This is a genomic window from Agrobacterium sp. LMR679, from assembly GCF_027157905.1.
Classification (GTDB): Bacteria; Pseudomonadota; Alphaproteobacteria; order Rhizobiales; family Rhizobiaceae; genus Agrobacterium; species Agrobacterium leguminum.
In genome coordinates, this window is record NZ_JAPVOJ010000002.1 from 1,001,033 (window position 1) to 1,057,691 (window position 56,659).

Here is a 56,659-nt window from a genome sequence, read left to right on the forward strand (position 1 = left end):
CCGGTGATTGCCGAGTTCTGCGACGAATGCCGCCGCCATGGCACCTCGCTCGCAGCGCTCGAAACGGCTGAAAAGAAGGGCATCGATACCGGCGTCAAGGTCGTGCACCCGCTGGATCCCAGCTGGGAACTGCCGGTCTATGTCGCCAACTTCGTGCTGATGGACTATGGCACCGGCGCGATCTTCGGCTGCCCGTCGGGTGACCAGCGCGATCTGGATTTCGCCCGCAAATACGGCCTGCCGGTCGTGGCCGTCGTCGCCCCTGAAGGCCCCGATGCTGCAAACTTCACCATCGATGATACCGCCTTCACCGATGACGGCGTGATGATCAATTCCGGCTTCCTGAACGGCATGAAGACGGCTGACGCCTTTGAGGCGATGGCGCAGAAGCTTTCTGCGCAGACGCTGGGCAACACGCCGCAGGCCGAGCGCAAGGTCAATTTCCGCCTGCGCGACTGGGGCATTTCCCGCCAGCGTTATTGGGGCTGCCCGATCCCGGTCATCCATTGCGAAGTCTGCGGCGTCGTTCCGGTTCCGAAAAAGGACCTGCCGGTCAAGCTGCCCGACGACGTGACTTTCGATGTGCCCGGCAACCCGCTGGACCGGCACCCCACCTGGCGTCATGTCTCCTGCCCGCAATGCGGCCATGACGCGCGCCGCGAAACCGACACGATGGATACTTTCGTCGATTCCAGCTGGTATTACACCCGCTTCACCGCGCCGTGGGAAGACGCACCCACCGATCCGAAGGTCGCCAATCACTGGCTGCCGGTTGACCAGTATATCGGCGGCATCGAGCACGCGATCCTGCATCTGCTCTATTCGCGCTTCTTCACCCGCGCCATGCGCGAAACCGGCCATGTCGGCGTCAAGGAACCCTTCAAGGGCCTATTCACGCAGGGCATGGTGGTGCACGAGACCTATAGCCGCGGCGAAGGCACCGCACGCGAATGGGTGCCGCCGGCCGAACTGAGGATCGAGGAAAACGACGGCACGCGCCGCGCCTTCCTGCTCTCTTCCGGCGAAGAGGTGAAGATCGGCTCCATCGAAAAGATGTCGAAGTCGAAGAAGAACGTGGTCGACCCCGACGATATCATCGCATCATACGGCGCCGATACCGCACGCTTCTTCGTGCTGTCGGACTCTCCGCCCGATCGTGACGTCATCTGGTCCGAAGCCGGGGTGGAAGGCGCAAACCGATTCGTCCAGCGTGTCTGGCGCATCATCGGCGAAGCGGCGGAAGAACTGAGAACCGTCCAGCCGAAGCCTGCGACCGAAGGCGAAGGGCTGGCGGCCTCCAAGGCGGCGCACAAGACGCTGAAGGCCGTTCAGGAAGATCTGGACAAGCTCGCCTTCAACAAGGCCATCGCCCGCATCTACGAACTGGTCAATGCGCTGGCCGGCCCGCTCGCCGATGTTGCTTCTGGCGGCAAGCCTGATGACGTCAAGGCGGCCGCGCGCGACGCCGTCGAAATCCTCATCCGCATCATTGCCCCCATGACGCCGCATCTGGCGGAAGAATGCTGGTCCGCACTGGGTAATACGAGCCTCGTGGCCCAGACGCCATGGCCGGCCTTCGTCGCTTCGCTGGTCGAGGAAAACGATGTGGTCATGCCCGTGCAGGTCAACGGCAAGAAGCGTGGCGAATTGACAATTGCGCGCGATGCGGATCAAGATGCGGTCCGCACGGCCGCCCTTGCGCTGGATGCCGTCAAATCCATTCTTGCCGGTGGCGAGCCCAAGAAAGTCATCGTGGTTCCGCAGAGGATTGTGAACATTGTTGTCTGACGTTTTTTCAAGATGGGGCCGCGTCGCGGCAGCGATTTCCGTCGTGACGATGGCCGGTCTTCTGGCAGGCTGCCAGGTGCGCCCGCTTTATGGGGAAGCTTCCGGAACCAAGGAAAGACTGGCGGCCGTCAGCGTCTCCGAGACCGGCGGCAGAGTTGGGCAGGAAGTCCGCAACCAGTTGATCTTTCTGATGTCCGGCGGCGCTGGCGAACCCGCCACGGCGCAATATAACGTCAAGATTTCCGTAAGCTCGAGCGCCACGTCAACGGAAGTGCAGAATTACGACCTGACGACCCGCGCGAACAACAATTACGATGGCCCTTACCCCGGTCGTGTCGTGATGAGCGGTCAATATGTGCTGACACGCGTTTCCGACGGTCAAATCCTGCGCTCTGCACGGCGTAGTGTGACGGCGCAGGTGGACCTGCCGCAGCAGGAATTCGCCAAGATCCGGGCAACCCGCGACGCCGAGAACCGTGCGGCCCGGGAACTGGCTGAAATCATCCGCACCGATATCGCCGCCACGCTCGGCCGCTGAGAGCGGCGGCCGTGACGGAGATAAAGTCCCATGAATTTGAGCGCTTCGCCGAAAATCCGGCGGAGCGCTTTCGCGTTTTCGTCCTTTACGGCCCGGATCGCGGTCTCGTGTCGGAACGCGCAGGCGTCATCGCCAAAAAGACCGGTATCGATCCCGATGACGCTTTCGCATCGCTGAAACTGACCGCGTCCGATCTGCAGGGCGACCCGGGCCGTCTGCTCGACGAGGTGAATGCCATCGGCCTTTTCGGCGGTGAAAAACTCGTCTGGGTCAAAGGTGCTTCGGCCGAAAAGGCGCTGGTGGATGCGCTCCAGATTCTTGCCGAGACACCGCCGGAAGCGAGCTTCCTCATCATCGAAGCAGGCGACATCAAGAAGGGTACGGGGCTGCGCAAGATCGCAGAACCGGCGCGCTCCATCGCCGCGATTCCCTGTTATGCCGACGATGCGCGCTCATTGAACGCATTGATCGATCAGGAACTCTCCGCCGATAATCTGCGCATTGCGCCAGCCGCAAGACAGAGGCTAATCGAATCCCTGGGTGGTGACCGCATCGCCTCGCGCAACGAAATCCGCAAGCTGGCGCTCTATTGCCGTGGAGCCGACGTGGTCGAGGAAGACGATGTGCTGGCGATCATCGGAGACGCCAGCACGGTTTCCGCAGACGATGCCGTAGATGCCATTCTGAAAGGCGACAGAAACGCCTTTTTTCACGCGACGCAGAAGATCGTCTCTTCGAAGACCCCGATCTTTCTTGTGCTCCAGGGGTGCCTCAAGCAATTCCAGTTGCTCGACCAGATGCGGGCCGAAATGGATGAGAAAAAACTGCAGGCCGGTCAGGTCATGCAGACACTTGGACGCCACATCCATTTCCGCAGAAAACCCATCATCGAAAGAGCGCTGCGAACCTGGCAGCCAGCGGCGATAGCCCGCGAGATGAACCGTCTGCAGGCCGCCATCCTGCAAAGCCGTCAGCGGCAAAGCCTGGAGGAAAGCGTGGCCCTTCTGACATTGCTGTCGACCACGCTGCAATCCGGCCGCGGCGGATAAGGCCCAGCAAAAAGCCCTCGCGCTGCTGCTGCGAGGGCTTTTTAAATCATGGTTTCGCCGTCAGGCCGTAAAAACTCAGTCGCCCTGTCCGGGCTCGGCGGAGAAATAAAGCTCGAGCTTGCCTTCGACACCGTCCATTTCCTTGGCTTCCGGCATCGGGTCGCGCTTGATCGTGATATTAGGCCAGATTGCCGCGTATTCGGCATTGAGCTTCAGCCATTTGTCGAGACCCGGCTCCGTATCGGGCTTGATGGCTTCGGCGGGACATTCCGGTTCGCAGACACCGCAATCGATGCATTCATCGGGATTGATCGCGAGGAAATTTTCGCCCTCGTAAAAGCAGTCGACGGGGCAGACCTCAACGCAATCGGTATATTTGCAGCGGATGCAATTGTCGGTCACGACATATGTCATGATGAACTCCAGAATATGCAGGCCGGGTCTGTGGGCTTCGGAACACAAGCCGTCGCCCGGAATTCAGACAGGGCAATTTCGCAAGTGACGTAATGCCTTTGCTTACAGATAGCAAGGATAAACAATTCTGAAAAACGGGGGCGACCTAGAGGTTTATTCTAATCTCTGCTTCCGTCGCTGTCAGACAGAAACCTGTCGAGCGCCCTGCGCTCTTTTTTAGTGGGACGCCCGCTGCCCGGCTGACGCAATGCCTGCTCGAGAGGTGTCAGCCTGTCGGAAGGTTCCCGTGGCGGCGTCTCGTCATCATAGAGAAGTCGGGCTTCCTCATAGGGTCCACGCCGTGTTCCGCCGGACTTGACGACGAGCACCTTGTCCATCCGCTCGAAGCCGATCTCCAGCCTGTCGCCCGCCTTCACCACATGGCTGGACTGGCGAATGGCAATACCGTTAACCTTGACGTGGCCCGACTGAATGTAGCTCTGGGCAAGCGAACGGGATTTGGCCATGCGGGCAAAGAACAGCCACTTGTCCAGACGCTGACGCGTGCTTTCCAGTGGCTGTTCGTTGCTTCCCATGGGCTTACTTCTTCAGCTGCTCCTTGAGAGCAGCCAGCTTTGCGAAAGGCGAATCCGGATCGAGCGGCTTTTCCTTGCGCGGCGGCTTGGCTTCGAAGCGCTGCTGACCCTGCGGCTTTCCGCCACGGTCATTGCGTTCCGGCCGGTCCTTGCGCTCCCCGCGATCATGACGATCATTGTTGCGGTTGTTGCCACGGTCCGGACGGCCGCCATCGCGCTTGCGCTCACCGTCGCCACCGCGATTGGCAGCTTCGCGGTTTGCACCGTCACGATTGTCGCGACGACCTTCACCACGGCGCTCGCCCTGTTCGCGCGCTCCTTCACCACGGCCCTGACCGCGATTGCCGGGACGACGGTTTTCGCCACGCTGATTTTCGTTGCGACCACCCGGACGCCACAGAAGAACGGGCTTGGGCTCGGCGGCCTCAGCGCTTTCCGGCGCAGCCTCGGCTGCGACAGCCTCTTCGCCTGCAGCCTCCGCAACCGGCGCCTCGACAGCTTCGCCTTCGACAGCAGCAGCCGTCTCGGACACCTGTTCTTCGGAAGCCGGCTCGTGTTCCTCGGTCTCGACGCTCTCCTCTTCAGCCGTCGCCGCTTCTGCGGCAGCCGGAGCAGAGGCACCGGCGTGGCTGGCGAGGAAGGCCTGCGCCTCTTCCGCCGTCACCTGATCGGCGCGGTAACCGAGGCCCTTCAGAATTTCTTCCATGTCGTCAAGCGTCGCGCCGAGAATGGAAAGCATGGCGGTCGTGGTCGTGAAACGGCGACCGTCATAGGCGCCTTCCGGGCGCGGCTGCTGACCGGGTTTCCACTGCAGCAGCGGGCGGATGAGATCGGCCAGACGCTCGAGAATGTCGATACGCACGGCGCGCTTCCCGAGGAAACGGAAACCGGCGAGCTTGTAGAACATGCGCTCGAAGCTGGCATCGGTGACGACCGATGTACGACCTGCGGCCAGCACCGGAATGAGATCGCCGTAACCCGGCTTGCCGAGACCGTCATTCTTCAAAGCCCAGAGCAGCGTCACAAGCTCCGCCGGGGCGGGCTTGAGAAGCGCAGGCAGGAAAACGTGATAGGCGCCGAAACGCACGCCGTAACGGCGCATCGAAGCGCGCGCGTCCTGATCGAGAGACTTCACGTCTTCGGCAACGTCGCGGCGGAACAGCACGCCAAGATTTTCCACGAGCTGGAACGCCAGACCCTTCGCCAGACCCTGAAGGTCCTCGGCGCGGGAAATATCGTCCAGCGGCTTCAGCACTGTCGCAATCTGATGATTGACGAAACGCTCGACGCGCGCCAGCGCGTGATCACGGGCATTGCCGTTCAGCTGCTCGTCGGCAAGCAGGATCACCCGTGGCTTCATGATGTTGTCGCCGGCCGAAAGGCGGGCAACCGGTTCGCCCAACCAGCGAACCAGACCATCGGAGCTCAAAGCGAGATCGCCATTTCCACTGGCATGCAGACGCGCGGCACGCGCCTCGAATTCGAGCGCGAGCGCCTTCTGCGCCGCAGCCTGCACGGCCTTCTGATCCGGCCCTTCCATTCCCGGCACCGGCGTGAACCGGAACCCGGCCAACTGGCCGACGTGATGGCCTTCTACGAAGACATCACCATTTACACTGATTTCAGCTTCAAGCATCGCATTCTCTCTCAGGCGCCTCATGAGCACAGATGTCCTGCGATCAACAAAGCGTTTCGTCAACCTTTCATGTAGCGCATCGGACAATCGATCCTCGATTTCCCGAGTCTTTTCTTGCCAGTGTGTCGGATCGGCAAGCCATCCTGGGCGGTTCGATACATAAGTCCATGTTCTGATCTGCGCAATCCTCGCAGACAAGGTATCGATCTCTCCATCCGTCCGGTCGGCGCGGCGCACCTGCTCGGCCATGAAATCCTCGTTCACCGCCCCGCGTTTCACGAGGTCGAAATAGAGCGTGGAGATCAGGTCCGCGTGCTGGGCAGGGGCAATGCGGCGATAGTCGGGAAGCGCGCACGCCTCCCAGAGTTTTTCCACCCGCGAATCGGTCGTCGTCACATCGATGATCTCGGGATAACGCGACAGATATTCCAGCGCCTGCTGGTCGATGGCCGGCAGGGCGCGCGAAAGTCCCTGGATCGCCGGCGCGGCATCGAGGCTCAGACGCAGATTGGCGATGGAGGAAAAATCGAAATTTTTCGTCCGCCACTGCAGAACCTTCACCGCATCGAACTGATGGGTTTCGATCCGCTCCACCAGCTCGTCATCGAACGGATCGACACGCCCCGTCACGCCGAATGTGCCATCGCGAAGATGGCGGCCGGCGCGGCCGGCGATCTGGCCGATCTCGCCGGGATTGAGATTGCGGAACTGATAGCCGTCGAATTTGCGGTCCTGCGCGAAGGCGACATGGTCGACATCGAGGTTGAGACCCATGCCGATGGCGTCCGTCGCCACCAGATATTCGACGTCGCCGGATTGGTAGAGCCCCACCTGCGCATTGCGCGTGCGCGGCGAAAGCGCGCCCAGCACCACGGCAGCGCCACCGCGCTGGCGGCGCACCAGCTCTGCGATGGCATAGACCTCATCGGCGGAAAAGGCGACGATCGCCGTGCGTTGCGGCAGCCGGGTGATCTTCTTCTGTCCCGCATAAAAAAGCTGCGACAGACGCGGGCGTTCCACAACGGTAATTCCCGGCAGCAGCTTTTCGAGGATCGGGCGCATCGTGCCGGCGCCAAGCAACAGCGTTTCCTCCCGCCCGCGCAGATGCAGCACCCGGTCAGTGAAGATGTGCCCGCGTTCGAGATCGCCCGCCAGCTGCACCTCATCAATCGCGACGAAGGCGGCCGTTGTTTCGCGCGGCATGGCTTCCACCGTGCAGACGGAATATTTGGCTTTGGGCGGTGCGATTTTTTCTTCGCCGGTAATCAGCGCCACATTCGGCGCACCCACCTTTTCAACGAGACGGGTATAGACCTCCCGCGCCAGAAGACGCAATGGAAGGCCAATGACACCGCTGCCATGCGCGACCATCCGCTCGATCGCGTAATGGGTCTTGCCGGTATTGGTGGGGCCGAGAACGGCCGTGACACCGCGGCCGCTCAGGATCATGGGGCGAAAATTCAACGTACTATCCGCGAATCGACTTCATCTGCTTGCCGTGCACCGCCATTGCTGATGGGGCCGCACGCACCACACATGGCAACGCCCGAAGACAAAGGCAATAGGCCTCACCCGCAAAGTGGCGCAGGGCGACCAGTCGACAGAATTTTCCGTTCAGATTCAGTCAGTTGAACAAACAAAAAGAATCCGGCGAAAATGAAATCGATTCGGCTGCGGAACAGTCTGCGAACGAATCGAATACGAATCGCTGACTCGACGGGATTCAGCTTTTGTTCTCCGCAATATCTGGTTGGCCGGGGCGCAGACCATACCAGATTATGAATCCGGATAAGTCCTTGGCCGGATTCGGCTTTACGGCAAAGCCTCCGGGCAGGAAATCCCGGAATCGGCTGTCAAGCGGCAATCCCGGAAAACCCGATCCGAAACATGCACGGAGGGTCGGATCAGAGCGCCTCGCCGGCAAGCAGACGCGGCGCATTCGCATCCGTCGTGCCGGCGGCCTGACCGATGAAATAGGATTTGAGACCCGGCAAACGATCCACGACGCCGAGACCGAAATCACGCATGATACGGATGGGGCCAATATCGTTGGAGAAAAGCCGGTTCAGCACATCCGTCGTCACGCCCATCCGCAACGTGTCGAAACGCCGCCAGGACTGATAACGCTCCAGAACGTTGAGCGAGCCGATATCGAGGCCGAGGCGGTCGGCCTCGACCACGGTTTCGGCGAGAGCCGCCACGTCCTTGAAGCCAAGATTGAGGCCCTGCCCGGAAATCGGGTGAATGCCGTGCGCCGCATCACCCGCAAGCGCGAAACGCGGCGCGACGAAAGAGCGTGCCAGCGTCAGACCCAATGGGAAGGCGCGGCGGGAGCCGACCGGACGAAGAGGACCGAGCTTGTGACCGAACCGGCGCTCCAGTTCTTCCTCGAACACCAGATCGTCGGAGGCTACCAGCCTGTCGGCATCGGCCGTGCGTTCGGTCCAGACGAGCGAAGAGCGATTTCCCTTCAGCGGCAGGATGGCGAAGGGGCCCGATGGCAGGAAATGCTCCTCGGCGCAGCCCTCATGCGGCCGCTCATGCTCAACGGTCGTCACGATACCGGACTGATCGTAAGCCCAGTGCACGGTCTTGATGCCAGCCATGTCCCTGAGCGCGGAGCGAACGCCGTCACAGGCAATCAGCAGTCGCGCTTCAAGCGTCGACCCGTCGGAAAGGCGAATGGCCGTCGACTGTGGACCCGCGGTAAAATCGGAAACACTGAGACCGTGACGGATTTTTATGCCAAGGCGCTCGCACAGGCCTCGCAACGCGCCCACCAGAGCGACGTTCGGAACCATATGGGCAAACGGCCTGCCTTCTTCCACGGCGCCGTCGAAAGTCAGGAACACGGGACGCACCGGATCGGCGGTCTTCGAATCGGTGACGATCATCTTGTGTATCGGCTGGGCTTCCGGCTCGATCTCGTTCCATATGCCGAAAACATCGAGCATCCGGGTGGCTGCCGCGATGATGGCGGAAGCGCGAACGTCCTTCGCCCAGACATCCTCGGGAGAGGCCTCTACCACCTGCACATCAAGATGCCGGGCCGCCTGCTTGATTGCGACAGCAACGGAAAGACCGACATATCCGCCGCCTGCCACCACTATGTCCAGCATCGCGCTTCTCCTCAAATCTTGTGCACGCATCATCGGCGCACTATAGACCATGTGACGTCTTCCTACAGCCGGAGCAGGCCGAAAAAATGTCGCATCCCTCGCAAACGTCAGACCCGATGACCAATCTCATCGCCACGCTCGATCTTGAGAAGCTGGAAGAGAACCTGTTCCGGGGCGAAAGCCCACAGATCGGCTGGCAGCGGGTTTTCGGAGGCCAGGTCATCGCGCAGGCCCTGATCGCCGCGCAGAGGACCGTGGATGAAGACCGTTTCGTGCATTCGCTGCATGCCTATTTCATGCGCCCCGGCGATCCGCTGGTGCCTATCGTTTACCAGGTGGAACGCATCCGCGACGGCGCGAGCTTCTGCACACGCCGTGTGGTCGCCATCCAGCATGGCAAGGCCATTTTTTCCATGTCGGCCTCGTTTCAGATTTTCGAGGACGGTTTCGACCATCAGATTAAAATGCCTGAGGTGACGCCGCCTGAAAAACTGATGAGCGAGGAGCAGATGCAGGCGGCCTTTCTTGCCAAGGCGCCCGCTTCTATCCGCAAATACTGGAGCAACAAGCGGCCGATAGAGATACGGCCGGTATCACTGACCCACTATATCTCCAAGGAAAAACTCGAACCGCAGCAGGATATCTGGGTCCGCGCCGTCGGCGATGTGCCCGATGATCCGCGCCTGCAATCGGCCATTCTCGCCTATCTGTCGGATATGACCCTGCTCGACACCTCGCTCTACGCCCATGGCACGACCATCTTCGATCCCTCCATTCAGGTGGCGAGCCTCGACCACGCCATGTGGTTCCACCGCCCCTGCCGGCTGGACGACTGGCTGCTCTACACACAGGACAGCCCCAGCGCTTCCGGCGCACGCGGTTTGACCCGTGGCAATATTTTCACCAGACAGGGTGAACTGGTCGCCTCCGTGGCGCAGGAGGGTTTGATCCGCAAAAGGGCAAATGATTAAATAATGTGCTTTTTCCAAAAATCGCACATTTAATAGACGCAAATTTTGGCGACAAATGCCCCTTTTTCAGACGCCCTTCATATAAGTTTTATATTTCAATACGTTAGATACACACTCAAAACTGGCACGCCCTTTGAATGTATGTCCGCAGTCGCTGTTACTGATCTGCCAGCGGCAGGAGAGTCGGCTCCGTGCCGAGGACAAAACAAAGGATGGGAAACCAGATGAAAATTGTGATGGCCATTATCAAGCCGTTCAAGCTGGATGAAGTGCGCGAAGCGCTCACCGGCGTCGGCATCCAGGGCCTGACCGTGACCGAGGTAAAGGGTTACGGACGCCAGAAGGGGCATACCGAGATTTATCGCGGCACGGAATATGCGGTGAGCTTCCTTCCCAAGCTGAAGATCGAGATCGCAGTTCCATCCGACGTCGTCGACAAGGCTGTCGAAGCGATCGCGTCTGCGGCAAAGACCGGGCAGATCGGTGACGGCAAGATCTTCGTCTACTCTATCGAACAGGCCGTGCGCATCCGTACCGGCGAAACCAACACAGAAGCGCTTTGAAGCACGGCTGACAGGGGAGTTTTCTAGCTATGCAACTCAACAAGTTTTCAACGCTCGGCAAGCTGGGCGCCGCAGCGGCGGCCCTGATGGCTCCGGCCATCGCCTTTGCCCAGGACGCCGCGCCGGCAGCAGCCGCAGCGCCCGTTCCTGAAAAAGCCGACACCGCATTCATGTATGTCGCGACGATCCTCGTACTTTTCATGATCATTCCGGGCCTGGCCCTGTTTTACGGCGGTCTCGTCCGCACCAAGAACATGCTCTCCGTTCTCATGCAGTGCACGGTCATCGGCGCAGTCATGATGCTCGTCTGGGTCATCTACGGTTACTCCTTCGCCTTTGGCGGCGGCACCGGCCCTTATTTCGGCGGTTTCGGCAAGCTGTTCCTGTCGGGCGTTTCGCTTGACAGCACCTCGGCAACCTTCTCTGAGGGCGTCGTGATCTACGAATATACCTTCATCGCCTTCCAGATGACCTTCGCGGCCATCACACCGGCGCTGATCATCGGCGCATTCGCAGAACGCGTCAAATTCTCCGCCGTCATCCTCTTCACCATCCTGTGGGCCACCTTCGTTTATTTCCCGATCGCTCACATGGTCTGGGATGCAAACGGCCTGATCTTCGGCATGGGCGCTCTCGACTTCGCCGGCGGCACCGTGGTTCACATCAATGCCGGTATCGCAGGCCTGATCGGTGCGATCATGGTCGGCAAGCGTACCGGCTTCGGCAAGGACATGATGGCCCCCCACTCGATGACGCTGACGCTGGTCGGTGCAGCCATGCTGTGGTTTGGCTGGTTCGGCTTCAACGCCGGTTCCAACCTCGAAGCATCGGGCGGTGCGGTTCTCGCAACCATGAACACCTTCCTCGCAACCGCAGCCGCCATCGTTTCCTGGTCGCTGGTTGAAAGCTTCACCCGCGGCAAGGCCTCCATGCTGGGCGCCGCTTCGGGCATGATCGCCGGTCTCGTCGCCGTCACGCCCGCCGCCGGCTCCGTCGGCCCGATGGGCGCCATCGTTCTCGGCCTCATCGTCTCGCCAATCTGCTACTTCTTCGTCTCCGTGGTGAAGAACAAGTTCGGCTATGACGACACTGCCGACGTCTTCGGCGTCCACGGCATTGGCGGCATCATCGGCGCTCTCGGCACCGGCATCTTCACCTCGCCGCTGCTTGGCGGCACGGGCAAGGAAGACTTCTCCATCGCCTCGCAGGTCTGGACGCAGTTCGTCGCCGTCGCCATCACCATCGTCTGGTGCGCCATCGTCTCCGCGATCCTCTACAAGATCGTTGACGTGATCGTTGGTCTGCGTGTTCCGGTCGAAGCCGAACGCGAAGGTCTCGACCTCGCAACCCACGGCGAAGCCGCCTACCACTCCTGATATCCGGGAAAAGGAGTTCTCCATCTCCTCTCCCAAAAGAAGGCCCGCTCCGGCGGGCCTTTTTCTTTGCCATAAAGCCGAAGCGCCTCAAAAAACCGCATGGTTAACACGACATTAACCAGCAAGCGGTTAGTTTTCCCTGTCAATCCGGGATCAGGTCTCCTGCCGGATCTTGCCGAAACCATAAAACGACGGGTTCAGGGACATGGGCAGAATGCATTCTCCGACATTCGATGGTCGTCACACACGCTTCGTGTTGACGGCGTTTTTCGTGCGTCAGATCATGGCTCTCGCCGGTTTCGCTCTGCTGGCTACGATTGCACTGGGCATCGCCGCGCTCGCGACATGGAATGTCGCGGATCCGAGCCTCTCCTACGCGACAGGAAACCAGCCCACCAATCTTCTGGGCTACGGCGGTGCGATTTTCGCCGATATCGTGATGCAGTTCCTCGGGCTTTCCGCAATCATCTCGCTCCTGCCCGTCATCGCCTGGGCGATCGCGCTGATCGCCGGCCGCAAATTCCACCGCATACCCGTTCGCCTCGTGGCCTGGGTCGCAGGCGCCATCGTCTGCGCCGCCTCGCTCGGCTGTTTTCCTGCCCCCGTGACATGGCCGCTGCCGAACGGCATCGGCGGCGTCATCGGTGACATGATCCTGCGTTTTCCCGCCCTTTTCATCGGCGCTTACCCCACCGGCACGATTGCCACGGTGCTCGGTGTCATATTTGCCGCGCCTGCCGCATGGCTGATGCTGTTTGCCGCCGGTATCGTTGGCGGTCTGGATGACGAGCTGGAACGCGAAGAAGCCGCTCCCGTCACCACCAGCAAGGCCCGCGCCGCCCGTGAGGCGGAAGAGGATGACGAAGACGACGGCGAGGGTTTCTTCGCCAATATGCTCGCCTTCGGCGCACTGGCGCATTACTGGTACATCACCCAGGCGCGCCTGCGCCGCCTGTTCGGCCTGAAGTCGAAATCCCTGCACGACGAATTCGAGCATCCTTACGACTTCAACGAATATGAATTCGGCACGCTGAACGAACCCTCGCGCCTCAAGACCGCGATCAACCGCCTTGACCAGCGCGCAGAGCCGTCTTTCGAAGAACGCGCCGCATCGCGTCGCCAGATGTCACCACCCTCCATCGCGCTAGATCATGACGAGGACATGGATGACGAACAACCCTTCGATGCGGATGGACGCCGGCTGCCGAACGGCATTCTCTCCGACGACGAGTCCGACCAGAAATTCACGGCCCGACAGGCGCCGGGACGCGGGCAGCCCCGAATAACCGCCCCTTCCGCGCGCCCGAAGCCCAGCGAGCGCGTGGCAAGGGAGGCGCAGGCCTCTTTCATCGCCGCAGACGGTTTCCAGCTGCCTACAGTCCATCTTCTGGCGGAGCCGAAGAATGTCGTTCGCGACAATATGCTGAGCGAGGAAGTGCTGGAACAGAACGCCCGCCTTCTGGAAGGCGTTCTCGAGGATTTCGGCGTCAAGGGCGAAATCATTCATGTCCGCCCCGGCCCGGTCGTCACGCTCTACGAACTGGAACCGGCACCCGGCATCAAATCCTCGCGAGTCATCGGCCTTGCCGATGACATCGCCCGCTCCATGAGCGCGATCGCTGCCCGTGTCGCCGTCGTTCCCGGCCGCAATGCCATCGGCATCGAACTGCCGAACCAGACGCGCGAAACCGTGTTCCTGCGGGAACTGATCGGCAGCCGCGATTTCGAAAACAGCAAGGCCAAACTCGCCATGGCGCTCGGCAAGACCATCGGCGGCGAACCCGTCATCGCAGATCTCGCCAAGATGCCGCATCTTCTCGTTGCCGGCACCACCGGCTCGGGCAAGTCGGTCGCCATCAACACCATGATCCTGTCGATGCTTTACCGCATGTCGCCGGAACAGTGCCGCCTGATCATGATCGACCCGAAAATGCTCGAACTGTCGATCTATGACGGCATTCCGCATCTGCTCTCTCCCGTTGTTACCGATCCGAAAAAGGCCGTCGTCGCGCTGAAATGGACGGTGCGCGAGATGGAAGAGCGCTACAAGAAGATGTCGAAGATCGGCGTGCGCAATATCGACGGCTTCAACAGCCGCGTGCAGCAGGCGCTCGACAAGGGCGAAATCCTCACCCGCACGGTACAGACCGGCTTCGACCGCCAGACCGGCGAGGCGATCTACGAGACGGAAGAATTCGATCTGAAGCCCCTGCCCTATATCGTCGTCATCATCGACGAAATGGCCGACCTGATGATGGTGGCCGGCAAGGACATCGAAGGCGCGGTGCAGCGCCTGGCGCAGATGGCGCGCGCCGCCGGCATCCATGTCATCATGGCCACCCAGCGCCCCTCCGTCGACGTCATCACCGGCACGATCAAGGCAAACTTCCCGACCCGCATCTCCTTCCAGGTGACGTCGAAGATCGACAGCCGCACCATCCTTGGAGAGCAGGGCGCAGAGCAGTTGCTCGGGATGGGCGACATGCTCTATATGGCAGGCGGCGGGCGCATCCAGCGCGTGCACGGTCCTTTCGTCTCCGACAACGAGGTGGAAGAGATCGTCGCCTATCTGAAGACACAGGGCGCACCGGAATATCTGGAAGCGATTACCGAGGAAGACGACGAGGAAGGCAATGGCGGCGGCCCGGCCGGCGCCGGCAGTTTCTCCGATTCCGAGGACCCTTACGATCAGGCCGTGGCCGTCGTGCTTCGCGATGGCAAAGCCTCCACATCCTATGTGCAGCGGCGTCTCGGCATCGGCTATAACCGCGCCGCCTCGCTGATCGAGCGCATGGAGCAGGAGGGTATTATCGGCCCCGCCAACCACGCCGGAAAACGTGAAATACTCGTACCGACGGAAGCAGACATCATCGAGCGGTAACGTCCGCAACCAAGCGGGGCGAAGAAGCGTTATTACACGCTTTCAACGTCATGAAGCCGCCGCCTTTTATGCGGACAATCGCTGCGATGAAGGAGAATAGAATGAACGACCTCACCACCGGCGAAACGGCCAACGCAAACACACCGCAAAACGGCGTGACGCGTCGTGGCGTGCTGACGGCATTTTCCATGGCCGCAATCATGGCCGGCCTGTCGCCGCTTGACGCCTTTGCCCAGGCGGCCGGCAATACGGCGACAGCGCAGAAAATCGCCAATCACTTCTCGTCGGTCAAAACCATGATGGGGGAATTCGTCCAGTTCGGCCCGCGCGGTGAACAGACCGGCGGCAAATTCTACATCGAACGCCCCGGCAAACTCCGCTTCAACTACGAAGACCCCTCGCCCATGCGGGTCATCGCCGACGGCAAGAACGTCGTCATCGGCAATATGAAGCTCAAGACCTGGGATCTTTATCCGCTCTCCAAGACGCCACTCAGCCTGCTTCTGTCCGACAAGATCGATCTCGGCAACCAGAAGGTTCGCAACGTCAAGGAAGAATCGGACCTGACCACCATCGTGCTAGGCGACAAGAGCGTCTTCGGCGATTCCACCATTACCCTGATGTTCGATCCGAAGACCTTCGATCTGCGGCAGTGGACCACGACCGACGCCCAGAACAAGGACACGACCGTCATGATCTTCAACGTCCAGACCGGCGTGAACCTCGATGAACGCGTCTTCAACATCAATTACGAGGAAGTTCGCAAAGGCGGCTGAGGCTTCGAGCCCCAAGGAAAGGTCTTCGAAAGGCGACCCTGCGGTCGCCTTTTTCATTTTGCCGCTAAAATACATTCCCGTTTTCGTCGCGATGTTATAAGCCTGCGCCCCGGAAACATGTCACGAGCCAAGTGGTTCGCGGCAGTAAAAGCGGAGCACATGCATGTCGTTTTCGATAACCACCTGGAACATCAACTCGGTCAGGCTCAGAATGCCGATTGTTGAGCAGTTTCTGGTACGTTACAAACCCGACATTCTTTGCCTGCAGGAAACGAAATGCCCGAATGGCGAGTTTCCGATGAAGCCGCTGAAGGCGCTCGGTTATGAGCACGTCATCATCCATGGCCAGAAGGGCTATCACGGCGTCGCCATCGCCTCGAAGATTCCGCTGACCGAAGATCATCGACAGGACTATTGCGGTATCGGCGACGCACGCCACATTTCCGCGATTTTTCAGGTCGGATCGCGCCGCGTGCGACTGCATAATTTTTATGTGCCGGCAGGCGGTGACGAGCCGGATCGCTCGATCAATCCGAAATTCGGCCACAAGCTGGATTTCATCGAGGAAATGAAGGCGCTGCGCGCCGACGGTGTACCTGGCACCTCGTCCATTCTCGTCGGCGATCTCAACATCGCACCGCTCGAAAATGACGTCTGGTCGCACAAGCAGCTTCTGAAGATCGTCAGCCATACGCCTGTCGAAACCGAAGGCATGCTAGACATCATGAAGAAGGGCAACTGGCTCGATCTGATGCGCCTGAACGTGCCGGAGACCGAAAAGATCTATACCTGGTGGAGCTACCGCGCCAAGGACTGGGAAGCGGCTGATCGCGGCCGCCGCCTCGACCACATCTGGTCTTCGCAGGATCTCGGTTCCTCGCTCGAAAAAATCGACATATTGCGCGAGGCCCGCGGCTGGAACCGGCCATCAGACCATGTTCCCGTCACCGCCCATTTCCGGTTCTGAACAGGCGGAATTGTCTGGCGTCAGACGAAGCGGTTCTGCAAACGGGCCGCACCCGCCGCCAGCGACGCGATATTGTCGCGAATACGCGCCGATACGATATCGGCAACCTCCGGAAACTCCTCCACCAGCCGGTGGAAGAGGATGCGCGTTATGCGTATGACTTCGGAATCCTCCGCTGCCACGGCAGTAAACTTCCGTTCGCAGAGCGTGAAAAGCGCAAGCTCCGAAAGCAGCGCCCCCTTGCCCGGCGTCGCCTGCAGCACGGGCTTGCCATCCCGCCCTGCCGTGAAAAGCTCGAAATGGCCAGCCGTCACCGCAAAAGCGCATTCGGCCGGTGAGTGTTCCCGGAACAATGTTTGCCCGGCCGATACACGGCGGCGCTCCGCACCGAAGGCGATAAGCCGCAGCTGGTCATCGCTGAACCCCGCAAATAACGGCACTTGCCCCAGCAGCATGATATCGTCCGTCAAGGCCATGTCGATCGTTACTCCGGAAAAACGCCTGCATCACTATAGCGGTTTTCCAATATCGGCCCTCAAAATACAAGCTGTTAGAACGCCGCGCGCCTTTTCGGACGCGCAGCGTGAGCTTTGGACACATGACAGGTGCAAAGAGACCCCTGCTCAGGGAACGATCTTGTATCCGCCGTTCTCGGTCACCAGAATTTCAGCGTTGGACGGATCGCGTTCGATCTTCTGGCGCAGACGATAGACATGCGTTTCCAGCGTGTGCGTTGTCACGCCGGAATTGTAACCCCAGACCTCCTCCAGCAGGACGTCGCGGGTAACGACGGTGCTGCCGGCGCGGTAGAGATAACGGATGATCGCCGCTTCCTTTTCCGTCAGCCGGATTTTCTTGCCGTCCTCCGTCGTCAACAGCTTCTGGCTGGGCTTGAACTGATAGGGACCGACGGTGAAAACCGCATCCTCGCTCTGCTCGTATTGACGCAGCTGCGCCCGGATACGCGCCAGAAGCACGGCGAAACGGAAGGGTTTCGTCACATAGTCGTTCGCCCCGGCTTCCAACCCAAGAATAGTGTCGGAATCGGTATCATGCCCGGTCAGCATGATGATCGGCGCCTTGAAGCCGCCCTTGCGCAACAGCTTTACCGCCTCACGGCCGTCCATGTCCGGAAGGCCGACATCCATGATCAGAAGATCGACCTGCGCGGTCTTGGCGGTCTGCATCGCCTGCGCGGCATTGGCGCCGCTGAGCAGCGAGAATTCCTCATAGGGAGACAATTGCTCGGTCAGCGTCTCCCGAAGATCGTCGTCATCGTCCACCAGAAGGATAGTGCGAGCCGTCATTCGGATTCTCAGCCTTTCTTACTTTAGCGCATCGGCCCAAAAATCAGGCTCGATTTTCGAGAGACACGACGCGTAGTTTAAAAGAGTTAGAGCGTCCCTTATGCATCCCAAAAGACGCCCGGCGCTCTAATTATCAGCCAATTCAGCGGTTTGCCGATGAAAGGTCAACCCATTGCCATGATATAACGAAGTGCTATGACTTCACGTTAAATAACCTGCAAAGCAAAATCTCGTGAAAAACATGAGCACCCAGCCCGTAAGACAACGTAAACGCGCATCGACGCTCATGGTTCGGCCGGCCCCCTCGAAAATCAGCCGCGCCATCGTCCAGCTCGGGCATCTCACCTTTCCAGCCGCGATCGGACGCAATGGCCGCACTGCATTGAAACGTGAAGGAGACGGAAAATCTCCCATCTCCACCATCGGCCTGCTGCACGGGTTTTATCGCGGCGACCGCCTTCCCGGCATCGCCACGGCACTGCCGATGCAGCGAACACGGAAGTCCATGCTGTGGTGCGACGAGCCCCGTAGTCCCAATTACAACAGGCTGGTCAAGGCGCCCTTCGCCCCGAGCCATGAAGAAATGATGCGGAAAGACAGCCTCTATGACGTCTGCCTGGTGCTCGACTGGAATATCACCTCGAGAAGCCGCAACCGCGGCTCGGCAATCTTCATGCATCTGATCAGACCGGGATATGAGCCGACCGCGGGCTGCGTCGCGCTCCATCCCCGTGACATGCGGCGCATCCTGCCGCATCTGCGCAAGGGCACGAAAATCCGCATCCTGGGTGAATTTCAGCCTGCAATCGGGCAACAAAAAACCCGCCATCAAGGCGGGTTTTTTTAGAAGGAAAAAGCCGGTTATTAAGCGGCTTCGTCCTGAGAATCGTCCTCTTCGACGGTCTTGCCGCGCTTGGGGCCCTTGGCAAGGTTCACTTCCACCAGGCGAACAGCCTCGGTTTCAGACATCTTGTTGACAGCGGCGATTTCGCGCGCCATGCGGTCGAGAGCAGCTTCATAAAGCTGACGCTCGGAATAGGACTGCTCCGGCTGATTTTCCGCACGGTAGAGATCGCGCACGACTTCCGCAATCGCGATGAGATCGCCGGAATTGATCTTCGCATCATATTCCTGCGCGCGGCGCGACCACATGGTACGCTTCACACGCGCCTTGCCCTGCACCACTTTCAGCGCCCGCTCGACAAAATCGCCTTCGGAAAGCTTGCGCATGCCGATGCTGACAGCTTTTGCGACGGGAACTTTAAGACGCATCTTGTCTTTTTCGAAATCAATGACAAAAAGCTCAAGCTTCATGCCGGCGACTTCTTGTTCCTCGATTGCAGAAATGGTACCGACACCATGAGCGGGATACACAATCGCTTCACCGGTCTTGAAACCGTGATGTGCTGGAGATTTCTTCTGCTGGGTCGTCATTCGTTCTAAAAACTCCCTGTTACATACCCGGGGATGCCGGGGTTGGGTCGGTCAGGCCCTGATGAGACGGGGGAACCGTCAGGTGACTCCGCACTGGTCCAGCCGTGCACGCAAAAACACACCTTCCCGTCTTGCGGGGTTCGATAACGTAAACGCTCGATATGTCACGGAAACCGCGTGCAAAAGAGGTGTTGCTTTCGTGGTGTTTTTGGGCACACAAATGCCACGCTGTGGATCAGTGTCGTTGGTGTACCACAAAAATAGGCGCAAATCAATAATTTGCTTCGACCGTGGCCGCAACATCACATGGCAGCCAAAGAACCGCCTAAAAATTAGCCGCAGAAATACTGTCAAAATGCTTCGTGACAGGCCTCATGGCAAAAGGAGCAAAAAAATTTCACTTACCGACTGAAGAAACACAAAAGCCTCTTAAACTCTTCGTAATTCCACGCCAATATCCGATTCGACTGAAAAGGCAAAATCCGCAAATTGGCGATGCTTTTTTATATTAAAGTGTGATTTTTGGAGGAATCCACGTCAAATGGGCTACAGAAATAATCCAAAACGCGAAAAACAGATCGAAAAAGCGCGCCAGCAGGCAATTGCCGAAAATGTCCAATTTCTTGATCCGGGTATTCTTTATGGAAGGGCAAGTGCCGACGATATAGAATATTATTCCGCAGAGATGCTGGCTGCGAGCGCCGCTCACAGTTTCGAGGCGCTTTCGCACTGGACCGGAGACGCTCCGTACATCGGCATCTCCCAGGTGGAAGGCGTTTCGCCGCGGGATATTCCGGTAACGGTGCTGACCATTATCGGCCGCAATATGCCCTTCCTTTACGATTCCGTCATGGGCGAGGTCACCAGCAGCTATCGCGGTCTTTACCTCGCGGTGCACCCGATCCTGGTGCGCGACGAAAGCGCGCAGGCGGGCTACCGTCTTGCGGAACCCGAGGATGATCCCGCTGAAAATATCAGCCTCATCCAGCTGCATATCGCGCCGCTCACGCCGCAAGCCGCCGCAGCGCTGGAAGAAAGACTGCGCTTCGTGCTGACGCAGGTCCAGTTCGCCTATCGCGACTGGCGGCCCATGCTGGCGAAACTCGACGAGGCGCTGGATGAATTGTCCAAACGCGGTTCGTCACGGCGCAAGACCGAGCGTGCGGAAGCCGTCGAATTCCTCAACTGGCTTCGCAACGACAATTTCACCTTCCTCGGCATGCGCGACTACACCTATTCCGGTAAGGGAAAGAACGCGAAGATCGAGCGCGGTGATGGCGTCGGTCTCGGCAGCCTCAGCGATCCGGATGTGCGCGTGCTGCGTCTCGGCAAGAACGCCGTGACGACGACGCCCGAAATCCTTGCCTTCCTCGACGGCCCGGATTTCCTCATCGTCACCAAGGCCAATGTGAAATCCATCGTGCACCGCCGCGCCTATATGGATTACATCGGCATCAAGCGCTTCGACGAGGACGGCAATGTCATCGGCGAACTGCGCATCGTCGGCCTCTTCACCGCCACCGCCTATACGCGCTCGGTCAAGCAGATACCGTTGCTGCGCGCGAAGGTCGCGGAAGTCGAGCGGCATTTCGGCTTCGATCCGAACAGCCACTCCGGCCGCATCCTGCAGAACACGCTGGAAGCCTATCCGCGCGACGATCTCTTCCAGATCGAGACGGACCTTCTGATCCGCTTCGTCGAGCAGATCATGGAACTGAGCGACCGGCCGCGTGTGCGTGTGCTTGCACGTATCGACCGTTTCGACCGTTTCGTTTCGGCCATCATCTTCGTTCCGCGCGAGGAGTATAATTCCTATGTGCGCGAGAAGATCGGCGACTATCTGAGCAGGGTCTATGACGGGCATATTTCCGCCTATTACCCCGCCTTCCCCGAAGGCGCCGTCGCCCGAGTCCACTTCATTGTCGGCCGCACGGAAGGCAAGACGCCGCGCATCGCCCAGGACAGGCTCGAAGACGCCGTCAGCGACATTGCTGCGCGCTGGATAGACCATTTCGTCGCCCTTTCCGAGCCGGGTGCACCGGTGCTGGAAGTCGATCAGGCCTATCAGGAAGCCTTCACGCCGGAAGAGGCGATCGGCGACATGCCGGATATTCTGGGCGCCGCAAAGGGTGAGCCTGTCCGCATCGAATTTTACCAGCAGGAAGGCCAGTCGGCCGAGACGCTGTCGCTGAAGATTTTCCACCGCGACGGCCATCTGCCGCTTTCACGCCGCGTGCCATTGCTCGAAAATCTCGGCTTCGACGTCATCAGCGAACGCACTTTCGATATCGGTGTCGTTTCGGACGGCGAAAAGCGCGACATCGTCCTGCACGACATGGAACTGTCCGTCGCCAAGGGTACGACACTCGATCTGCCGCATTACGGGCAGAAGCTCGAAGAGGCCTTCCTTGCCGCCTTCTCCGGCAAGGTGGACAATGACAATTTCAACCGCCTGATCCTCGCCTGCGGCCTCACCGTGCGCGAAGTCTCCGTGCTGCGCGCCTATGCGCGTTATCTCCGCCAGACCGGCATCGTCTATTCGCAGGAGCATATTTCCGAAACGCTCTATAAGTATCCGGCGATTTCCCGCAATATTTTCGCGCTGTTCAAGGCCGGCTTCGATCCGTCCGTCGATGAAAAGAAGCGGCTGAAGAAGCTCGCCGAAATACACAAGGCGATCGAAGCGGCATTGAGCGGCGTTCCCAATCTCGACGAGGACCGCACGCTCAGGCGTTACGTCAACGCCATCGACGCGACGCTTCGCACCAACTACTTCCAGAAAAATGCCGATGGTACGCCGCGTGACCTGTTGGCCTTCAAGTTCGATCCCAAGCATCTGGACGGCCTGCCCGACCCACGGCCTTTCCGTGAAATCTTCGTCTACGGAACAGAAGTCGAAGGCGTGCATCTGCGCTTCGGCAAGGTGGCACGCGGCGGTCTGCGCTGGTCGGATCGCGGCCAGGATTACCGCACCGAAGTGCTCGGCCTCGTGAAGGCGCAGCAGGTCAAGAATGCGGTGATCGTGCCGGTTGGCGCCAAGGGCGGTTTCTTCCCGAAGAACCTGCCCGCCGGCGGCTCCCGCGATGAGGTCTTTAATGCCGGCCGCGAGGCCTACAAGACCTATATCCGCACCCTGCTGTCCATCACCGACAATATCGTCGACGATGCCATCGTGCCGCCAGCCGATACGCTGCGGCTCGACGGTGACGACCCCTATTTCGTCGTCGCCGCCGACAAGGGAACGGCAACCTTCTCCGATACGGCGAACGGTCTTGCCCATGAGGCCGGTTTCTGGCTGGACGACGCCTTCGCATCGGGCGGTTCGGCCGGTTACGACCACAAGAAGATGGGCATTACCGCCCGCGGCGCCTGGGAAACGGTGAAGCGCCATTTCCGTGAAATGGACACCGACATCCAGACCACCCCCTTCACGGTGGCGGGCGTGGGCGATATGTCCGGCGACGTTTTCGGCAACGGCATGCTGCTGTCGGAAAAGATCAGGCTGATCGCCGCCTTCGATCACCGCGACATCTTCATCGATCCGGATCCCGATACCGACAGGTCCTTTGCCGAACGCAAGCGCCTTTTCGAACTGCCGCGTTCCAGCTGGCAGGATTACGATCGTTCGGCCCTCTCCGCCGGCGCGATGATCATCTCGCGCTCCGAAAAATCGGTGACGCTGACACCGGAAGCCGTGGCCGCCATCGGCATCGACAAATCCGTCGCCACACCCTTCGAGATCATGACGGCCATCCTGAAGGCGCCAACCGATCTTCTGTGGTTCGGCGGCATCGGCACCTACATCAAGGCGGCGGTGGAAACCAATGCCGAGGTGGGTGACAGGGCGAACGACCCCATCCGCGTCAACGCAACCGAACTGCGCGCCAAGGTCATCGGCGAAGGCGCCAATCTCGGCATCACCCAGAAGGGGCGCATCGCCTATGCGCTTTCAGGCGGGCGATGCAATTCCGACGCCATCGACAACTCGGCCGGAGTGAACTCCTCGGACGTGGAGGTCAACATCAAGATCGCGCTTGCCTCCGCCGTTAACAGCGGCCGCCTGACGATGCCGAAACGCAACCAGCTTCTCGCTTCCATGACGCCGGAAGTGGCGCAGCTGGTATTGCGCAACAACTACCTGCAATCGCTGGCGATCTCGCTGACGGAGCGGCTGGGCCTTTCGAACCGCGAAGAACTCGGCCGCCTGATGGGCGCGCTGGAGGCGGCCGGACAACTGAACCGCAAGGTCGAGACCCTGCCGAACAATGCCGAATTCAGCGAAAGATACGCCACCGGCAAACCGCTGACCCGGCCGGAAATCGGCGTGCTCCTCTCCTATGCCAAGCTCACCTTGTTCGATGCACTGGTAGCAAGCACGCTTCCCGACGAGCCCTATCTCCAGCATCTTCTGGTCGATTATTTCCCGGCCAAGATGCAGAAGAACTATGCGGACGATATCAAGTCGCATCGTCTGCATCGCGAAATCGTCGCGACCGCACTCGCCAATGCCGTCGTCAATCGCGGCGGCCCGGGATTCGTGCAAAAACTTGCCGATGCGAGCGGCCTTCTGGCGGCCGATGTCGTCAAGGCTGCCGTGATCGTCGAGGATGGTTTCGGTCTCAAACGCCTGTGGAGCGAAGTCGACGCGCTTGACGGCAAGGTCGGCGGTGAAGTCCAGAACGGGCTTTATGCCACGATCACGCGTATCTTCTCGGATGCGAGCAGGCTTTACCTGCAAACCGGGAGCGCGGGTGCGGCCGCAGGTGACATGGCGACCGAAATCGAGCGCCTGAAAACCGCGATCAAGACGCTGTCACCGGCAGCGGCGAAGTATCGCCGCGAACTCGGCGTCACGGAAATCGACGGCGTTCCTTCCGGTCTTCTGGAGGAACTCGATACGCTTTCCCTGCTCGTCTATGTGCCGGAGATCATGCGCATCGCCGAAAGCGCGGGCACCACGCTTGCCCGCGCCGCCGAAAGCTATGCCGCCGTCTCGTCGACCTTCCGCGTCGCGCGTCTGCTGGATGCAAGCCAGCGCATCACCCCGGCGGATCATTACGAGAGCCTGGCTCTCCTGCGCAGCCAGGACCAGATCTCCTCGTCGAGACGCCGGATCGTCATCTCAGCGCTTACCGAGCATGCGAAGGAGAAGGACCCGGTTCAGGCCTGGTATGCGGCGGACCGCGTGCGGGTCAACCGCATCGTCTCCGAACTCGGCGCGCTCAGCGACAGCGGCGATACCAACCTTGCCCGTCTGACGGTCGCGGCCGGGCTGCTGGGCGATATCGTTCAGGCACGCTGATCGGCAGCCTTAAAAACGCCATCCGGGTCCCCCGGATGGCGTCAGACAAGACGGATGCGCCCGCATCGCGCATTTTATTTCCCGATTTTCCGATAGGACGATGAATGACTGTCCCTTCCCCAAATGCGGAAACAGCGGTTGCCAAACGCGGCATCTGGGGCTGGGTGATGTTCGACTGGGCGGCGCAGCCGTTTTTCACGGTCGTCACGACCTTCGTTTTCGGGCCTTATTTCGTCGCCCGGCTCACCGACGATCCGATTTCGGCGCAGGCGACATGGAGCAACATGGCGACGGTGTCGTCGATCATCATCGCCCTCTTCTCCCCCATTCTCGGCTCCATCGCCGACCAGTCCGGCGCGCGCAAGCCGTGGATCGCCTTCTTTGCCGTCATCAAGATTGTCAGTCTTTTCTTCCTGTGGTTCGCAACACCGGGATCGCCGCTCATCCTGCCGATTATCTGTATTATCCTCGCTTCCATCGCGGCGGAATTTTCTATCGTCTTCAACGATTCCATGATGCCGCGCCTGACCAACCCGCAAAATGTCGGGCGCATTTCCAATCTCGCCTGGGGGCTTGGTTATCTCGGCGGGATGGTGGTGCTGATTGCCGTGGTGACGCTTCTGGCCGCCAATCCACAGACCGGGCTGACCATCGCCGGCATCAAGCCGCTTTTCGGTCTCGACCCGGCAACCGGCGAGGATGCCAGAATAACCGGCCCGCTCGCCGCGCTCTGGTATCTCATCTTCATTCTGCCGATGTTTCTTCTCACTCCCGACGCTGAAAAGGGCTTGCCCTTCGCAGCCGCGATCCGCTCGGGACTGGGGGAGCTGAAGATCACGCTTCGCGAGCTGCGCTACCGCCCCATGCTTTTGCGGTTCCTGATCGCGCGCATGCTCTATCAGGATGGCGTCAATGGCGTTCTCATACTGGGCGGAGCATTTGCCGCCGGTATGTTCGGCTGGGCGACGATGGAAATCGGCCTCTTCGGCATCCTGCTCAACGTCGTCGCCATCGCGGGCTGTTTTGCCGCCGGGCGGGTTGATCAGAAACTCGGCTCGCGCATCACCATCCTTATCAGTCTGGTGCTTTTGCTGCTCGCTACGCTCGGCATCGTCTCCACGGAAAAAGGCTCGACGCTGTTTGGCTGGGTACAATTGTCGACGGCGGACAATGGCGGCATCTTCGCGACAGGCGCGGAAAAAGCCTATCTGCTCTATGGCGTTTTGATCGGCCTCGCCTTCGGACCCGTCCAGGCATCGTCCCGCTCTTATCTCGCCCGCAATATCACTGTTGCAGAAGCGGGCCGTTACTTCGGCATCTACGCGCTTTCCGGACGCGCCACGAGTTTCATGGCGACGCTGTCATTTTCCATAGCAACCTATATAAGCGGCTCCGCCCATATCGGCATGGCCACGCTCATCGTATTTCTGGGGGCAGGTTTCCTGCTCCTGTTGCGCGTGCCGGAAAGAACGGCAGGCTGAAAGCCAGAAGCAGCAGCCGATGCGGCGGTCAAATCCAGCATCGGCCAGAATGACGCAGAATCAGAGCTGATCGAGCTTTTGCTGCAATGCGCGCAACTGCGCCTTCAGCTCATCGATTTCGGATGCATTCGGCTTGCGGGTTTCCTTGGGTGCTTGCGGCATTGCGAAAGGCGTGAAACCCTGCATCGCCTGCCGGAACAGTTCGGTATTGCGGCGGATCTGCTCTTCCATCATTTGCAGCGGCGCCTGAAAATTGCGGGCAAGCGAACCATCGCCGAAAGCCTTGGCCATATGCTCCTGCATCTGGCTCTGCTGGTCGGAAAAGGTCTTCATCGAATGTTCGAGAAATGTCGGCACGACCATCTGCATCTGGTCGCCGTAATAGGAGATCAATTGTCGCAGAAACGCCGTCGGCAGCAACGTATTGCCGGTTTTGGCCTCCTGTTCGACGATGATCTGCGTCAGCACCGCATGCGTGATGTCTTCGGAGGACTTGGCATCCTGAACCTTGAAGTCCTCACCGCGCTTGACCATCTGCGCCAGATCATCGAGCGTCACATAGGTGCTGGTGCCGGTATTGTAGAGCCGCCGGTTGGCGTATTTTTTAATGATTGTTTCGCCGTCGTGTTTCGCCATGCCCGCCTCCTCGCGATGATGGTATTTTCTTGTTTTTTGGTCTTCTTGCTCTTCCCGGCGCAAAGTGTATGCGCAAAACGAGCCCTCTGACAAATGTTTTGTGCATCGCAACAGTTTGTTTTTTGCGCAGCAATTTTCCGCAAGATTTCGGCGTGATTTAGCAACATCTTTTAAAGCAACTTTCGCCATTTGACTTGTATTGAAAGCTTTGCCAGTCTCCGCCCGCAAGTGAGGAGAAAACTGATGACCCTGCCTTCAATCGTGATTGCCAGCGCCGCGCGCACAGCCGTCGGCTCTTTCAATGGCCACTTCGCCAATACGCCAGCCCACGAACTCGGGGCGACCGTCATCAGCGCCGTGCTGGAGCGCGCCGGTGTCGCGGCGAAGGAAATCGATGAGGTCATTCTCGGTCAGGTCCTGACGGCGGGCGAGGGGCAGAACCCGGCGCGGCAGGCTGCCATGAAGGCCGGCATTCCACAGGAAGCGACCGCCTTCGGCCTCAATCAGCTCTGCGGCTCCGGCCTGCGCGCCGTGGCCCTCGGCATGCAACAGATCGCGACCGGCGACGCGAACATCGTCATTGCCGGCGGCCAGGAATCCATGTCCATGGCGCCTCACTGCGCCCATTTGCGCGGCGGCGTGAAGATGGGCGATTTCAAGATGATCGATACCATGCTGAAAGATGGCCTTATCGACGCCTTTTACGGCTATCATATGGGCATCACCGCTGAAAACATCGCCCGCCAATGGCAGCTTTCCCGCGACGAGCAGGACCAATTCGCCGTCGCATCGCAAAACAAGGCCGAAGCCGCGCAAAGCGCCGGCCGTTTTGCAGATGAGATCGTGGCTTTCACGGTGAAGGGCCGTAAAGCCGATATCGTCATTGATACAGATGAGCATATCCGCGCTGGGGCTTCGCTGGAAACCATGGCCAAGCTGCGCCCCGCCTTCGACAAGGAAGGGACGGTCACGGCCGGCAACGCCTCCGGTCTGAACGATGGCGCCGCCGCCACGCTTTTGATGTCGGAACAGGAAGCAGGAAAGCGCGGCATCAGGCCGCTCGCCCGTATCGCCTCCTGGGCGACGGCAGGTGTCGATCCGCAGATCATGGGCACCGGCCCCATTCCCGCCTCCCGCAAGGCGCTGGCCAAAGCCGGCTGGTCGATCAGCGATATTGGCCTTGTGGAAGCCAACGAAGCCTTTGCGGCCCAGTCCTGCGCCGTGGTGCGCGAACTTGGTCTTGATCCTGCTATCGTCAACGTCAATGGCGGGGCGATTGCCATCGGCCATCCGATCGGCGCATCCGGCGCGCGCGTCCTCAACACCCTGATTTTCGAAATGCGCCGCCGTAACGTGTCGAAGGGTCTCGCAACGCTCTGCATCGGCGGCGGCATGGGTGTCGCCATGTGCATCGAAGCACTCTGAAACCGCCGCACGACTCGCCAAAAAGCAATTCCGGTTCAGCGCGCAATAGGGTAGAAGCGGCCTCCCATTGGCCGCATTTCTGTGGCCGGTGAGCACGACGAACAAGTTCTGCAAGATATGGAAGCATCCTTGCATATGCAGGCGCTTCAATGACAGGTCATGGAGGCCGATATGAGCCGGGTTGCTTTGATTTCCGGCGGGACGAGCGGCATAGGCGCCGCAATCGCCCGCGCCCTGCAGGCGGCCGGTTACCGGGTGGCCGTCAATTACGCCTTCACGACGGACAGGGCGGAAACATTCCAGAAAGAAACCGGCATCCCCGCTTTTCAGTGGGACGTGCGCGACTATGACGCCTGCGTCAATGGCATAGCCCAGGTGGAAGAGACCTTCGGTCCCGTCGAGGTGCTCGTCAACAATGCCGGCATCACCCGCGATGCGATGTTCCATAAAATGTCGCCGCAGCAATGGCGCGAGGTTATCGATACCAACCTCACCGGCGTCTTCAACATGACCCATCCCGTATGGCCGGGCATGCGCGACCGCGGCTTCGGCCGCATCGTCAACATCTCCTCCATCAATGGCCAGAAGGGACAGGCGGGACAGGCCAATTATTCCGCCTCGAAAGCGGGCGACATCGGCTTTACCAAGGCGCTCGCCCAGGAAGGCGCCAGCCGCAATATCACCGTCAACGCCATCTGCCCCGGCTATATCGGCACGGAGATGGTAAGAGCGATACCGGAGAAGGTTCTGGCGGAACGGATCGTGCCGCAGATTCCCGTTGGACGGCTGGGTGAACCGGAAGAAATCGCACGCTGCGTTCTGTTTCTGGTTTCCGACGAGGCCGGCTTCATCACCGGTTCGACCATGACGGCCAATGGCGGACAATATTTCGCCTGAGGGCCGTCGATCCCGCCTTCCCGGCCGCCTGAACCCAGTAAACTTTCCGTGATCGCAGCTTCGATAATTTTGCTGCGCACAAAAACTTGAAGATGAAACACTGGAATGACGCGCTGCCTAAACTAATGAAAATACGATAGTTTTTGTATAGTTTAGAATGAGTCTAGAAAATCCTTGGCGACTCATTAAGAGGTTTTTCTTGACAGTTGCTGTCCTGTTTTGGTTTAAGAACGAAAACAACGTGTTGCGTCATACAGGCAGTCCATCATGCTGGTTTGCAGCTGCAATTACATCACCGATCACGATATCCGGGACGTCATCAACGAGCTCCTCGACGAGGACTGTTGGCAGCTCATCGTTCCTGCAAAAGTGTATCACGCCATGGAAAAACGTGGTCGCTGCTGCGGCTGTTTCCCCACCGTTGTCGACCTGATCATCAAAACCACTGAAGAATATCATGCCCGTCGCCACTCGACTGAGGCCGATGTTTTTGATTTTATGTCCCGCCTGAAGCAATTCCATGAAGAGAACAGGAGAGCGGACATTGAAAGGCGACAAAAAAGTCATCGAGCGGCTTAACGAGGCCCTTTTTCTCGAACTCGGTGCGGTAAACCAGTACTGGCTTCACTATCGTTTGCTGGAAGACTGGGGCTACACGAAGCTCGCCAAAAAGGAACGCGCTGAATCCATCGAGGAAATGCAGCACGCCGACAAGCTGGTCGCACGCATCATCTTCCTTGAAGGCCATCCCAACCTTCAGACCGTCGCGCCCCTGCGCATCGGCCAGAACGTCAAGGAAGTTCTGGAATCCGACCTTGCCGGCGAATATGACGCCCGCACCTCCTACAAGAAATCGCGTGATATCTGTTATGAGGCCGGAGACTACGTCTCCATGAAGCTTTTCGAAGAACTGCTGATCGACGAGGAAGGCCATATCGACTTTCTCGAAACCCAGCTCGAACTGCTCGGCAAGATCGGCGAGGAAAAATACGGCCAGCTCAACGCCGATTCCGCCAACGAAGCGGAATAAGCACTGGCGATACGACAGAAAAGGCGGCCTTGGCCGCCTTTTTTATTTGCCGGAAAGGTGCTGGAACTCCGCTACGACCTGTTCGTATACCGCGCGCTTGAACGGCACGATGAGTTCCGGCAGGCTTTCCATCGACTTCCAGTCCCACGCATCGAATTCGGCCGTGTGCCCGGTCGGCGGCGGATCGATCTGGATTTCGCTTTCGTCGCCTTCGAAGCGGAACGCAAACCAGCGCTGCGCCTGCCCGCGATATTTGCCCCTGAGGCCGATGCCGATCAGTTCAGGCGGCAGGTCATAGTGAATCCAGTCGCTCGCCTCCGCAAGCAGGCTGACCGTTTTCATGCCTGTTTCTTCGTAGAGTTCGCGAATGGCAGCCGTCAAAGGCCGTTCGCCGTCATCGATGCCGCCCTGCGGCATCTGCCACAAATGCGGTGAGCCATCATATTCGGGATTACCTTCCTTGATACGCCGGCCGACCCAGACAAGGCCCTCGGCGTTCAGCACCATAATTCCCGCACAGGGACGGTAAGGCAAATCTTCTGCTTTGATTGTCATGGGAAACCCGCACTGTCTGAGCGCCAGAAATGGCCGCACGCAAGGTTTACTGCCCTGCCTGCCCGGAAACAAGCGCAGAAACACCGACAATCTCGATGCCACGCCCGCCTGCCTCGCGCGACCACCTGGAGATCGCGGCAACGCTTTCATCGAAAGCCGAAGCAACGCCGATCGCCTGGCCGTTACGCCGTGCAATTCGCTCCAGTTCGTCCAGCTTGCGCAGAATGGCAGCTTCGGTGACTTCGCCGTCGAGCAGAATATCGGCAAAACCTTGTGGGGCGGAAATCGCCTTGGCAATACCGCCGCTCAGCGACTGCGCCGAAGAACCATCGTCCAGAAACAGCAGGCCACGCTTGCCGATATCCCGCATGACCGGCTCCAGCGCCGCCTGCTCGGCAAGGAAACGCCCGCCGAGATAATTCATAATGCCGGTGTAATTGGTGATCTTCGCCATGGAACGATGCAACCGGTCGATATTGACCTTGGCGGGATCACCCGCCAGCAGGGTGTCCGGGCCCGGATTGGTGCCGGGGTAACCGAAAGGCTCAAGCGGTATCTGCAGAAGGATTTCATGTCCCTGTCGGCGCGCTTCCTGCATCCAGCGCTGCAGGCTGTTGCCGCTGGCGGCAAAACCCAGCGTCACCTCCGGCGGCAGCTCCCGGATCGCTTTTTGCGACCCGGTCTGGCTGAGACCCAGCCCGCCAACCACGATCGCCACCCGCGTGCCGCGTGCACCGGACCAGGGCCGCGCATATTGCTCCATCGGCCGCAAACCGTCCGCACCGACGATCGGCAATCTGCCGAATGCGGTTTCTTCCAGCAATTCCTCATTGGGTCGCGTCGCCATGCGCGGATCCTGACCATAGGTCTGGCCGCTCACCAGCACCGGCCCATCACCGTCACGCGGGCGGGGAGAGTAAACCGATACAACATTGCCGTCGGGCATCGTCTCGCGATTGATATTGGCGCCGGAGCGACCGCTTTGCGGCTGGAGACCGGCGGCATCGCCGGGAGCCGTTCCATCGGCCGGTGCGATTTCAGGTGCTTTTTCGGCAAGCTGAGGCTGTGCATCCGGCCCGCTCGCCGTTTTCTGCAAATTGCCGGGCGAAAGCGCCGTATAGACGGACAGGCCGCCGATTGAGAAAACCGCAAGCACCGACAGAGCCATAATGACGGAAAAGCGCCGGTTGATACCGGCGCTTTTTTTCTGACGACCCAGAAGCGGTTTTCGCAGGTCCGAAGGCAATGAACGATCCGTCCAAACGGTTGGGCAATAGATGGAATGCGCCGGCTGACCGGCGCACTATCTTACTGCTTGTTGACCACAGCCTTTTCCGGGTTCGGCGGGAAAGACGGATCCGTCTTGCTGCCGCGCAGCAGGTCCAGAGCATAGTTGAGCTGGATGTCGTCCTTGGCTTCCGGCGGAACATAAGCGGAGGAACCCGAACCTTCGTCGGTTTCGCTCTGGCCCTTGATGTGGCCGGAAAGGCCGGATTCACCTTCGGTGGTCACCTTGCCCTGCAGCTCGGCCGGCAATGGCTGCTCCACCTTGATGTCAGGCTCAATGCCCGTGCCCTGGATCGATTTACCCGACGGGGTGTAATAGAGCGCCGTGGTCAGGCGCAGCGCGCCCGCCTCGCCGAGCGGGATGATCGTCTGGACCGAACCCTTGCCGAAGGAGCGCGTGCCGACCACGGTCGCACGACGCAGGTCCTGCAGGGCGCCGGCAACGATTTCCGAAGCCGAAGCCGAACCGCCGTTGACGAGCACGATTACCGGCTTGCCATCGGTCAGATCGCCTGCCGTCGCGTTGAAGCGGCGGGTCTCGTCCGGGTTACGGCCACGGGTCGAAACGACCTCACCGCGCTCGAGGAAGGCGTCGGAGACATTGATCGCCTGATCGAGCAGACCGCCCGGGTTGAGGCGCAGGTCAAGCACATAACCCTTCAGCTTGTCGGCTGGCACATCCGCCTTGATCTTCTTGATCGCCTTTTCGAGATCGTCATAGGTCTTCTCGGTAAAGGAGATGACGCGCAGATAACCGACATTGTCACCTTCGACACGGGACTTGACGGCCCGCACGGCAATGACATCGCGCATGACGGTGAATTCAAGCGGCTTGTCGGCGCCCTGACGGATGATCGTCAGCTTGATCGGCGTCTTGACTGCGCCGCGCATCTTTTCGACCGCCTGTTCCAGCTTCAGGCCACGAACCGGCGTACCGTCGATTTCCGAAATGAAGTCGCCGGCGAGAATGCCTGCGCGGGAAGCCGGTGTATCGTCGATCGGCGTAATGACCTTGACGAGCTCGTTCTCCATGGTCACTTCGATGCCGAGACCGCCGAATTCACCCTTGGTCTGGGTGCGCATGTCGTTGGCATCCTTGGCATTCATGAAGCTCGAATGCGGATCGAGCGAGCTCAGCATGCCGTTGATGGCGTTTTCCACCAGCTTCTCGTCATCCGGCGGCGTCACATATTGTGCGCGCACGCGCTCGAACACGTCGCCAAAGATCGACAGTTCCTTATAGGTCGAAGGCCCGGCCGCCTGTGCCGGCATGCTCGCCGAATAAATCACGCTCATCGCCGTGGCGCCCATAAGCCCACCGATAAGGAGAAGCGAAACCTTACGAATCATTGTGCGCCCTTCCGGTATTTTTTGCGGTCCACCATGGTTGGGAATCAACCGGTACACCATCTTTCCTGAACTCAATGTAGAGCGTTGGCCTGTCGGTTTCCAGCGCCAATGCTGCTGCACTCGCTACTCTTTTTGCACCCATGGATGCGATGGGCTCTCCGGAGAACACGAACATTCCCTGCCGCGTCCTCACATTGTCCATGCCCGTCATCACCACATGATATCCATCGCCCGTATTGAGGATGATCATCCGGCCATAACTGCGAAAATCTCCGGCAAACACCACGAAGCCGTCTGCAGGCGCCGTCACGATGGCTTCCGGTCCGCTCGCGACGACAATTCCCTTGGAAAAGTGGCCCGTTCCATCCGCATCGCCGAAGCGCCGCAGCACCTCGCCGGTAACCGGCAGCTCCAGCTTTCCCTTCAAACTCGCGAAGGGATATGCGGGCGCAATACGGTTTTTATCGGGCATTCCAGCCTCGGCCGCAGCCCGCTCCTTTTCGCGTTCCGCCTCCGAAAGACGGGCCAGGCGCTGCTCTTCCGCCCGCGCCTTTTCCATCGCCTCCCGCACCGAGGTAATCTCGCCTTCAAGCGAACTGACCAGCCCCTCGAGGCTCGTCGCCTTGCTCGCAAGCTCTTCGGATCGCTTGCGTTCCGCCTCCAGCTCCGCCGCCGTCTGGGTATTCTTGCGATCGTTTTCGGCAATCAGCAGGTCAAGGCGTTTTTCCTCTTCCAGACTTGCCGTCATCATACCCGTAAGATCGTCCTTTTCGCGAGCGATTGCCTGCCTCAGATCAGTCAATTCTTTGAGAGCGGCGACCAGCTTGTCGGTTTCACCGCGAATGCCGGGCACGACGGCGCCGAGAAGAATGGCGCTTCGCACGGACGCCAGCGCATCCTCCGGCGAGACGAGAAGGGCGGGGGGCGGGTTTCGGCCCATGCGCTGCAGCGCCGCCAGAACCTCCGCCAGCACGCCGCGCCTCTCACGCAGCGACGCCTTGACGCCATCCTCGCGCACGGAAAGCTTGGCCAGCCGATCCTCACCATCGCTGATCTTGGTTTCCAGCGCCTTGCGCCGGGCAGCCGATGCGATCAGCTCTTCCCGGATGCGGGCGCTGTCCTGATTGAGGGAGGCGATGCTTTCCTCAAGCTTCCTTGTCTTGTCTTCCGAAAGACCAATGCTGTCGACCAGCTCCTCCAGATCCTGCCGGTTCTGGTCGCGGCGCTTCTCCAGCGTCTTCAGCGCATCCGGCGACGAATCATCGCCAGCGGCAGGAACGGCGCCTGCATCGTCCCGCGAATAGGTCGGACCGATGCCCATGACGAAAGCAGCAATAACCGCGCCCGCAAGGGCAGCGTGCCGTTTTCGTTGAGGCCTGGTGTCCATGTGAACTTTCTTTGATGCCGAAGCAGAAGCGCCGATATTAGGGATTTTGCCGCGATCTTCCAAGAGGCTCTGGAAAGGCCGCCGCCAAAGCCGTGCGCTATCAGCGGTGTCGCGGAGCTTCATGTTGAAATTGAGACAATTCTGCGAATCGAAACCCGATCAAACGCGATGATAGGGATGACCGGAAAGGATCGTGACGGCGCGGTAAAGCTGCTCGGCGATCAGGATACGAACGATCTGATGCGGCCATGTCAGCTTGCCGAGATTGAGAACGGCCGTCGCCTTGTCGTAAAGCGCGGGATCGAGCCCATCGGCTCCGCCTATGGCGATCACGAGGTCTCGCTTGCCGCTATCGCGCAAATCGCCAAAAAATGAAGCGAAGGCAGGACTGTCCAGCGCCTTTCCGCGCTCGTCCAGCAGCACGAGGGCAGCACCATCGGCCAAATGTTTTTCCAGCATCGCGGCTTCTTCGCGCTTGCGGGTCTCCGCATTGGAAGCGCGGCTTTCGGCAACCTCGATCACCCGCGAAAACTCCAGCCCGATCGCCGGGCCGGTCTTTGCCAGACGCTCGATATAACGGGCCGCAAGATCCTTTTCGGGGCCGGATTTCAGCCGTCCCACCGCAAAAATTGAAATCCGCATCGCAAACCTGCATTCGTCGTGACCCAACAGGGTCACGCTCTTAACAGCATAGCCTGCGGATTCCTATGCGGCCGGTCTGATTTCCGGCCAGAGGCACCGTTTCCGAAGTCAGATATGATCTTCGGCAAAAGCGATGCACTCGCTCAAAGGCTTACCGCATCAATGCAGCGTCTCTTCCGGCATGTCCGGCGTCGCCCACATTTTTTCAATGTTGTAGAAGGCGCGGATTTCCGGGCGGAACACATGAACGATGATGTCGCCGGTATCGATCAGCACCCAGTCTCCGGTCTCGAGACCTTCAACGCGGGCGTTTCCGAACCCTTCATCCTTCATATCCTTGAGAAGATGCTCGCAAATCGCCGAGACATGCCTGTTCGACCGCCCGGAGACCACGACCATGTAGTCCGCAAGCGCCGATTTTCCGGCAATGTTGAGAGAGACGATATCTTCAGCCTTGGAGTCCTCGAGGCTCGCGAGGACGGTTTCGAGGGCATGGCCGGCGGCATCGGCGCCACTGTCCTGGCCCTTCGGGATAGCAACAAATGCTCTTCCCTTGGCGTGTACTGTTGTCAGAGGTTTTCCTTTCCAAGAATGACAAAACAGGCACTGGCGACGCGATTCTCTGCGTCACACAATGAAGGTGGCATCAAAGCATTAACTTTTCAAGATATGGACCCTTCGACACCCGGCACATACATCATTTGTGATCGAAGGCGTCATTTACGACCGTTGCGCAGCGCCGTGGAGCTGAGCGTGGAGCGCGGGCCGTGAATGAAAACCCAGGCAGGGGCCGCTTTTTTCCACAAAACGCCGGCATCGTCCTCATCCACCCGTGCATGGTTGAAGGCCTGCGCCATGGTGGAGGAGAGATAAGAAAGCGTGGAGCCTGGCCGATCGATCACGGCAATCGGGAATGTCTCGGCGATCCGCCGCCATTTCTGCCAGCGATGGAAGCCTTTCAGATTGTCCGCTCCCATGATCCAGATGAAACGGACATGCGGATTTTTCGCCTTCACCTTGGCGAGCGTATTGGCCGTATAGCTCATCCCCAGTGATTTTTCGAAGGCCGTCACCTTGATGCGCGGATCGTGGACCAGCTTTTCGCAGGCGGCGATGCGATCTTCCAGAGACGCCAGTTCTGAGCGGCTTTTCAGCGGGTTGCCCGGTGTGACGATCCACCAGAGCTGGTCGAGACCGAGCCTGCGCAACGCAATCTCGGCCACAAGCGCGTGACCCGCATGCGGCGGATTGAAAGAACCGCCGAACAGGCCAACGACCATGCCGCGCTCCACATGCGGCATGGTGAGATAACGTCTGTCGAGGCGCTTGTCAGCCGGCAAATATCAGGTCCGTGTCTGGCCGGTGCCATGCACCCGGTATTTGAACGAGGTGAGCTGCTCGACTCCGACCGGGCCCCGCGCATGCATCTTGCCCGTGGCAATGCCGATTTCAGCACCCATGCCGAATTCGCCGCCGTCCGCGAACTGCGTCGAGGCATTGTGCAACAGAATAGCCGAATCGAGTTCGTTGAAGAAACGCGCGACCACATCGGGATCCTCGGCGATCACCGCCTCGGTGTGGTTGGACGAATAGGTACCGATATGCTCGATCGCGCCGGAAATACCCTCCACCACGGCGACCGAAATGATCGCATCGAGATATTCGGTACGCCAATCCTCTTCCGTTGCCGGCGTGAGACCCGCCACCAAGTCGCGAACGGCCTGCGAACCGCGCACTTCGCAGCCGGCTTCGATCAAGGCTTTGACGAGCGGCGTAAGATGCGTGGAAACGGCAGCGGCATCCACCAGCAGCGTCTCAGCCGCCCCACAAATACCGGTGCGGCGCATCTTGGCATTAACGACGATACGTTTCGCCATGTCGAGATCGGCCGACTTGTCGATATAGACATGACAAATGCCTTCCAGATGCGCGAAAACCGGCACACGGGCTTCCGACTGCACCCGCGCCACGAGGCTTTTGCCGCCGCGCGGCACGATGACGTCAACCGTACCGTTCAGGCCGCCGAGTAGCGCACCGACGGCGGCGCGGTCGGTCACTGGCACCAGCTGAATGGCATGCTCGGGAAGGCCGGCAATCTTCAGGCCTTCCACGAGGCAGGCATGGATAGCACGCGATGAATGTTGTGAATCCGAGCCGCCGCGCAGGATGACGGCATTGCCCGCCTTGAGGCACAAAGCGCCGGCATCCGCCGTCACATTCGGTCGGCTTTCGTAGATCACGCCGATGACGCCGAGCGGCGTGCGCACGCGCTCGATCTTCAGCCCATTCGGACGATCCCAGGCGGCGATGACTTCGCCAACCGGATCTGGCAGCGCCGCAACCGAACGGATGCCTTCGGCAATACCGGCGATCCTTGCATCGTTGAGAGTCAACCTGTCCACGAAGGAAGCGGCAAGGCCTGCGCTTTCCGCCGCGGCCAAATCTTTCCTGTTGGCGGCAAGGATCGCATCCCTGGATGCCTCGATGGCGGAGGCCATGGCAAGCAGCGCCCGGTTCTTCTGGTCTGTGCCGGCGATGGACAACGGTCGCGAAGCAGCTTTCGCCTGAGCGCCGATGGTGATCATCAGCGCGTCAATATCATGGCTCTGCTTCACGGCCTGTTCAGGCATGGACCTCATCCTTCTTTGCATTTTTAACTTTGACGGCAGCGCCCGTCATTACCAGATCGTCACGATGAATCATGGCCGCCCGCCCGACATAACCGAGGATCGCCTCGATCTCGTTGGACTTGTGACCGATGATAAGACGCGCCTCTTCAGCATCGTAACCCGCAAGACCGCGAGCGACTTCACGGCCTTCCGCACCGATAATGGCGATTGCGTCACCACGGCCGAAATTGCCCTTCACCAGTCGCACACCCGCCGGAAGCAGGCTTTTTCCGGCATAGAGAGCCTTTTCCGCGCCGGCATCCACATGGATTTCGCCGGCCGGCTGCAATTGCCCGGCAATCCAGGTCTTGCGCGCCGTCACCGGCGTGCCCGAAGGCGCGAACCATGAGGAGCGCGCGCCGTTTTCAATAGCCTTCAAGGGATTGAGCGTCTTGCCGGAGGCGATGATCATGCCGCAGCCGGCAGCGGTCGCGATCTTGCCCGCGTCGATCTTGGTGCGCATGCCGCCGCGTGAAAGCTCGGATGCCGCACCGCCTGCCATGGCCTCGATTTCGGGCGTAATATCGGCAATCGTCTCAAGGAATTTCGCGTCGGGGTCGAGATGCGGCGGAGCCGTGTAAAGCCCGTCAATATCCGAAAGCAGCACCAGAAGATCGGCGCCCGTCATGGTCGCCACACGCGCCGCCAGACGGTCATTGTCGCCATAACGGATCTCGGTGGTCGCCACGGTATCGTTTTCATTGATGATCGGGATGGCGCCGATCTTCAGCAACTGGTTGATGGTGGCGCGCGCATTGAGATAACGGCGACGCTCTTCGGTATCGGAGAGCGTCAGAAGAATCTGGCCGGCGACGATCTCATGCCGCGACAGGCTTTCCGACCATGCGCGCGCCAGCGCGATCTGGCCAACAGCCGCCGCCGCCTGGCTTTCTTCCAGCTTCAATGCACCGGAGGGCAGGCCAAGCACGGTGCGGCCAAGCGCGATGGCGCCCGAAGACACAACCTGCACATCCGCGCCATTTTTCTTCAGCGCGGCGATATCCTCGCAGATGGCGTCGAGCCAGTCTTTCTTGAGACCGGTCTTCCGGTCCACCAGAAGCGCCGACCCGATCTTGATGACGATCCGGTGATGGCTCGCCAGCGGCTTGCGCATCAGGCTCATAGACGGTCGTCCTCTTCCTCAACCTCGCTCTCGGAAGGCATCGAACGATCGGGAAGGGCGGTTTCGCCGCCATTGCTCGCCGAGACAATGATATCGCGAAGGGCGCGCAGCGCTTCCGTCATGCCGATATGGGCGGCAGCGGAAAGAAGTAGCGGGGGACGGCCGCAGGCCTTCTCCAGTTCCTTGGCCTTCTTTTTCAGCTCTTTTTCATCCAGCACGTCGATCTGCGACAGCGCCACGATTTCCGGCTTGTCGGTCAGCCCGCCGCCATAGGCGTCCAGCTCGGCCTTAACAGTCTTATAGGCCTTGCCGACTTTCTCCTCCTGCGCGGAAACGAGATGCAGAAGCACGCGGGTACGCTCCACATGGCCGAGGAAGCGGTCACCGATGCCAACACCCTCATGCGCGCCTTCGATAAGGCCGGGAATATCGGCCAGCACGAATTCACGGCCATCGATGGTAGCGACGCCCAGGTTCGGATGAAGGGTGGTGAAGGGATAATTGGCGATCTTCGGCCGCGCACGGGTGACCGTCGCAAGGAACGTGGATTTACCCGCATTGGGCAAACCGACGAGACCGGCATCGGCGATCAGTTTGAGGCGAAGCCAGACTGTTTTTTCCTCGCCTGCGAGGCCGGGATTGGCATGGGTGGGCGCCTGATTGGTGGACGACTTGAAATAGGCATTGCCGAAACCGCCATTACCGCCGGCGGCAAGACGAAACCGCTGGCCTTCTTTCGTCAGATCGACGATCAGCGTCTCATTGTCTTCCTCGAAGATCTGCGTACCGACGGGCACCTTCAGCACCACATCCGAACCCTTGGCGCCGGTGCGGGTCTTGCCCATGCCGTGCTGTCCGATGGAGGCCTTGAAATGCTGCTGGAAACGGAAGTCGATCAGCGTGTTGAGGCCGTTGACCACCTCAACCCAGACATCGCCGCCGCGCCCGCCATCGCCACCGTCAGGACCGCCGAATTCGATGAATTTTTCGCGCCGGAAGGAAACGGCGCCCGCGCCGCCATCGCCGGACTTGATATAGACTTTTGCTTCATCGAGAAATTTCATCGGACTGCCGTTCTGTCGGTTTGCGGACGCAACAATCTTGCCATTGCGTCGAACAAAAATATCGTCGTTTCGAATACAAGCGCTTCTCCGCAAGGTCAAAGACTATCGTGCGGGAAGCTCATGCGCGAGACAAGGCCGGTTTGATCCAAACCGGCCTTGCAATGCTCCTCAAGTGCGATGCGGCTGAATGAAATCCTCAGCCGTAATCATCGTACCGATATGCGCCACCATGGCGGCGCGCGCCGTGGCGTAGACCTGGTGGCAACCGGTCACCCGGAAGCCGAGTTTTTCCTGCACTCGCAGCGAGGCGGGATTATCCGCAAATACGCCGGAGTGAAGGGTCACTCCGGGCATACGGCGGAAGAACCGCTCGACCACGGCGGCCACCGCCTCGGTCATGTAACCCTTGCCCCAGTAGAAGCGGTTCAGCCAATAGCCGAGATGCCACTCGCCGTGCCGCAATTCCACCGAGACGACACCGATCAGGGTATCGTCGCCGCTGGTAATGGCGAAATCCCAGTCGGGCAGGGTACCGGAGGTGCGCAAGACCAGCCATTCCAGCGCATCCTGCTTGTGGTAGGGCGCGGGAACGCGGGCCAGCATTCTGGTCACGGCGAAATCGCCAAGCGATTCCGCAATGCTGCCGGCGTCGGAAAGCCGCTGCGGCCGCAGCACCAGACGCGATGTCTCGATGACGGGGCAGGGGCCGGGCGGCGCCACGGTGGGGGCAGTCCGCCGTCGGGTCAGTTCGAGCGCACTCATCCCATGTCCCCCCAGCTCTTCAGCGAAACCCAGGTCTTGCGGTCGAGCCTGTACCATTCGACCGGCACCATGCCGCCAAGCGCCAGAGACCCGACCATGCCGGAGCCCTGGAACTGGAAACCGCACTTCTGGATGACGCGGCGCGACGCGATGTTGGTGACCCGGCAACGAGCATCGATCTGATCGATTTCACGCGTGCGGAAGGCCATGTCGATCAGCGCATGCGCCGCTTCCGTCATATAGCCGCGGTTCCAGTAGGGTTCCCCCAGCCAGTAACCGATCTCCAGCGTCTTTTCGTCTTCCTGGGGTTCGAGCGCGCAGCAGCCCAGAAACTCGCCATTGTCCATGCGGGTAATCGCATAGACGCACTTGCCAATCTCGCCAGCTTTGGAGCGTCGCACAAAATCCGCGGCGTCTTTGGCCGTGTAAGGGTGCGGCATACGCGACACCATGGTCGCGATATTGGCATTGTTGGCAAGATGGGCAAGGGCGTCGATGTCTTCTTCGTGAGGCTTACGTAAAACCAGCCTCTGCGACAGTAAAACGGGGCAATCGCTCCTCGACCGATCGGGCCTCGGCCGCTCTTCGGGTGACCGTGATTGGTCGACCCTCAACAATTCAGCTTGCATGGTTCAGTCCCTCCTTGGGGTTAAAGAAAAAGGGGAGTTGGGTGGTGCCCCATCTCCCCTGTTTTCTTGACTGAACCTGATACGTCTCAGCCGGGTCGATGGGACACCGGCTGCATATGACGCTTACCGGCTTATTCTGCGGCTTCCGCTTTCGGGGCCACGGATACGAATACGCGGCCGTTGGCCTTCGTACGGAAGTTCACGTTACCTGCGGTCAGTGCGAAAATCGTGTGGTCCTTGCCGATGCCAACATTGGCGCCCGGATGCCACTGCGTGCCGCGCTGACGCAGAATAATGTTGCCTGGAATGACAGCTTCGCCGCCGAACTTCTTTACGCCAAGGCGCTTGGATTCGGAATCGCGACCGTTACGCGAGGAACCGCCAGCTTTTTTGTGTGCCATTGGAGTTCTCCTTTAAACCTTGTTTCCCGTGTCGCGCCGATCAGGCAGCAACGATGTCCGTGATGCGGACGACAGTGTGATGCTGACGATGGCCGCGCGAACGCTTGGAGTTCTGACGACGACGCTTCTTGAAGGCGATGACCTTCTTGCCGCGATTGTGCTCGACAACTTCAGCCTTGACGATGGCGCCCTTGACGAAGGGTGCACCGAACTTGGCGTCGGCGCCTTCGCCAACAACGAGAACTTCGGTGAATTCTACAGTTGCGCCCGCCTCTGCTTCCAGCTTTTCGATGGTCAGCACGGCGTCGGCCGCTACGCGGTACTGCTTACCGCCGGTCTTGATGACTGCGAACATTTTTTATCCTTTCATGTTCGTTCCGGCTCTGCCCGCAAATGCAAGCTGGCCGTCTTTTTATCAGTCGAAGTAGCGGAAATCCGTCAGGACTGAATGCCCCTTTGAATGTCTGCCGGTGAAGCCGCCTTTTGAGGGGCGGAATAAACAGAAGGCGCACTACGCCATCAATTTGGGTGCCGATTACGCGAGACGCCCGTTTATGTCAAGATGACGACGGCTTGAAAAGTAACTGTAACGCCAAGAATTTCATGCTTTTTCGGCGGGTGAAGCAGTCGGGTCTCGAAATTTGTCCAGCAAGTGTTTATATGGGCCTTCCAACAAGGAGCAGAAATGGCCCGCATAGACCAGACCGACGATTGGCGGGACCGCCATGCGCCGACACTTTCCGCCTTCGAGTCGCTTGCGATCGAGGCATATGGCCACCTGCCGGAAGAATTTCGCGCACTGACAAAAGATCTCATCATCGAGATCGCCGATTTTCCGACCGATGACGTGTTCGAAGACATGGCGCTCGAAACACCCTTCGATCTTCTCGGACTGTTCGAAGGGCGCGGCATCTCCGAACGTTTCACCATGGAAACGGGCGAGATGGTGAACCGCATCACGCTTTATCGCCGTCCCATTCTCGACTACTGGGCCGAGAACGAGGAAACGCTGGGCGATATCATCACCCATGTCCTCATCCACGAAATCGGCCACCACTTCGGCCTGTCGGACGACGACATGGAGCGGATAGAGGAAAGCGCCGACGAAGCCGCCGCCGATCGCTGATCGGGGCGGCTGGCGCCGCTCATTGCTCGCCGAGTTTCATGTCCGGATGGTATTCCTTGCCCTCGACCACCTTGGTCACGGCCTGGCCGCAATGCATGACGCCGCTTGCGGCGTTGAAGGCGTAGCTTGGCGAACCCGCGAGTTCCCATCCCTTGTTCAGCGTCTCGGTGACCCGGTGACAGAATTTCGCGTCGTCGGGACCGGTTATGAAACGATAGACCTTCACGTCTTTTTTGCCTTTCCTTGTGCGATGATATCGGCCATGGCGACCAGCCTTTCGGCCTGGCCCACATGCAGCCGTTCGATCATCCGACCGTTCATGTTGATGACGTTCAATTCCACAGATTCCGGTTTTGCGAAAGCGGCAATGATCTCGCGGGCTTCCGCGACCGCCGCCTCATCCGGGCCAAAATGGCAATTGGCCGGCTCGATCTGGGCCGGATGGATCAGCATCTTGCCATCGAACCCCATGGCGCGACCCTGCTCACATTCGGCTTCGAAAGCGGCGATATCGCGGAAATCGTTCGAGACGCTGTCGATGACATCCAGACCATAGGCACGGGCGGCAAGCACCACCTGCATCATCCAGGGTACGAGATAAGTGCGTCCGGGAAGGGCCGGCACCCGCGTTTCCTTGCGCAGATCGTTGAGCCCGATGACAAAAGCCGAAAGCCGCGCATCCGGCGTGTGGGCAGCGTCAGCAATCGAGGCGGCATTCAGGACACCAAGCGGCGTTTCGATCATCGCCCAGATTTTCAGGTGGTCCGGCACATCCGCCTCGGCCAGAAGATCGGCCACATCGTGAATATCGGCCGGCTGCTCCACCTTCGGCAAAAGAATTGCATCAGGCCGGCAGGAAAGCACAAGCTCCAAATCCGCCTTCCCGTCGGGCGTGGAAAGCGGGTTGATGCGGATAATGGTCTCGCCCGCTGCAAGAGGCCCTTCCGAAAACAGCTTTTGCAGATTGTCCCGCGCCGCGCCCTTCATCCCGGGTGCGACCGAATCCTCCAGATCGAGGATCACCCCATCACAATCGAGATCGCGGATTTTTTCCAGTGCCCGGACATTGATGGCCGGCACGGAGAGCAACGAACGACGTGGTCTCACAAGAATATTTTCGGAAAAGTTGACCATGCCGCACTTGTGTCAAGCTTTTGTGACATCTGCAAGCTGACAATCCACTGAATCCTCTTGCAACCCGGAAGAAGAAGGCCCACATTCGTCTGGATAGAAAGGTTTGGATCATGCAAGGCATACGTTCGTTTTTCATCGCCGCATCCGGCATTGCAATTCTGGCGATAGTCGCCCTGTTCACCGCGTCGCTCACGGTCGCTTTCATCGGCGTGCTCGCGGTTCTCAGCGCTGCCCGCCTGCTTTCCGCGCGTCTGAAGCCGGCCCCCATTCCGGTCAAGCCCCGTAACCAGCGCGATATGCGCGTCTGGAACGACGGCAAAGGCACGATTATCGATCTCTGAGATCGTCTCTAATCGGCAAAAATGCCAGAGCGCCGCGCGCGGCGTACCGAAGAACGCGGGTTTGCGCTTCTAAAGTGATCAGTTTTGCAGTATTTCCCGGCAGAACACGTTCGGTGAGCTTTAACCAGCCCCGGATTTTGTCGAAGGGAAACACGGGAAGCGACAGATGGAAAAATTCACCAAGCTGACGGGCGTTGCCGCGCCCATGCCGGTGGTCAATATCGACACCGATATGATCATTCCGAAAGACTATCTGAAGACCATCAAGCGCACCGGCCTCGGCAAGGGCCTCTTCGCCGAGTCGCGTTATCTCGAGGATGGCTCGCCCAATCCGGATTTCGTACTGAACAAGCCCGCCTACCAGAACGCCCAGATTCTCGTCGCGGGTGACAATTTCGGTTGCGGTTCCTCGCGCGAACATGCGCCATGGGCGCTTCTCGATTTCGGCATCCGCTGCGTGATCTCCACCAGCTTCGCCGACATCTTCTACAATAACTGTTTCAAGAACGGCATTTTGCCGATCGTCGTCAGCCCCGAGAACCTCGAAAAGCTGCTGGACGATGCGTCCCGCGGATCGAATGCCGTCCTCTCCGTCGATCTGGAAAGTCAGGAAATCAGCGGCCCCGATGGCGGCACGATTACCTTCGAGATCGATGAATTCAAGCGTCACTGCATGCTGAACGGTCTGGACGATATCGGCCTGACGCTCGAACATTCCGGCGCTATCGATACGTTCGAAAAGGCAAACGCCTCGGTCCGCCCCTGGGCCTGACCGCATTTCTGCTCTTCAAAAAAGCCGATCCCGTACCAAACCGTACCGGATCGGCTTTTGCTTTGCTTGAAAAGCCCTTGAGGCGGAGATAAGAAGCCTCCGATCCCGTCCGGCCGCGATACGACTTCTCATGTGCAGGACGGAAACGAGTTTGACGCCGCGTTCGCCGCAATCGAAAACCCTTCAGGATGTTTTCCGGCACGCCGCCCAAGGAGGGTTCTCATGACAGTTCGTTCGCTTTTCCTTCTGCCCGGTGACGGTATCGGCCCGGAGGCCATGACTGAGGTCCGCAAGCTGATCGATTACATGAACAGCGCGCAAAATGCCGGCTTCACCGTCTCGGAGGGTCTGGTCGGCGGCTCTGCCTATGACGCCCATGGCGTGGCGATTTCCGATGCGGATATGGAAAAGGCGCTTGCCGCCGATGCGATCCTGTTCGGCGCCGTCGGCGGCCCGAAATGGGATGGCGTGCCCTACGAGCACCGCCCGGAAGCCGGTCTGCTGCGCCTGCGCAAGGATCTCGAACTTTTCGCCAATCTGCGCCCGGCCATCTGCTACCCCGCACTTGCCGCCGCTTCCTCGCTGAAGCCGGAACTGGTCGAAGGCCTCGATATCCTCATCGTCCGCGAGCTGACGGGCGGCGTTTATTTCGGTGAGCCGAAGCAGATCATCGATCTCGGCAACGGCCAGAAGCGCGGCATCGACACGCAGATCTACGACACTTTCGAAATCGAGCGCATCGCCAGCGTCGCTTTCGAACTGGCCCGCACCCGCGACAACCGCGTCTGCTCGATGGAAAAGCGCAACGTGATGAAATCCGGCGTTCTGTGGAACCAGGTGGTCACCGAAACCCACGCCGCCAAATTCAAGGACGTTCAGCTGGAACATATGCTGGCCGATGCCGGCGGCATGCAACTGGTGCGCAAGCCCAAGCAGTTCGACGTGATCGTCACCGACAATCTCTTCGGCGACATGCTCTCCGACGTCGCCGCCATGCTCACCGGCTCGCTCGGCATGCTGCCCTCCGCTTCGCTTGGCGCGCCTGACGCCAAGACCGGCAAGCGCAAGGCCATGTATGAGCCGGTCCACGGTTCGGCCCCGGATATTGCCGGCAAGGGTATCGCCAACCCCATCGCCATGATCGCCTCCTTCGCCATGTGCCTGCGTTACTCGTTCAACATGGTTGACGAAGCGACCAAGCTCGAAGCGGCAATCGCCAACGTGCTGGACAAGGGCATCCGCACCGCCGACATCATGGCCGAGGGCAGCCGTCAGGTCGGAACCTCTGAAATGGGTGACGCGGTTCTCGCCGAATTCAAGGCGCTTTCGGCGTAACGCTGGACGAAACCGGCTGGGCAGGCGGCACCTTCGCCTGCCCATCTTCCTTCGGCAGAAGATGCTCATATCTTTTGTCAGTCAGCGTCTTCAGAAAGGCGACGATGGCGTCCACACGCTTGTCGTCCAGCGCCGGCGCGGATGTCAGTTCCGCCATGGCGATATTTTCAGGCACTTCCGGCGCATCCCACGTCTTGCCCGTTTCCGGATTGATCTGGCGGCTCGGCTTCTTGCTTTTGTATTTCACGTAAAACAGCACCACTGTGCGCAAATCCTTGAACACGCCATTGTGCATGTAAGGACCGGTGACCGCGACATTGCGCAGCGTCGGCACCTTGAACTTGCCACGCTGGGCGACATCGCCGGCAACTTCCGGATTTTGCGCGAGCCCCAGATCGATCGCACCCGGTTTGGAGCCGTTCACGGCCCGAACCGATGTATTGGCGGGAACGCCGATGTTGAAATATTTGTGGTTGGTGAAGAGGCCGTCTTCCAGGCCCTTGGCGCCACGGATTTCATGGCAGGTATTGCAATTGGTGAATTGCGTCGAGGAGATCAGAACCCGACCCAGCTCTTCCTGATCCGTCAGCTTCTCCTCGCCGCGCAGGAAGCGGTCATATTTGGAATCGAAGGTGGAGAACTCATCCGAGCGCTCAAAGCTCGCCAGCGCCTTCGTCATCGCGGCATAGGCGGTGTCGTCGCTTTCAAAAACATCCTTGCCGAACTGCGTGCCGAAAGCCGCGACATAATCCGGGTTTTCCCTGAGCCGTTCGACGACCGAGGCCTTGTCCGGCATGCCCATTTCAAGGGGATTGAGCGGCGGACCGCCCGCCTGATCTTCAAGCAGGGAGGCGCGGCCATCCCAGAACTGCCCGCCGATATACTCTCCCGCCGCATTCCTGCCGAAAGGTGGCGTGAAGCGGGCATAAGCTGCAGTCGGCGCGTTGCGGTCGCCCAGTGAAATGCCGTCATCGCCAAGCGATACGTCCCGCCCCACCTTGTCGCTCTCCCGCGCATCGGAAAAACCGGCGGCCTGCATATGGCAAGTGGAACAGGCCATGGTGCGGTTCATCGAGAGACCGGGATCGTCGAACAGCGCCGCACCGAGCTTTTCCAGCGTCGCATAGTCTTCACCGCCGTGGGCAGCCATGCCATCGACACCGGTGCCCAAGGGGGCCAGCAGGATGGATGCGGCAAGAGCAGCAGAGACAAAAAATCCGGGTTTCATCATCGGTAGGCACGCTCGATATAAATGCGCGAGAGCAGGTTCGGACCGGGACATATGAAGCGGCTTTCGGTCCGGCTGCGCTTCACCGAACATGGATCACGGCAGATATCTCCGCTATTCCATGCCCTATAAAAAGATCTATAGCACTTTCCCGTGATCAGGGCCTACAAACTTTCACAGCTTGATCCACTTTGCCGCAGGTCTCACGGACCAAAGCTATAAAGATCAATCGCCTCTGGCGATGGCATGGAAAAAGGTGCCCGAGACAAATCCTCTCCTGCCGCCCGATGGCCCGAGCGGACGACCCTGTCCGTCAGCAATCTGGGCGAAGGGCTCATCGCGGCCGGGATCGGTAACCCGCGCATAATGGAATTCATGACCGCGCAGAACATCACCCGCCGCGCCGAGCGGTCCGCTTGCCGCGATTGTTGCCTGCCGATAGCCGAGATTCATCTTGCGGGTCGCAAAGCTGGTGGCATGCGACAGAAGCCCGGTCATGGCATGGGTCACGCCATCCGCATCTTCCAGCGCCTCGCCGAGCACCATGTAACCGCCGCACTCGCCATGAACAGGCTTTGTCGCAGCAAAGCGGGCAATACCCGCCTTGAAACCAGCCGCATCCGCAAGCTTTCCGGCAAAAAGCTCGGGGTACCCTCCCGGCAGCCAACAGATATCGCAGCTCCCGTCCGGCGCCTCATCCGCGAGCGGCGAGAACGGCACGATCTCGGCTCCGGCCGCCTGCCAATGCCTCCTGAGATGCGGATAAAGGAAAGTGAACGCCGCATCCTCCGCCAGCGCGATGCGCTGGCCGGGCGGTGCAATCGCCGCATTCACCGAGCCGGAAGGCACATTCACCGGCGCGGCGAGTGAAAGCAGGGCATCGAGATCGATGGATTTTTCCATCGCATCCGCCAGCCGTTCGATATGCGCATCGATTTCCGGATGTTCGCTGGCCTGCACCAGCCCCAGATGCCGTTCGGGCAAGATGAGCGAAGGATCACGCAGCACGCAGCCGGCAACGGGAAGGCCGATTTTTTCGATGGCTTCCGTGCACAGCGTCCGGTGTCTTTCGCTGCCCGCCCGGTTCAACACAACGGCCGCCATGGTAACGGCCGGATCGTAGTGGGCAAAACCATGGGCGATGGCGGCAGCCGTCTGCGACTGGCCGGACACATCCAGCACCAGCAGCACGGGAATGCCGAACAGCCGCGCCAGATCCGCCGCCGAACCCGTGCGATTTTCCGCAACCGGAATACCGTCGAACAGGCCCATGGCGCTTTCGATCAGAACAAGTTCCGCATCCTCGGTCTGCTGCGAAAACAGATGCCGCAACAATTCCGGCCGCATGGCCCAGCTATCCAGATTAAGACCCGATGTGCCGGTGGCGAAGGCGTGGAAACCGGGATCGATATAATCCGGCCCAGTCTTGATGCCGCGCACCTTGATACCACGCCGGGCAAAGGCCCGGAGCAGGCCGATGGTCACGCTGGTCTTGCCGGAACCCGAACGTGGCGCGCCAATGATGATCGCCCGCGCCGTCATGAACCGGAAACTCCAAGACGCGCCCGCATCGAAACAATCTCGCCGATAACGATCAAAGCCGGCGCTTCGAAATTTTGCCTGATTGCATCGTCAGCTATGCTTTCCAGCGAGCCGATGAAAATCCGCTCCTGCGCCGTCGTTGCCGACATGATGACGGCGACCGGCGTTTCGCCGGAACGCCCACCCTGCATCAAGAGGCTGGCAATCGTGCCGATATTCTTCAGCCCCATATAAACGACGATGGGTTCCCGTGTTTTCGCCAGCGCCAGCCAGTCCAGATCTTCCTCGGTGCCCGCCGCGTGGCCCGTTGCAAGAGTTACGGCGCGGCTGATGCCGCGCATGGTGGCGGGGATGCGGGCGGAAGCAAGCGCGGTGAACGACGAGGTCATGCCCGGCAATATGCGAAACGGAATGCCGGCATGGACAAGCGCCTCCGCCTCTTCGCCGCCACGCCCGAAAATAAAGGGATCGCCGCCCTTCAGCCGCAGCACCTTTTTGCCCTGGCTGGCGAAATCGATCAGCGAAGCGGTAATATCATCCTGTGTCGCGGAGGGCTTGCCACCCCTTTTGCCCGCAAAAACAATCTGCGCCTGCGGACCAAGCGCTATGACTTCGTCACTCACCAGCGCATCGCGCACGATAATATCTGCCTGAGACAGCGCGAGCGCCACTTCCAGCGTCAGATAACGCACATCGCCCGGCCCTGCGCCCGCGAGCCAGACGTGACCGGCCTCGAAGACCGGACCTTTTGCGGCAATGCTGTTCAAAATCTGCGCTATCGACATTCTTCTTGGCTGCTTTTTAACGATGACGGAAAAAGCCGTCCCGGCTATAGAAATTCATATGGATACGGATGGAAAGACCCTTCGCCGCGGCTGGACCACGGGCACCTGCGCGGCAGCCGCCACGAAGGCGGCCTGCGCCGCCCTTCTGACCGGCGAATTTCCTTACCCTGTCGAGGTCGAACTTCCAAGCGGCGCGAGGCCGGCATTTTCCCTCGCCACCGAGGAAAAGGGCGAAAACTTCGCGCGCGCCGGCGTCATCAAAGACGCCGGAGACGATCCGGACGTTACCCACGGTGCGCTGATCGAAAGCACGGTCAGACGAGGTCACCCGGGATGCGGCATAATCTTCAAGGCCGGAAAAGGCGTCGGGACCATCACCCGGCCGGGCCTGCCCCTGCCACCGGGAGAACCCGCCATCAACCCCGTACCGCGCAAGATGATCGAAACCGCCATTCGCGAGGTGGCCGGAGAAAGTGCCGATTTCGAGGTAGAGATTTCCGTCCGCGATGGCGAGAAGCTGGCGGAGAAAACCCTGAACGGCAGGCTCGGCATCGTCGGCGGCATTTCCATCCTCGGCACCACCGGCATCGTCATTCCCTTTTCCTGCTCGGCGTGGATTCACTCCATCTGGCGCGGCATCGATGTGGCGCGTGCGACCGGCTGCACCCATGTGCTGGGCGCCACCGGCAACACCTCCGAAAAAGCCGGTCAGGCGCTTTACGATCTGCCTGAAACCGCGCTGATCGATATGGGCGATTTCATCGGCGGCATGCTGAAATATCTGCGCAGCCACCCCATCGAGCGCGTTACGATTGCCGGCGGCGTCGCCAAGATGACCAAGCTCGCCCAGGGCATGCTCGATGTGCACTCCAAGAAGGGTCTCGCCGATCTCGATGCGCTGGCGGCATTGGCGACGGAAGCTGGAGGAGATGAAAATCTCGCCGTTACCATCCGTCAGGCCAACATGGTCGCGCACGCCTTTGAGTTGGCCGAACGTGCGGGAATAGACCTCGGTGCGGTCGTTGCTGAAAAAGCCTGGGTAACCGCAGCGGCGGCGCTGAAGACGCCCGCCATTGCGCTCGATATTCTGGTTTTCGATCGTCAAAGCGCGCTCAAGGGGCGCACCGCCTCCACGCCGTCGCATCAGCCCTTCGCATCTTCCTTCGGAGACCGGAACCGCCGGACATAATCGGTGCTATAAAGCGCGCTTTCGCGAAAATCCGTCGAGGCAAGTCCACGCCCGACGAAGATCAGGGCCGTCCGCTCCACCGGTTCGGCGGCGAGCTTGTCCTCAATGTCGAACAGCGTGCCGCGAATGACCCGCTCATCCGGCCAGGAGGCGCGAACAACGATGGCGACCGGGCAATCCGAACCGTAAAGCGGCGTCAGCTCTTCCACCACCCTGCCGATGGCATGAATGGCGAGATGGATGGCAAGCGTCGTACCCGTCGCACCGAAAGCCTTCAGCGTCTCACCGTCAGGCATCTTCGATGCGCGCCCGGACATGCGGGTCAGCACAAGGCTCTGCGCCACTTCCGGCACTGTCAGTTCCCGCTGCAAAGTGGCGGCGGCGGCGGCAAAGGAGGGTACGCCGGGCGTGACGGTATAATCGAGACCCAGCCGCTCCAGACGGCGGATCTGTTCACCCATGGCGCTCCAGACGGAAAGGTCGCCGGAATGCAGCCGCGCCACATCCTTGCCGGCCTTTGCTGCAGCCACGAATTCCGCCTCGATCTCGTCAAGCGAAAGTGCTGCCGTATCGACGATGCGTGCACCCGGAGGGCAATAATCGATAAGCGCCTTCGGAACCAGCGAGCCGGCATAAAGGCACACCGGGCAGGCGGCGATAAGATCGCGCCCGCGCACCGTAATGAGATCGGCAGCACCCGGACCGGCGCCGATGAAATGAACCGTCATTGTTGTTCTCCATGTTCTATGGCGCAGCCGCTATCTTGCGGGGCATCGTCAGTCGTTGCGATGGCCACCGTCACATCGCCAACCACAAGACGCGGCGCGACCAGCCTTGCATTCTCTCCGGCGGCGGCAAGCGCCGCCGCTTCGCTCACACTTGGCGAGCCGGCATGATCAAGGCTTGCCTGTGAAAATGTCATCGTTTTCGAAGCAACCGCCTCAAGCCGCTCCTGCGAGACGATTTCCAGCGACAGCGACAGGCTTTTCGCCGCCTCCACAAGACCGGCTTCATCGGCTTTGAGCGGCGCAGTCGCCAGGCATTCCACCGTCATGCCAAAAGCATGCTCCGCAGCGCGCAATCCGGCGATGACAGCATCCGAACCCGCACCTCTGCGGCAGCCTATGCCAGCCACTGTCACCATGGCTTGGTCCAGCTCCATTGCGTCACCGGCATTGCCGGACGCCAACCCGACATGGAACCGACAGCCGTCACCCGCGACACATCCAGACGGATCATCGATCCGCCGTGCCGCGCATGGGCAGCAAGCAGCGCCGCCTCCATTTCCAGCGTCACCGCATTGGCGACCAGCCGCCCGCCGGGCTTCAGGGCCTCCATTGCACCCTCGAGCACACCCGCTTCACTGCCGCCGCCACCGATGAAAATAGCATCCGGCTGAGGCAGGCCTTCAAAAGCCGCAGGGGCCGCGCCGATCATGACCTCAAGCGCCGGCACACCGAAAACTTCGGCATTGCGGGCGATACGCTCGGCCCTTTCCGGGTTTTGCTCTATAGCGATTGCACGGAGCGAGGGATGGGACAGCATCCATTCTATGCCGATCGAACCCGAACCGGCACCGATATCCCACAGCAATTCGCCCCGCCGTGGGGCAAGAGAAGAAAGTGTCACGGCGCGGATTTCACGCTTGGTGATCTGCCCGTCATGTTCGAACAGGCTATCATCAAGCCCACATGTGAGAGGCAGAACGCGCGCACCTTCATCCGCCACGACGTCAATCGCTACCACGTTCAGCGGATCAATATCAGCAAATGCGAAATCAGCGGCCCTGACCTGCCGCCGCCTCTCCCGCTCTCCACCCAGGGCTTCAAGCAAGACGAATTCCGACTGGCCGAAACCCAAATCGGACAACAATTCCGCGATCAAGGCCGGGGCGTGGGCATCCGAGGTGAGCGCGATGATGCGTGCGCCGGCATGAAGATACGGCCGCAGGAGATCGATGGAGCGCCCATGTAGCGAAACGCAGTCGACCGATTGCAGCGCCCAGCCGAGCCGCGCGGCGGCCAGCGAGAAAGCGGAGGACGAGGGATAAGAAACCGTCTCACCCGCATCGATACGCCGCAGAAGCGTAATACCGACGCCATAAAAGAACGGATCGCCGGAAGCCAGCACACAAACCCTTTTGCCACGCAACACCACGACATCGCTCATATCCGTGTCGAACGGCACCGGCCAGCGCCGTGCTTCACCACGAATGGCCGCAGCCGCCAGTTCCAGATGGCGTTTGCCGCCGAAAACCACCTCGGCCGCCTCAATCGCCTCAATCGCATTCCGGCCCAGCCCCTTAAGCCCATCCTCGCCAATGCCGACGATGGAAAGCCAGGGCTTCTCTTTCTTTTCTGTGGAAGCATCGCCCGTTCCAGAATATTCAGACGTCATGACACGCTCCATACTCATCCTTGGCGGCACGGCGGATGCCCGCATTCTGGCCGGCAGGCTGGCCGAAGAATCCGGCTACCGAATTCTGCTCTCCATGGCCGGTCGCACGCTCTCGCCGGTCGAACAGCCGGTGCCGATGCGCAGCGGCGGTTTTGGCGGCGCGGGCGGGTTGGCGGATTTCATTCGCGCAGAGAATTTCGATATTCTGGTGGACGCCACCCATCCCTATGCGGCGAAGATTTCGGCCAATGCCATTGAGGCGGCAGGGCTTGCCAAAGTTCCGCTGGTCGTCCTTTCGCGTCCTGCCTGGCAGCGCCAGCCTGGTGACAGGTGGCATGAGGTGGACAGCGTCGAACAGGCTGTCACCGCGCTCGGCAGCGAAGGCAGGCGCGCGTTTCTGGCGCTCGGCCGACAGGAGCTTCTTCCTTTCGAAGCCGCGCCCCAGCACAACTATCTCATCCGCAGCGTCGACCCGGTGGAGCCGCCACTGAAAGTGCCGCATGCGCGCTATATTACCGCGCGCGGCCCCTTTGCGCTGGACGACGAAATCCGCATGCTGGAAGAAAACCGCATCGAGGCGGTGGTCTCGAAAAACTCCGGCGGCAGCGCGAGCTATGGCAAGATCGAAGCAGCGCGACGGCTCGGCCTGCCGGTCATCATGATCGACCGGCCGCGACAGCGGTACGACACGCCCCTGAATGACCTGACGGTGCCGGATATTGCCGCTGCGCTCACCGCCATCCACCATCAGCTCTCTCTTTTCGAAAAACGCGGCGAATAAACCAGCGGTTCTTTGCCGGAACGCTCGATCAGACGGGTTTCAACCGAACCGACGATGATACAGGTGGCCATATCCGCCATGTCGCTCGAGGCTTCCGAAAGAGGCACGACCCGAATACGCTCATCCGCCCGGCCTGCCGCGCGACCGAAGATCACCGGCACCGAGCCGGGCAAATGCGCGCGTAACAGATCAAAAGCGGTAGCGAGCTGGTGCGGACGCGCCTTGCTGACGGGATTGTAGAACGCCATCACAAAGCCTGCTTCCGCCGCCGCGATCAGCCGTTTTTCAATGATGCCCCAGGGTTTCAGATTATCCGACAGCGAAATGGCGCAGAAATCATGGCCAAGCGGCGCGCCGGCCTTTGCGGCCACGGCCAGCATGGCAGTCACACCCGGCACGACGGAGAAATCGATATCGCGCCATTCAGCAGGGCCGCTTTCAATCGCCTCGCAGACCGCTGCCGCCATGGCGAAAACGCCGGGATCACCGCCGGACACCACGCACACCTTGCCACCTGAAGCCGCAAGCCGCAGAGCCTGCTCGGCGCGGGAAATCTCCTCGCGATTATCGGATGCATGACGACGCTGGTGCGGCTCAAGCGCCAGCCGGTCGAGATAGGGAATATAACCGAAGAAATCCTCAGAAGTCTCGACCGCGGCAAGCGCCTCCGGCGTCGCCTGCGCCGCGCTGCCCGGGCCGAGGCCGACAACGACGAGCCTGCCGGTCATGACTTTTCACCTGAAGAGGGTCTGGTTTTCCAGCCCGGCACCAGAACCAGCGAAAAATAGGGCGCAGGCGATGCATCGCGTTCGATGAGCCGCACCGCATGGCTGTTGGCCATGGTGCCACGCTCGACATAAAGCGCGTCTTCAAGCTTGCCGGCCTTTTCCAGCGCCCGGCGAATCTTCGGCAGGTTGCGCCCTACCTTCATGATCACCGCGCCATCAGTGCCGGACAGACGTTCCGTCAGAACATCTTCGCCGAGCGTACCGGGAAGCACGCTCAAAATATCATCGCCCTGCACAAGCGGCAGACCGGCCATGGACCAGCAGCCGGACATGGCCGTGATACCCGCAACGACCTCCGCCGGATAAGATGGCGCAAGCCGCAGATGAAGGTGCATATAAGAACCGTAAAACAGCGGATCGCCTTCCGACAGCACGGCGACATTGCGCCCGGCTTCGAGATGCACAGCGATGTCCTTCGCAGACTGATCGAAAAAGGCGGCGATGGCATCACGGTAATCGTTGCCGTTTTTGTCGCTTTCGACGGTTACCGGATAGACCAGCGGCATTTCCAGCGTGCCGGGGCGAATGAAGGCTTCGACAATACCGCGACCGTTGCCGGTGCCGCCTTTCTTGCAGAAAAAGGCGAGCACATCGGCGTTTTCAATGGCGCGGACAGCCTTCAGCGTCAGAAGCTCGGGATCTCCGGGGCCGGTGCCGACGCCAACGAGCCTACCCTTCGGATGTTCGAAAAGAGCCGCGCTCACAGGCCAGCCCTCGCAACGGCGTTGATGGCGGCAGCCGTCATCGCCGAACCACCCATGCGTCCCTTGACGATGGCATAGGGAATGCCAAGCGAACTTGCCTCCAGCGCATCTTTCGATTCCGCCGCACCGACAAAGCCAACCGGCATGCCGATGATGGCGGCCGGGCGCGCGGCGCCTTTTTCCAGCATCTCAAGCAGATAGAACAGTGCAGTCGGCGCATTGCCAATGGCAACGAGAGCGCCGTCCAGCTTCTCTGCCCAAAGATCGAGCGCGGCGGCGGAGCGGGTGTTGCCGATCGTTTTCGCCAGCTCCGGCGTGCGGGGATCGCGAAGGGTACAGACCACCTCGTTATCAGCCGGAAGGCGGGCGCGCGTCACGCCATGGGCAACCATTTCCGCATCGCAGAGAACAGGCTTGCCGGCTCGTAGAGCACCGCGTGCAGCGGCAACAAAATCCGGCGAAAAGCGGAAATGGCTGGCTGCCTCCACCTGCCCGCAGGCGTG

The 56,659-nt window shown here is 60.0% G+C and carries 55 protein-coding genes (2 of these 55 cut by a window edge); 22 read left to right on the forward strand and 33 right to left on the reverse strand.

What is annotated here, in order from left to right; all coding sequences use genetic code 11:
• The 3 genes in view from leuS to holA are tightly spaced (at most 11 nt apart) and all read left to right on the forward strand, a layout consistent with a single transcriptional unit that may run on beyond the window.
• Window positions 1-1,788, forward strand: the 3' portion of a protein-coding gene (gene leuS / locus O3W47_RS15565; protein WP_269314095.1) for a leucine--tRNA ligase. It extends 843 nt beyond the left edge of the window; only the last 1,788 of its 2,631 coding nucleotides appear in the window; the start codon falls outside the window, past its left edge; it ends in the stop codon at window positions 1,786-1,788.
• Window positions 1,781-2,326: an LPS assembly lipoprotein LptE gene (lptE, locus tag O3W47_RS15570; protein WP_269314846.1), complete on the forward strand. Its 546-nt coding sequence runs from the start codon at window positions 1,781-1,783 to the stop codon at window positions 2,324-2,326. Before leuS ends, lptE begins: the two co-directional genes overlap by 8 nt.
• Before the next feature lie 11 nt (window positions 2,327-2,337).
• Entirely contained in the window at window positions 2,338-3,375 is a 1,038-nt protein-coding gene (holA, locus tag O3W47_RS15575) for a DNA polymerase III subunit delta (RefSeq protein ID WP_137452611.1), read from the forward strand.
• Between the two features lie 75 nt (window positions 3,376-3,450).
• Here the strand turns inward: holA and fdxA are convergent, their stop codons facing one another.
• The 4 genes from fdxA to O3W47_RS15595 all read right to left on the reverse strand — a co-directional run bounded on the left by fdxA (window position 3,451) and on the right by O3W47_RS15595 (window position 9,230).
• Window positions 3,451-3,789 (reverse strand): ferredoxin FdxA, encoded by a 339-nt coding sequence (fdxA, locus tag O3W47_RS15580; RefSeq protein ID WP_003520294.1) that lies wholly within the window; start codon window positions 3,787-3,789, stop codon window positions 3,451-3,453.
• Window positions 3,790-3,947: 158 nt separating this feature from the next.
• Window positions 3,948-4,364, reverse strand: coding sequence for an RNA-binding S4 domain-containing protein (locus O3W47_RS15585; RefSeq protein ID WP_269314096.1), 417 nt, complete (start codon window positions 4,362-4,364; stop codon window positions 3,948-3,950).
• Window positions 4,365-4,368: 4 nt separating this feature from the next.
• Entirely contained in the window at window positions 4,369-7,449 is a 3,081-nt protein-coding gene (locus O3W47_RS15590) for a helicase-related protein (RefSeq protein ID WP_269314847.1), read from the reverse strand.
• A 455-nt stretch (window positions 7,450-7,904) separates the two neighbouring features.
• Window positions 7,905-9,230 (reverse strand): ubiquinone biosynthesis hydroxylase, encoded by a 1,326-nt coding sequence (locus tag O3W47_RS15595; RefSeq protein WP_400157425.1) that lies wholly within the window; start codon window positions 9,228-9,230, stop codon window positions 7,905-7,907.
• Here O3W47_RS15595 and tesB point away from each other — a divergent pair.
• The 6 genes from tesB to O3W47_RS15625 all read left to right on the forward strand — a co-directional run bounded on the left by tesB (window position 9,206) and on the right by O3W47_RS15625 (window position 16,653).
• Window positions 9,206-10,090: an acyl-CoA thioesterase II gene (gene tesB / locus O3W47_RS15600; protein ID WP_269314097.1), complete on the forward strand. Its 885-nt coding sequence runs from the start codon at window positions 9,206-9,208 to the stop codon at window positions 10,088-10,090. The genes O3W47_RS15595 and tesB overlap by 25 nt on opposite strands.
• 212 nt (window positions 10,091-10,302) lie before the next feature.
• Window positions 10,303-10,653 carry a P-II family nitrogen regulator gene (locus O3W47_RS15605; RefSeq protein WP_004444057.1) on the forward strand — a complete coding sequence of 117 codons (351 nt, stop codon included), beginning with the start codon at window positions 10,303-10,305 and terminating at the stop codon, window positions 10,651-10,653.
• Window positions 10,654-10,682: 29 nt separating this feature from the next.
• On the forward strand, window positions 10,683-12,029 hold the full coding sequence (locus O3W47_RS15610; protein WP_120947539.1) for an ammonium transporter: 1,347 nt from the start codon (window positions 10,683-10,685) through the stop codon (window positions 12,027-12,029).
• 214 nt (window positions 12,030-12,243) lie between these two features.
• Window positions 12,244-14,910, forward strand: a complete 2,667-nt coding sequence (locus tag O3W47_RS15615) for a DNA translocase FtsK (RefSeq protein ID WP_269314098.1) — start codon at window positions 12,244-12,246, stop codon at window positions 14,908-14,910.
• A 50-nt stretch (window positions 14,911-14,960) separates the two neighbouring features.
• Entirely contained in the window at window positions 14,961-15,686 is a 726-nt protein-coding gene (locus tag O3W47_RS15620; protein WP_052025744.1) for an outer membrane lipoprotein carrier protein LolA, read from the forward strand.
• A gap of 163 nt (window positions 15,687-15,849) precedes the next feature.
• On the forward strand, window positions 15,850-16,653 hold the full coding sequence (locus O3W47_RS15625; RefSeq protein ID WP_137452606.1) for an exodeoxyribonuclease III: 804 nt from the start codon (window positions 15,850-15,852) through the stop codon (window positions 16,651-16,653).
• A gap of 20 nt (window positions 16,654-16,673) precedes the next feature.
• Here O3W47_RS15625 and O3W47_RS15630 read toward each other — a convergent pair whose 3' ends face one another.
• Entirely contained in the window at window positions 16,674-17,129 is a 456-nt protein-coding gene (locus tag O3W47_RS15630; RefSeq protein WP_020810625.1) for a cyclic nucleotide-binding domain-containing protein, read from the reverse strand.
• A gap of 147 nt (window positions 17,130-17,276) precedes the next feature.
• Window positions 17,277-17,960 (reverse strand): response regulator transcription factor, encoded by a 684-nt coding sequence (locus O3W47_RS15635; protein WP_003505216.1) that lies wholly within the window; start codon window positions 17,958-17,960, stop codon window positions 17,277-17,279.
• Between the two features lie 286 nt (window positions 17,961-18,246).
• Between O3W47_RS15635 and O3W47_RS15640 the strand changes: the two genes are divergently transcribed.
• On the forward strand, window positions 18,247-18,807 hold the full coding sequence (locus tag O3W47_RS15640; RefSeq protein WP_269314848.1) for a L,D-transpeptidase family protein: 561 nt from the start codon (window positions 18,247-18,249) through the stop codon (window positions 18,805-18,807).
• A 17-nt stretch (window positions 18,808-18,824) separates the two neighbouring features.
• Here the strand turns inward: O3W47_RS15640 and O3W47_RS15645 are convergent, their stop codons facing one another.
• A complete protein-coding gene (locus tag O3W47_RS15645) occupies window positions 18,825-19,394 on the reverse strand; it encodes a CarD family transcriptional regulator (RefSeq protein ID WP_003505223.1) in 570 nt (189 codons plus the stop codon).
• A 541-nt stretch (window positions 19,395-19,935) separates the two neighbouring features.
• Between O3W47_RS15645 and O3W47_RS15650 the strand changes: the two genes are divergently transcribed.
• Both O3W47_RS15650 and O3W47_RS15655 read left to right on the forward strand, forming a co-directional pair.
• Entirely contained in the window at window positions 19,936-24,696 is a 4,761-nt protein-coding gene (locus O3W47_RS15650) for an NAD-glutamate dehydrogenase (RefSeq protein WP_174022206.1), read from the forward strand.
• Between the two features lie 104 nt (window positions 24,697-24,800).
• Entirely contained in the window at window positions 24,801-26,177 is a 1,377-nt protein-coding gene (locus tag O3W47_RS15655; RefSeq protein ID WP_269314099.1) for an MFS transporter, read from the forward strand.
• Window positions 26,178-26,237: 60 nt separating this feature from the next.
• On the opposite strand, the gene phaR is transcribed toward O3W47_RS15655, so the two are convergent.
• Window positions 26,238-26,813 (reverse strand): polyhydroxyalkanoate synthesis repressor PhaR, encoded by a 576-nt coding sequence (gene phaR, locus O3W47_RS15660; RefSeq protein WP_003520279.1) that lies wholly within the window; start codon window positions 26,811-26,813, stop codon window positions 26,238-26,240.
• Window positions 26,814-27,056: 243 nt separating this feature from the next.
• Between phaR and O3W47_RS15665 the strand changes: the two genes are divergently transcribed.
• From O3W47_RS15665 to bfr, 4 genes are all read left to right on the forward strand, one after another.
• Complete coding sequence (locus tag O3W47_RS15665) at window positions 27,057-28,238, forward strand: acetyl-CoA C-acetyltransferase (protein ID WP_127756488.1); 1,182 nt, start codon at window positions 27,057-27,059, stop codon at window positions 28,236-28,238.
• A 171-nt stretch (window positions 28,239-28,409) separates the two neighbouring features.
• Window positions 28,410-29,135 (forward strand): acetoacetyl-CoA reductase, encoded by a 726-nt coding sequence (gene phbB, locus O3W47_RS15670; RefSeq protein ID WP_137004105.1) that lies wholly within the window; start codon window positions 28,410-28,412, stop codon window positions 29,133-29,135.
• 267 nt (window positions 29,136-29,402) lie between these two features.
• Window positions 29,403-29,714 (forward strand): (2Fe-2S)-binding protein, encoded by a 312-nt coding sequence (locus O3W47_RS15675; RefSeq protein WP_003505234.1) that lies wholly within the window; start codon window positions 29,403-29,405, stop codon window positions 29,712-29,714.
• Complete coding sequence (gene bfr, locus O3W47_RS15680) at window positions 29,680-30,165, forward strand: bacterioferritin (RefSeq protein WP_003520274.1); 486 nt, start codon at window positions 29,680-29,682, stop codon at window positions 30,163-30,165. Before O3W47_RS15675 ends, bfr begins: the two co-directional genes overlap by 35 nt.
• A 42-nt stretch (window positions 30,166-30,207) precedes the next feature.
• Here bfr and O3W47_RS15685 read toward each other — a convergent pair whose 3' ends face one another.
• From O3W47_RS15685 to rplU, 14 genes are all read right to left on the reverse strand, one after another.
• On the reverse strand, window positions 30,208-30,720 hold the full coding sequence (locus O3W47_RS15685) for an RNA pyrophosphohydrolase (RefSeq protein WP_269314100.1): 513 nt from the start codon (window positions 30,718-30,720) through the stop codon (window positions 30,208-30,210).
• Window positions 30,721-30,766: 46 nt separating this feature from the next.
• Window positions 30,767-31,966, reverse strand: coding sequence for a divergent polysaccharide deacetylase family protein (locus O3W47_RS15690; protein ID WP_269314101.1), 1,200 nt, complete (start codon window positions 31,964-31,966; stop codon window positions 30,767-30,769).
• A 62-nt stretch (window positions 31,967-32,028) separates the two neighbouring features.
• Window positions 32,029-33,357, reverse strand: coding sequence for a S41 family peptidase (locus O3W47_RS15695; RefSeq protein WP_080815499.1), 1,329 nt, complete (start codon window positions 33,355-33,357; stop codon window positions 32,029-32,031).
• Window positions 33,347-34,744, reverse strand: a complete 1,398-nt coding sequence (locus tag O3W47_RS15700) for a murein hydrolase activator EnvC family protein (protein WP_269314102.1) — start codon at window positions 34,742-34,744, stop codon at window positions 33,347-33,349. Before O3W47_RS15700 ends, O3W47_RS15695 begins: the two co-directional genes overlap by 11 nt.
• Before the next feature lie 159 nt (window positions 34,745-34,903).
• Window positions 34,904-35,386, reverse strand: coding sequence for a 23S rRNA (pseudouridine(1915)-N(3))-methyltransferase RlmH (rlmH, locus tag O3W47_RS15705; protein WP_035265250.1), 483 nt, complete (start codon window positions 35,384-35,386; stop codon window positions 34,904-34,906).
• Window positions 35,387-35,545: 159 nt separating this feature from the next.
• Complete coding sequence (gene rsfS, locus O3W47_RS15710) at window positions 35,546-35,989, reverse strand: ribosome silencing factor (protein WP_035236703.1); 444 nt, start codon at window positions 35,987-35,989, stop codon at window positions 35,546-35,548.
• A 113-nt stretch (window positions 35,990-36,102) separates the two neighbouring features.
• Window positions 36,103-36,687: a nicotinate-nucleotide adenylyltransferase gene (locus O3W47_RS15715; RefSeq protein ID WP_442864636.1), complete on the reverse strand. Its 585-nt coding sequence runs from the start codon at window positions 36,685-36,687 to the stop codon at window positions 36,103-36,105.
• Window positions 36,688-36,729: 42 nt separating this feature from the next.
• Window positions 36,730-38,016 (reverse strand): glutamate-5-semialdehyde dehydrogenase, encoded by a 1,287-nt coding sequence (locus O3W47_RS15720; RefSeq protein WP_170985806.1) that lies wholly within the window; start codon window positions 38,014-38,016, stop codon window positions 36,730-36,732.
• Window positions 38,009-39,178 carry a glutamate 5-kinase gene (gene proB, locus O3W47_RS15725; protein WP_137004108.1) on the reverse strand — a complete coding sequence of 390 codons (1,170 nt, stop codon included), beginning with the start codon at window positions 39,176-39,178 and terminating at the stop codon, window positions 38,009-38,011. The genes O3W47_RS15720 and proB overlap by 8 nt, the downstream gene beginning before the upstream one ends.
• Window positions 39,175-40,242, reverse strand: a complete 1,068-nt coding sequence (obgE, locus tag O3W47_RS15730; protein WP_080815495.1) for a GTPase ObgE — start codon at window positions 40,240-40,242, stop codon at window positions 39,175-39,177. The genes proB and obgE overlap by 4 nt, the downstream gene beginning before the upstream one ends.
• A 168-nt stretch (window positions 40,243-40,410) precedes the next feature.
• Window positions 40,411-41,004: a GNAT family N-acetyltransferase gene (locus O3W47_RS15735; RefSeq protein ID WP_080815493.1), complete on the reverse strand. Its 594-nt coding sequence runs from the start codon at window positions 41,002-41,004 to the stop codon at window positions 40,411-40,413.
• Window positions 41,001-41,633, reverse strand: coding sequence for a GNAT family N-acetyltransferase (locus tag O3W47_RS15740; protein ID WP_003505256.1), 633 nt, complete (start codon window positions 41,631-41,633; stop codon window positions 41,001-41,003). The genes O3W47_RS15735 and O3W47_RS15740 overlap by 4 nt, the downstream gene beginning before the upstream one ends.
• A 131-nt stretch (window positions 41,634-41,764) precedes the next feature.
• Window positions 41,765-42,034: a 50S ribosomal protein L27 gene (gene rpmA, locus O3W47_RS15745; RefSeq protein WP_003492686.1), complete on the reverse strand. Its 270-nt coding sequence runs from the start codon at window positions 42,032-42,034 to the stop codon at window positions 41,765-41,767.
• Between the two features lie 40 nt (window positions 42,035-42,074).
• Complete coding sequence (gene rplU, locus O3W47_RS15750) at window positions 42,075-42,389, reverse strand: 50S ribosomal protein L21 (RefSeq protein ID WP_003492690.1); 315 nt, start codon at window positions 42,387-42,389, stop codon at window positions 42,075-42,077.
• A 330-nt stretch (window positions 42,390-42,719) separates the two neighbouring features.
• On the opposite strand from rplU, the gene O3W47_RS15755 reads away from it, so the two are divergent.
• Complete coding sequence (locus O3W47_RS15755) at window positions 42,720-43,160, forward strand: metallopeptidase family protein (RefSeq protein WP_003520258.1); 441 nt, start codon at window positions 42,720-42,722, stop codon at window positions 43,158-43,160.
• A 19-nt stretch (window positions 43,161-43,179) separates the two neighbouring features.
• On the opposite strand, the gene O3W47_RS15760 is transcribed toward O3W47_RS15755, so the two are convergent.
• Both O3W47_RS15760 and O3W47_RS15765 read right to left on the reverse strand, forming a co-directional pair.
• Window positions 43,180-43,386, reverse strand: coding sequence for a DUF1737 domain-containing protein (locus O3W47_RS15760; protein ID WP_269314104.1), 207 nt, complete (start codon window positions 43,384-43,386; stop codon window positions 43,180-43,182).
• The gene (locus tag O3W47_RS15765; protein WP_269314105.1) at window positions 43,383-44,294 is read right to left on the reverse strand and encodes an HpcH/HpaI aldolase/citrate lyase family protein; all 912 of its coding nucleotides are present in this window, start codon (window positions 44,292-44,294) and stop codon (window positions 43,383-43,385) included. The genes O3W47_RS15760 and O3W47_RS15765 overlap by 4 nt, the downstream gene beginning before the upstream one ends.
• 110 nt (window positions 44,295-44,404) lie before the next feature.
• On the opposite strand from O3W47_RS15765, the gene O3W47_RS15770 reads away from it, so the two are divergent.
• The 3 genes from O3W47_RS15770 (at window position 44,405) to leuB (ending at window position 46,742) form a co-directional block, all read left to right on the forward strand.
• Window positions 44,405-44,635 carry a hypothetical protein gene (locus tag O3W47_RS15770; RefSeq protein ID WP_020809819.1) on the forward strand — a complete coding sequence of 77 codons (231 nt, stop codon included), beginning with the start codon at window positions 44,405-44,407 and terminating at the stop codon, window positions 44,633-44,635.
• 166 nt (window positions 44,636-44,801) lie between these two features.
• Window positions 44,802-45,407, forward strand: a complete 606-nt coding sequence (gene leuD, locus O3W47_RS15775) for a 3-isopropylmalate dehydratase small subunit (RefSeq protein ID WP_020809820.1) — start codon at window positions 44,802-44,804, stop codon at window positions 45,405-45,407.
• Window positions 45,408-45,629: 222 nt separating this feature from the next.
• Complete coding sequence (gene leuB, locus O3W47_RS15780; protein WP_080815491.1) at window positions 45,630-46,742, forward strand: 3-isopropylmalate dehydrogenase; 1,113 nt, start codon at window positions 45,630-45,632, stop codon at window positions 46,740-46,742.
• Here leuB and O3W47_RS15785 read toward each other — a convergent pair.
• From O3W47_RS15785 to cobA, 3 genes are all read right to left on the reverse strand, one after another.
• Window positions 46,723-47,973: a cytochrome-c peroxidase gene (locus O3W47_RS15785; RefSeq protein WP_269314106.1), complete on the reverse strand. Its 1,251-nt coding sequence runs from the start codon at window positions 47,971-47,973 to the stop codon at window positions 46,723-46,725. The genes leuB and O3W47_RS15785 overlap by 20 nt on opposite strands.
• Before the next feature lie 222 nt (window positions 47,974-48,195).
• Window positions 48,196-49,512: a cobyrinate a,c-diamide synthase gene (locus O3W47_RS15790; RefSeq protein WP_269314107.1), complete on the reverse strand. Its 1,317-nt coding sequence runs from the start codon at window positions 49,510-49,512 to the stop codon at window positions 48,196-48,198.
• Window positions 49,509-50,297, reverse strand: coding sequence for a uroporphyrinogen-III C-methyltransferase (cobA, locus tag O3W47_RS15795; RefSeq protein ID WP_269314108.1), 789 nt, complete (start codon window positions 50,295-50,297; stop codon window positions 49,509-49,511). Before cobA ends, O3W47_RS15790 begins: the two co-directional genes overlap by 4 nt.
• 58 nt (window positions 50,298-50,355) lie before the next feature.
• Between cobA and O3W47_RS15800 the strand changes: the two genes are divergently transcribed.
• The gene (locus tag O3W47_RS15800) at window positions 50,356-51,486 is read left to right on the forward strand and encodes a cobalt-precorrin-5B (C(1))-methyltransferase (RefSeq protein ID WP_269314109.1); all 1,131 of its coding nucleotides are present in this window, start codon (window positions 50,356-50,358) and stop codon (window positions 51,484-51,486) included.
• Here O3W47_RS15800 and cobM read toward each other — a convergent pair.
• From cobM to cbiE, 3 genes are read right to left on the reverse strand one after another with little or no spacing between them, the layout of a single operon-like run.
• Window positions 51,441-52,214 carry a precorrin-4 C(11)-methyltransferase gene (gene cobM, locus O3W47_RS15805; RefSeq protein ID WP_269314110.1) on the reverse strand — a complete coding sequence of 258 codons (774 nt, stop codon included), beginning with the start codon at window positions 52,212-52,214 and terminating at the stop codon, window positions 51,441-51,443. The two genes, O3W47_RS15800 and cobM, sit on opposite strands and share 46 nt — an antisense overlap.
• Entirely contained in the window at window positions 52,211-52,630 is a 420-nt protein-coding gene (locus tag O3W47_RS15810) for a cobalamin biosynthesis protein (protein WP_167857092.1), read from the reverse strand. Before O3W47_RS15810 ends, cobM begins: the two co-directional genes overlap by 4 nt.
• A complete protein-coding gene (gene cbiE, locus O3W47_RS15815; RefSeq protein ID WP_269314111.1) occupies window positions 52,624-53,883 on the reverse strand; it encodes a precorrin-6y C5,15-methyltransferase (decarboxylating) subunit CbiE in 1,260 nt (419 codons plus the stop codon). Before cbiE ends, O3W47_RS15810 begins: the two co-directional genes overlap by 7 nt.
• Between cbiE and O3W47_RS15820 the strand changes: the two genes are divergently transcribed.
• Window positions 53,882-54,664 (forward strand): cobalt-precorrin-6A reductase, encoded by a 783-nt coding sequence (locus O3W47_RS15820; protein ID WP_269314112.1) that lies wholly within the window; start codon window positions 53,882-53,884, stop codon window positions 54,662-54,664. The genes cbiE and O3W47_RS15820 overlap by 2 nt on opposite strands.
• Here O3W47_RS15820 and O3W47_RS15825 read toward each other — a convergent pair.
• The 3 genes in view from O3W47_RS15825 to O3W47_RS15835 are tightly spaced (each overlapping or abutting the next) and all read right to left on the reverse strand, a layout consistent with a single transcriptional unit that may run on beyond the window.
• Window positions 54,631-55,392: a precorrin-3B C(17)-methyltransferase gene (locus tag O3W47_RS15825; protein WP_269314113.1), complete on the reverse strand. Its 762-nt coding sequence runs from the start codon at window positions 55,390-55,392 to the stop codon at window positions 54,631-54,633. The genes O3W47_RS15820 and O3W47_RS15825 overlap by 34 nt on opposite strands.
• The gene (locus tag O3W47_RS15830) at window positions 55,389-56,156 is read right to left on the reverse strand and encodes a precorrin-2 C(20)-methyltransferase (RefSeq protein WP_127756468.1); all 768 of its coding nucleotides are present in this window, start codon (window positions 56,154-56,156) and stop codon (window positions 55,389-55,391) included. Before O3W47_RS15830 ends, O3W47_RS15825 begins: the two co-directional genes overlap by 4 nt.
• On the reverse strand, window positions 56,153-56,659 hold the 3' portion of the coding sequence (locus O3W47_RS15835) for a precorrin-8X methylmutase (protein ID WP_003520242.1). Its footprint extends 126 nt past the window's final position; the window shows 507 of its 633 coding nt (coding positions 127-633); the start codon falls outside the window, past its right edge; the stop codon is at window positions 56,153-56,155. The genes O3W47_RS15830 and O3W47_RS15835 overlap by 4 nt, the downstream gene beginning before the upstream one ends.

Excerpts from the sequence above, each read along its gene's own strand:
- O3W47_RS15755 (WP_003520258.1), top strand. The coding sequence starts at position 42,720 with ATGGCCCGCATAGACCAGACCGACGATTGGCGGGACCGCCATGCGCCG.
- O3W47_RS15605 (WP_004444057.1), top strand. The coding sequence starts at position 10,303 with ATGGGAAACCAGATGAAAATTGTGATGGCCATTATCAAGCCGTTCAAG.
- O3W47_RS15820 (WP_269314112.1), top strand. The coding sequence starts at position 53,882 with ATGACACGCTCCATACTCATCCTTGGCGGCACGGCGGATGCCCGCATT.
- leuB (WP_080815491.1), top strand. The coding sequence starts at position 45,630 with ATGACAGTTCGTTCGCTTTTCCTTCTGCCCGGTGACGGTATCGGCCCG.
- O3W47_RS15645 (WP_003505223.1), bottom strand. The coding sequence starts at position 19,394 with ATGACGACCCAGCAGAAGAAATCTCCAGCACATCACGGTTTCAAGACC.
- O3W47_RS15640 (WP_269314848.1), top strand. The coding sequence starts at position 18,247 with ATGGTTCGGCCGGCCCCCTCGAAAATCAGCCGCGCCATCGTCCAGCTC.
- cbiE (WP_269314111.1), bottom strand. The coding sequence starts at position 53,883 with ATGACGTCTGAATATTCTGGAACGGGCGATGCTTCCACAGAAAAGAAA.
- O3W47_RS15800 (WP_269314109.1), top strand. The coding sequence starts at position 50,356 with ATGGATACGGATGGAAAGACCCTTCGCCGCGGCTGGACCACGGGCACC.
- O3W47_RS15790 (WP_269314107.1), bottom strand. The coding sequence starts at position 49,512 with ATGACGGCGCGGGCGATCATCATTGGCGCGCCACGTTCGGGTTCCGGC.
- rplU (WP_003492690.1), bottom strand. The coding sequence starts at position 42,389 with ATGTTCGCAGTCATCAAGACCGGCGGTAAGCAGTACCGCGTAGCGGCC.
- O3W47_RS15625 (WP_137452606.1), top strand. The coding sequence starts at position 15,850 with ATGTCGTTTTCGATAACCACCTGGAACATCAACTCGGTCAGGCTCAGA.
- tesB (WP_269314097.1), top strand. The coding sequence starts at position 9,206 with ATGTCGCATCCCTCGCAAACGTCAGACCCGATGACCAATCTCATCGCC.
- O3W47_RS15585 (WP_269314096.1), bottom strand. The coding sequence starts at position 4,364 with ATGGGAAGCAACGAACAGCCACTGGAAAGCACGCGTCAGCGTCTGGAC.
- cobA (WP_269314108.1), bottom strand. The coding sequence starts at position 50,297 with ATGTCGATAGCGCAGATTTTGAACAGCATTGCCGCAAAAGGTCCGGTC.
- O3W47_RS15655 (WP_269314099.1), top strand. The coding sequence starts at position 24,801 with ATGACTGTCCCTTCCCCAAATGCGGAAACAGCGGTTGCCAAACGCGGC.
- phbB (WP_137004105.1), top strand. The coding sequence starts at position 28,410 with ATGAGCCGGGTTGCTTTGATTTCCGGCGGGACGAGCGGCATAGGCGCC.
- O3W47_RS15635 (WP_003505216.1), bottom strand. The coding sequence starts at position 17,960 with ATGACGGCTCGCACTATCCTTCTGGTGGACGATGACGACGATCTTCGG.
- O3W47_RS15610 (WP_120947539.1), top strand. The coding sequence starts at position 10,683 with ATGCAACTCAACAAGTTTTCAACGCTCGGCAAGCTGGGCGCCGCAGCG.
- O3W47_RS15700 (WP_269314102.1), bottom strand. The coding sequence starts at position 34,744 with ATGGACACCAGGCCTCAACGAAAACGGCACGCTGCCCTTGCGGGCGCG.
- O3W47_RS15630 (WP_020810625.1), bottom strand. The coding sequence starts at position 17,129 with ATGGCCTTGACGGACGATATCATGCTGCTGGGGCAAGTGCCGTTATTT.
- O3W47_RS15765 (WP_269314105.1), bottom strand. The coding sequence starts at position 44,294 with ATGGTCAACTTTTCCGAAAATATTCTTGTGAGACCACGTCGTTCGTTG.
- O3W47_RS15650 (WP_174022206.1), top strand. The coding sequence starts at position 19,936 with ATGGGCTACAGAAATAATCCAAAACGCGAAAAACAGATCGAAAAAGCG.
- O3W47_RS15675 (WP_003505234.1), top strand. The coding sequence starts at position 29,403 with ATGCTGGTTTGCAGCTGCAATTACATCACCGATCACGATATCCGGGAC.
- O3W47_RS15720 (WP_170985806.1), bottom strand. The coding sequence starts at position 38,016 with ATGCCTGAACAGGCCGTGAAGCAGAGCCATGATATTGACGCGCTGATG.
- obgE (WP_080815495.1), bottom strand. The coding sequence starts at position 40,242 with ATGAAATTTCTCGATGAAGCAAAAGTCTATATCAAGTCCGGCGATGGC.
- O3W47_RS15810 (WP_167857092.1), bottom strand. The coding sequence starts at position 52,630 with ATGGTGACAGTGGCTGGCATAGGCTGCCGCAGAGGTGCGGGTTCGGAT.
- rpmA (WP_003492686.1), bottom strand. The coding sequence starts at position 42,034 with ATGGCACACAAAAAAGCTGGCGGTTCCTCGCGTAACGGTCGCGATTCC.
- O3W47_RS15740 (WP_003505256.1), bottom strand. The coding sequence starts at position 41,633 with ATGCAAGCTGAATTGTTGAGGGTCGACCAATCACGGTCACCCGAAGAG.
- O3W47_RS15770 (WP_020809819.1), top strand. The coding sequence starts at position 44,405 with ATGCAAGGCATACGTTCGTTTTTCATCGCCGCATCCGGCATTGCAATT.
- leuD (WP_020809820.1), top strand. The coding sequence starts at position 44,802 with ATGGAAAAATTCACCAAGCTGACGGGCGTTGCCGCGCCCATGCCGGTG.
- O3W47_RS15620 (WP_052025744.1), top strand. The coding sequence starts at position 14,961 with ATGAAGCCGCCGCCTTTTATGCGGACAATCGCTGCGATGAAGGAGAAT.
- rlmH (WP_035265250.1), bottom strand. The coding sequence starts at position 35,386 with ATGCGGATTTCAATTTTTGCGGTGGGACGGCTGAAATCCGGCCCCGAA.
- phaR (WP_003520279.1), bottom strand. The coding sequence starts at position 26,813 with ATGGCGAAACACGACGGCGAAACAATCATTAAAAAATACGCCAACCGG.
- O3W47_RS15785 (WP_269314106.1), bottom strand. The coding sequence starts at position 47,973 with ATGATGAAACCCGGATTTTTTGTCTCTGCTGCTCTTGCCGCATCCATC.
- O3W47_RS15685 (WP_269314100.1), bottom strand. The coding sequence starts at position 30,720 with ATGACAATCAAAGCAGAAGATTTGCCTTACCGTCCCTGTGCGGGAATT.
- cobM (WP_269314110.1), bottom strand. The coding sequence starts at position 52,214 with ATGACGGTTCATTTCATCGGCGCCGGTCCGGGTGCTGCCGATCTCATT.
- O3W47_RS15735 (WP_080815493.1), bottom strand. The coding sequence starts at position 41,004 with ATGAGTGCGCTCGAACTGACCCGACGGCGGACTGCCCCCACCGTGGCG.
- O3W47_RS15695 (WP_080815499.1), bottom strand. The coding sequence starts at position 33,357 with ATGATTCGTAAGGTTTCGCTTCTCCTTATCGGTGGGCTTATGGGCGCC.
- O3W47_RS15715 (WP_442864636.1), bottom strand. The coding sequence starts at position 36,687 with ATGCCGCATGTGGAGCGCGGCATGGTCGTTGGCCTGTTCGGCGGTTCT.
- O3W47_RS15665 (WP_127756488.1), top strand. The coding sequence starts at position 27,057 with ATGACCCTGCCTTCAATCGTGATTGCCAGCGCCGCGCGCACAGCCGTC.
- fdxA (WP_003520294.1), bottom strand. The coding sequence starts at position 3,789 with ATGACATATGTCGTGACCGACAATTGCATCCGCTGCAAATATACCGAT.
- O3W47_RS15825 (WP_269314113.1), bottom strand. The coding sequence starts at position 55,392 with ATGACCGGCAGGCTCGTCGTTGTCGGCCTCGGCCCGGGCAGCGCGGCG.
- O3W47_RS15590 (WP_269314847.1), bottom strand. The coding sequence starts at position 7,449 with ATGATCCTGAGCGGCCGCGGTGTCACGGCCGTTCTCGGCCCCACCAAT.
- O3W47_RS15615 (WP_269314098.1), top strand. The coding sequence starts at position 12,244 with ATGCATTCTCCGACATTCGATGGTCGTCACACACGCTTCGTGTTGACG.
- proB (WP_137004108.1), bottom strand. The coding sequence starts at position 39,178 with ATGAGCCTGATGCGCAAGCCGCTGGCGAGCCATCACCGGATCGTCATC.